The sequence below is a fragment of the Paenibacillus sp. PL2-23 genome (assembly GCF_040834005.1).
GTDB lineage: Bacteria > Bacillota > Bacilli > Paenibacillales > Paenibacillaceae > Pristimantibacillus.
Window position 1 is genome coordinate 2,106,029 of sequence record NZ_CP162129.1, and the last position, 57,671, is coordinate 2,163,699.

The window sequence follows — 57,671 nt, forward strand, 5'->3', positions numbered from 1 at the left end:
GAAGCTTGCCGTGCTGCATGATCCCTTAACGGCAGCAGTATGCAATACGGAAGAAGTATGGGCGATGTGCGACGAGATGCTGGAGGCTTTGGCTCCTTGGATGCCGCAGTTTAATGGCGAAGGCCGCAAGTGGAAGGATATCCCGCAGCCTGTTCAAGGCAGTTATTTGAAGGTCAACCAAGCGCCAGCGACCTATTTGCCGCCTTCGTTAAGCGGAGCGGTCGTGAACAACGCTCAAGAACGTCTGTCCGTCGGCCATAGCGACAATTAATTCGACAAGGAGAGCTGACAATGAAACAACCCAATGTCGTCGTTTTCTTTACTGATCAGCAACGCTTCGATACGACCGGTGTGCATGGCAATCCCTTAGGTTTGACTCCAAATTTCGATCGCATTGCTAGGGCAGGTACGCATCTCTACAACATGTTTACTTGCCAGCCGGTGTGCGGCCCAGCCAGATCATGTCTTCAAAGCGGCAAGTATGCAACGACGACTGGCTGTTACCGTAATGGCATTCCGCTACCGCAAGAGACCAAAACAATGGCTCATTACTTCAAGGATGCGGGCTACAGCACGAGCTATATAGGCAAGTGGCATTTAGCAAGCGAAGATCCGGTGCCGGCGCATGAGCGTGGAGGCTATGATGAGTGGCTGGGAGCCAATCTGCTGGAATTCGTATCTGACGCATACGATGCGGTATTGTACGATAACGAGAATAACCGCGTGAAGCTCCCAGGTTACCGGGTTGATGCGCAGACGGACGCCGCAATTCGATATATTCATAAGCAACAAGATATGGACCATCCATTTTTTCTGTTCCTTTCCTATTTGGAGCCTCATCATCAGAATCATACCGATAATTATCCTGCTCCTGATGGCATGGAAGAGATGTACACGGCTCGCTGGACACCGCCTGATCTTGCTGCTCTTGGCGGTACCGCGCATCAGCACTTGGGTGGGTATTACGGGATGGTGAAGCGTCTCGATGAAGCCCTCGGACGATTACTGGATGCGCTGAAGAGCCTGGATATGCTGGATAATACCATTATCTTGTTCACATCCGATCACGGCTGCCATTTCAAGACAAGGAATGGAGAATACAAGAGATCCTGCCACGAAAGCTCTATTCGCGTTCCAACCGCGATATACGGTCCAGGCTTTATGGGCGGCGGCCAAGTTCGCGAGCTAGTCAGCCTCGTTGATCTGCCTCCAACATTGCTGGATGCAGCAGGTATTGAGGTGCCTGCTGACATGCAGGGCAACTCCGTTGTCCCGCTTGTGAATCGCACAGCAGCAGAGTGGCCTCAAGAGGTTCTGGTTCAGATTAGCGAATCCATGGTTGGCAGGGCGATCCGGACGGAGCGTTGGAAATATTGTGTGGTCGATCCTCACAAGCATGGAGGAGAGCATGCCGGCTCGGAGCGTTATGAGGAAGCGTTCCTCTATGACTTGCAGGCCGATCCTTACGAAACCAACAATTTAATCGGCATGGAGACTTTTGAAGCTGTAACATCAGATCTGAGGCATAGGCTGAAAGCTAGAATGACGGAGATTGGCGAACCCGAATTCGAAATCGTGCCAGCGGAGCAACGTCATCCTCGTCAAAGAAGTGTAACAGTAGGTGAGATGAAACACGACAATTGGCCGAAGCATACTTAATTCGTATGGAAAAGCGAGGTTCTAGCCATGGGCGATAGTTATGAAAATCCGATTCTGTTCGGTAATTTTCCCGACCCATCCATACTGAGGGACGGAGAACATTACTATTTGGTTAATGGCGGGACTGCGTGGCGATCCATGCTTATGTGGCATTCCAGGGATCTTGTCCATTGGACACCGTTGTATTACGTGCTCGAGGGTTATTGCGGCAACGTATGGGCACCGGAGCTCGTGAAGCATGGAGATACGTATTACATCTATAATTATGGTCCTGGAGACTACGGACCTGGGACGAATTGGGTCGTCACGACCAAAGATATTCATAGTGGTCCATGGAGCGAGCCCATCCCCATTGAAGGTCTGAAGGGAATTGATCCCGGTCACGTCGTAGGGGAAGATGGACGACGATATGTTTTTATGTCCAAAAACATGGTGTATCCCTTAACCGATGATGGGCTGGCGGTGGCGGGAGAGGGACGCAAGGTTTGCGATGATTGGCCGATTCCGGAGGATTGGGACATCGAAGGGGTGTGTACAGAATCGCCTAAGTTGTTTTGGCGGGACGGATGGTGTTATTTGACCGTTGCACAAGGAGGTACTTTCGGTCCTCCGACAAGCCATTGTGTCATTAGCTATCGCTCGCAAAGCATCTTTGGTCCTTGGGAAGCCTCACCCTATAATCCGATCAGCCATACCTGGTCTCGCGAGGAAAAATGGTGGTCTAAGGGCCATGCAACGCTTGTAGATACGCCGGCAGGAGACTGGTATATGATTTATCATGGCATTCTCAACGGAGCCCGTCATCTGGGGCGGATGACGCTTATGGAACCATTGGAGTGGACGATGGATGGATGGTTTAAGGTACCCGATAGTGTTTTAACAGGCGAGCCCATTCCGCTACCCGTTCTTCCCAGCCACAGTACAGAGAGATTATTGTTAAGCGATACTTTTGACACGGGCCGACTAGGGTTGCAATGGAACGCTCCGACACCTGGCATTAACCAAAGGCTATCATTTGAGAAAGTAGGCCTTCTCCTGAAAGCGCAAGGAACCAGTCTTCACGACAGTGAACCTCTCTTATGCCTTAATCAGCACGATGCACAGATGGTAACAACGGAGTTGACTGTGGAGGAAGGTTCTGGCGGGGGGTTGACCTTCTATTACAGCGCTAATTATTCGTGCGGCATCGCTTTGCACGACGGAAGCCTCAAGGTATTCAATATGGGCAAAGGCTGGCTGCAAAATAAGGTGAATCTCGTTCCGTACGAAGACAGGCGGATTTTCCTGCAGCTAAGAAATGACCACGGCATTGTAAGTCCCTGGTACAGCAGTGACGGCAGGGAATGGCGGAAAATCAATCTCTGCTTTGACATTACAGGCTGGCATCCCAACAATATTAATGAGGGAACAGGCTGGGTACGGCCGGGTATATTCGCTTTCGGCACCGGGAACGTCCTATTTGGTCAGTTTCGATACGAACAGTTTGAATGCATTGGCGATTAGTCGCATTCCTTAAGGTGCTCCTAATGAAATACTTTAAGAATAAATAAACACATACCACTACCTGCAGTAAATCGTCGATTCAGTCGAATTTCTGCAGGTTTTTTTTATCACATAAGAAGATCGGATAATAAATCGTTAGTTTGTATAAAAACCTGAATCCGTGATACAAAGTTTATAAAAACCGAGATATTTAAAGGAAAATGCATCTCTGAAGTCGAAAATTAAAGATAATCGCTTATTATCTACTTTCACCAACGAGGTGCTGAATATGAAGATCCAATTCACCCAATCTAAGGAAATCCTCTTAACAACGCATGCAGGCTTGGCTGCGGTCGGTGCGCTGCTTTCCCATACACAGTTGTCTCAGCGTCTTAATCGCTCAGCCGTTAAAGGAATGGAGAATCCGATCCACGGGAACGGCGAAGTCATGAAAAGCTATCTTGGTCTGCTCTGCCAAGGTAAAAGCGATTTCGACCACATCGAGCCTTTTCGCAAAGATACGGTGTTTCAAACATGCCTGGGTATTCGCAAAGTGCCTTCAAGCCCTACGCTCCGTCAGCGACTGGATGCCGCTGCACAAACAATAGATGCCAATTGGAATGACATTCTGTTGCAGGAATCTGCCGACCTCATCCGAAACCTCAATGCCCCGGTAACTGGACTTGACGCAGGCGAGCATACGGTCATACCGCTGGACATTGACGTTTCGCCGTTCGATAACTCCGGCACGAAAAAAGAAGGTGTCTCCCTCACGTACAAAGGAACATTTGGATATGCCCCCATCTTTGCCTATTTGGGCCGAGAAGGGTATGGCGTAAATCTTCAATTGCGTGAAGGTAGTACACACAGCCAGAAAGATGGTGCTGATTTCCTTCGGGAAACGATTCATTACGCTCGTCGCATTACAAGTGATCGTCTACTCGTCCGTATGGATTCTGCTCACGATAGTCTTGAAAACTTGCAAGTTTGCCACGCGGAGAAAGATGTTGACTACATCATTAAAGTCAATCTTCGCGGCGCTTCCAAAGAAAGCTGGCTGCGAGTAGCCGAAGACAAAGGGATATCTTGTGAGCAACGCCCTGGGAAGACCACCTACATCGGCGCGATTACATTTCCACAGAAAGACTTCGATTGTAACCTGCGTCAAGTGTTCCAAGTCATCGTGCGTACGATCGATCGGGATGGGCAGGTGCTCATGTTTCCAGATGTGGAAGTGAACGTTTACTGGACATCTCTGACTTGCTCGCCATGGCGTGTCATTGAGCTTTATCGCGATCATGGCACAAGCGAGCAATTTCATAGTGAGCTTAAGACCGATCTAGATTTGGAGCGATTGCCGGCAGGCAAGTTCGATACGAATGAGCTAGTCCTGCACGCTGGCGTATTCGCCTATAACCTGCTTCGCATCATGGGACAAGAAAGCTTACGTCAAGATGATGCACCGATTCGTGGAGGCGTCGGGCGCCGTCGTATCCGAACTGTCATTCAGAACATCATCTACATCGCAGCTAGAGTCAGCCGCCATGCCCGACAAACGTCCTTCAATTTCGGCCGTTACAGTCCATGGTTCCAAACCGTTCGTCGAATCTACCAGGCATTTGCCTGATTATTGTGAATGAAACGCAAGCACAGCCACCAGTCGCCTCCCCCCTGTAAAAAAGGAGGTTTATTTCGCATGCCTTGCTTCCTGTGAAAAGCGCTTCTTGTTTGAATCCGAAGATGGGAATGTTGTAAGATACACAATCTTCTACGCCTGTTTTCCAAAATACGGACTGCCTAGGAGGTAGGGGACCTAAGCTGTCACGGATTCAGGTAAAAAGTTTGATATCCACTTCATGTATGATTCATACATGAAGTCGTGTTTATAACATATAAGGGGAGATGATGCAGTGAGAAGAAGATGGATTCATGTTTTTAGCATTTGTCTAATGGCTGTAGCCTTACTTGCAGGGTGCAGCGGAAACGCTCAGCCCGATAAGCAGCCAGACAAAGATGCCGCAGCGACCCAAGCAGTGGAGGAGAAAAGGGAAAAGCTGAAGGTCAGCATGTTGATTCCATCCTATTCCGGAGGAGGATGGCCGGACAATAAGCATCCTACAATTCAATACCTGAACGACAAGTTTGACCTTGAATTAGACATCCAATGGATCCCCGGACCGAATTATATCGAGAAACTTAATGTGTTAGCTGCTTCTGGCAAATTACCGGACGTTTACAGGTCGGGAAGCGACATTTATGAAAAGTGGCAAAATGAAGGAGCGTTCTTGGATATCGCTCCATATTTAGATCAATATCCCAATTTAGTGAAAGCGTTTCCTGAGGAGCTTTGGAGCCTCAAAAATCCCAAAAGCCATATATATGGAATTCCATATGGAGGACCGCCTAATCCAGCCTCTTACATCGTCAGAAGAGATTGGCTCGATCATTTGGGGATTCCGGTTCCAGATCCTGATACGTTCACGGTGGATGAGTTTTACCGAATCGCTAAGGCATTTGCACTCGACGATCCCGATCAAGACGGAAAAAACAACACGCTTGGGTTCTCGTTTGGCGGCTTCGGGGGAGAGGCACCGCTTCGGTATGCGTTCGGTCTTTCGCCGGGTTGGCAGGAGCTAGACGGAAAGCTCATACCTTATCAGGTGCAATCCGAAGAAATGAAAGAGTATTTAACCTTTTTAAATAAAGCGTATACCGAAGGTGTGTTGGATAAGGACTTTCCTCTCAACAAGGGGAACGAACTGCAAGAGAAGATCAGCTCCGGAAAGTTGGGATTAGCTCATGACATCCCCATAGCCACTGTTACAAACGAGAAAAAATTGAAGACGCTCGATCCGGATGCCGAATTCGTCCAGCTTGCGCCTCCTATCGGACCGACGGGAATACAGCTGAATGATACGAGAGAATTTACTGAAAAGATTTTGTTAAATGCTGAAATGAACGATGAAAAACGAACGAGATTGCTGGAAATGTTCGATTGGTGGGTGACGGACGAAGGGACGGATATTATCAAAAATGGTCCTCCCGGTGTTTATTATACGGATAAGGGAGACGGGACGTATGAAGCAACCGAAGCTGCTATAAGCGAGGGTAATCGTGTCGCCATCCTTAACAATTGGTTTTTCCGCAGAATCGCGTTCGATCACGATGTTTTCAAATGGGACTCCGAGGCTTACAAGGAACGAATCATTACCCAATTCGAGAATGGGAGCAAATATGCAGCTCCATACGATCCGGCCGTAGGTCTGACGCATTTATCTCCAACCTATGCCAAGACGATTACTGAAATTAATAAGGCCTACGAGCAGGTTGTCTTCAAAATTATCATCGGAGAGAAGCCGGTTGATGAGATCGAAGCTGCAATCGACGCTTGGAATAAAAACGGCGGTCAGAAAATCATTCAAGAGGTGAATGATGCCTACCAAGCCATGAAAAAATAGGAATGGTGCATCCCCCGCATGTCATATGCGGGGGATGCTGCGTCGTTTGGCAAAATGTGTCCTGGCGATACAAGCAATCAGATAAAAAATCGTGGGATTGTGAAATAAACAGCCTTTTTATCCAGCCTATAATAAGAGAAAGAAAGTTACCATTATGAAGGAGTGAAGCAGCATGGGCTACGCAAAAAGGGCATTTCCCATCTATTTAATGATTGTGCCTGGAATGCTTTTTTTTCTCATCTTTAAGTATCTTCCGATGATTGGGATCGTTATTGCTTTCAAGGATTACAATCCGTTTCGCGGTTTCGGCGGGAGCGACTGGGTGGGAATGGATCAGTTCGTCAGACTGTTTACCGAGCGGGATTTTATTCCGCTGCTTTCGAATACGTTAATCTTAAGCGCGATGGATATTGTGTTTTATTTTCCAATGCCCATTCTAATGGCGCTCTTATTAAATGAAATAAGGCTTGCTGCCTTCAAGAAAACAGTGCAAACCGTTCTGTACGCTCCTCACTTCCTGTCCTGGGTCGTCATAGTCGGCATGACGGTGGTCTTGTTCTCCACAGAGTTCGGAGGCGTCAATCAGCTGCTGAAATCTTGGGATCTTCCCGTATTAAATGTATTGACTAACGAATCCGCATTCCGCTGGGTATGGTTAATTCAGAACATGTGGAACGGCGTTGGCTGGGGGACGATCATTTTCCTGGCAGCCTTGTCCTCCGTCGATCCCAGCTTGTACGAGGCGGCGGCAATAGACGGTGCCAGCCGTCTGAAGCAAATTTGGCACGTAACGCTGCCCGCACTTAGCCGAGTCATTATTATCCTGTTTATCTTAAGGCTTGGCAATTTCATGGATCTAGGCTTCGAGCATATCTTGTTGCTGCAAAACCCACTCAATTTAAGTGTTTCCGACGTTTTCGATACGTATGTGTACCGCCAGGGCATTGTGCAAGGCGACTTCAGCTACTCATCCGCGGTCGGTATCTTCAAGTCGTTGGTCGGTTTGTTCCTAATCATCATCGCTAATGCCGTTGCTAAACGGGCTGGGCAAGAGGGGGTCTATTAACATGTCAACATATAGAGCCAAAAAGTCGGAAAGCTGGCTGGATTATATCATTTATACCGCATTGACGATTTCCTCGCTCGTTGTTCTAATTCCGCTATTATATATTGTGACGACATCGTTTGCTTCTGAGAAGGAATACTTGACTCGGGGATTTTTTATCTTCCCCAAACAATGGACACTGGACGGATACTTTTATCTGCTGACGAATCCCGGTTTTATAACCGCATTAAAAAATGCCGTAGTCATTAGCTTGGTAGGAACGTTCATCAACATCGCGTTAACCTCTCTTCTAGCCTATGGCTTGTCGAAGTCATGGATTAAAGGCAGAGGAACGATGAACTTTATGGTTCTATTTACGATGCTGTTCAGTGGCGGCATGATTCCGACCTATCTGGTCGTTAAGGAGCTGGGGTTGGTCGGCAGCTATTGGGCGCTATGGCTTGTCATGGCGATCGCGCCGTTCCATTTGATCGTAATGAGAGGGTTCTTCGGCTCTATTCCAATCGAGCTGGAGGAAGCGGGACGCATCGACGGCTGCAGCGAATGGCGGATATTCTCGAGTATTTATTTGCCTCTCTCCAAAGCGGCGATTGCCACGTTTACGCTCTTCTATTTTGTCGCTAATTGGAACATGTACTTCGCGGCGATTCTCTATTTGAACGACAATAACAAATGGCCGTTGCAGGTGTTTTTGCGTCAAATGCTGATTCAAGAGGATAGCAGCACCGGAGCGGCACTTCATTCGGCTTTCGAATATACGCCTGCAGCCAAGATGGCAGCTATATTGATCGCAGCTTTCCCGCTGCTTGTCGTTTATCCTTTCCTGCAAAAATATTTTAATCAAGGGATGCTGCTCGGCTCAGTGAAGGGCTAATTGCTCATACAGTAAGGAGAGATGCACGTTGAAAAGCAAACCGAATATTGTATATATCTATGCCGATGATTTGGGAATGGGGATGTTGTCTTGCTACGGTCAGACTGTCATCGAAACGCCGAATATCGATCGCATCGCTAATGAGGGAATGAAATTTACAAGGGCGTATGGAACGGCGTTCTGCGCCCCGGCCAGAGCAAGCCTGATGTGCGGCATACATGACGCCCATGCAGGACGATGGACGTATACGCCAGGCAATGCCTATAAGAAACTGTCGACAGGCGAGCTGAGCTTGGACGAGCTTCAGGAGATCATTTACAATACCGGGATTGAAGCCTTGGCAGGAGACGAGTTTTTGGCCACGGTAGCGAAGAAGGGAGGCTATCGAACAGGACAGATCGGCAAGCTGGAATGGGGGTTCTCGACGACCGACAGAAGCATCCGGGAGCATGGCTGGGATTATCACTTCGGTTATTACGATCATATACAATGCCATGGCTTTTACCCGCCGTTCCTGTTCGAGGATGGCAGGCTGGTGCCGATTGAAGGGAATACGGATCCCCATTGCGGCAATCCTGCCATTACGGATCCAACTGATATGAGCTGCAGGAAGGTCTATTCGCAAGATTTGTTCGACGAGAAGATAGCGGCATTTATCAGAGAGAATCGTGACAGGCCGTTTTTTCTGTTCCATCCCAGCCAGCTGCCTCACGGTCCGATTTTCTATCCCGATATACACGAACAAGTGAAGCATAATGAGGCGTTGACGCAGCAGGAGAAGGAATACGCCTCCATGGTTCTTCGACTGGACGAAACAGTAGGAAAGATCTTGAACGAACTGGAAACACTCGGTTTAAGTGACAACACGTTAGTCCTGTTCGCATCCGACAACGGACATGAAGTGTATTATCGCGAGGAAGGGCGAGCGGGTAGAACCAAGACGTTAAGCGGCGATTCCATCAACGAAGTGGACAATCCATTTCGAACGGAGCTGTGCGGCGATGTGTTTAACGGGAATGCGGGCATGGCGGGGTTGAAGTTTTCCAATTGGGACGGAGGCTGCAAAATTCCATTTTTGGCTAAATGGCCTGGAGTCATCCAAGCGGACAGTGTGTGCGACCAACTGATCGCCAATTATGATACATTGGCGACAATCGCGGATATCGTTGCAGTGGAAACGCCTGCTGGAACGGACGGCGTGTCGTACTGGAAGGCATTGCGAGGCGATTCCAATTCGCCGAAACATAAGTATATCGTTTTTGCATGCTCATATGGTCCTGCGCTCGTTACGGAGGATGGCTGGAAGCTGCGGGTTTATATTCCGGAGGCGCTTCGAGAGAAGGCTTCACTGAAATTTGAACCGGAAGTGGTCGTACGTTTGTATCAGGTGCTGGATGATCCGACGGAGAAGCTGGATGTATCGAGTCGTTATCCAGAGATCGTCCAGCGTCTGAGAGGCTGGCTATTAAAGGAGTGCGACGGCAATTTGCTAAATGGCACATCGGCAAGGCATTTGGCTTATCCGGACCTATATATTCCAACGTTCGACGAAGTGTTAAAAGGTATAATCTGATGCGATAAGGAATGAGGGAGCTCAAGATGATACAAATGAATATACAATCCAGCTTTGTAAATCCCGTGCTTGGAGGCGATTACCCGGATCCTTCCGTCATTCGAGTAGGCTGCGACTATTATATGACGCATTCTTCTTTCCGCTATTATCCTGGCTTACTCATTTGGCATTCCAAGGATCTTGTGAACTGGAGACCTTTATGCCATGCGTTACATGAGTATGTAGGCGATGTATGGGCACCAGATTTCATCCAATACGAGGGGCGTTATTACATTTATTTTCCAGCAGGAGGGACGAATTGGGTTGTTACGGCAATTTCTCCTGGGGGACCGTGGAGCAAGCCAATTGATTTGAAGGTGAGTCATATCGATCCTGGTCATGTGGCTGGGGCGGATGGCAAACGGTATTTGCATCTTTCAGGCGGACATATCGTGGAATTGGCGCGTGACGGTCTTTCGGTTATTGGAACCCCGCGTAAGATATACGATGGCTGGCTCTATCCTAACGAGTGGCGAGTCGAGGGGTTCTGTTTGGAATCCCCTAAGCTGATATTTAAGAATGGTTATTATTATTTAACTTCAGCCCAAGGGGGGACGGCAGGGCCAGCGACCAGCCATATGGTTGTTTCTGCAAGATCTCATAATCCGTGGGGACCCTGGGAGAACTCGCCGCACAATCCCATCGTGCGTACCGTCCACCGGGATGAAGCTTGGCATAGTAAAGGTCATGGCACCATATTCGAGGATTCTGATGGTAAGTGGTGGATTATATATCATGGGTATGAGAAGGGTTATTACACATTGGGAAGACAAACCCTGCTAGAGGCGATTCAATGGACCGAGGACGACTGGTTCAAAACTTGTGAGGGAGTTCGCATTGATCAACCTGCAACCAAGTCCGTTGGTTCCACGATCGGGCATGAGCTTAATTCTAGTGAAATATTATTAGACGGAGAGATCTCTCTGAAATGGCAATGTTATGATGCATTGATACATGACCGGTGCCGTGTTGAGAAGGGAGGGCTCATTCTCATGCCTTTGCCGCCAGGAGAACAGATGTCCCCTTTAGTATATATCGCTCATGAACATTGTTATACCATAGAAGCCAAACTCTCCTTGTTAAGCGATGATTCAGAAGGAAGACTTCTTCTCTTCTACAATCGGGAATGCTATACGGGAATTGGATTCAATCGGGAGGGCGTATATGCTATTCGTCAGACCAAAAATTTGCGCCCTAGACCGGTCGGCTCCAGAACTCTGGAACTGAAGCTCGTCAACGATCATCATGAAGTTGATTGCTATTATAGAATTGATGAGGAAGAATGGGTCAAGCTTCCGGAATCTATGGATACATCGGGCTATCATCATAATGCTCTTGGGCAATTCCTCAGCTTGCGACCTGGCGTGGACGCATCAGGAGGGGGAGAAGTTTTCGTCGAATATGTTCGCATCATTTGAATGAAATAAGATAATAAATCATGCGATTGTTCAATTTTGAGTCATTATATAACTTTTATAATAAGATTGTAAGAATATAACGCAAAGGAGACAAAGGCATATGAAAAAGGGGATTAATTTGCTTTTGGTTGTAATCTTCTCGATCGCAAGCATAATGGGCTGCAGCGGAGGCAATACGAATTCGAGTGGTACGAGCACAAATCCGACAAACACGAACCCAGAGGCAACAAGCAAGGCGGAGCCCGTCAAAGAAAAGCTCGCTATCAGTATGGTTGTACCATCTTACGCGGGAGGAGGCTGGCCGGATAATAACCATCCTACCATTAAGTACCTGAATGAAAAGTTCAACATCGAGCTTGATGTACAGTGGATTCCAGGACCGAACTATAATGAAAAGCTTAATGTCCTGGCGGCTTCGGATAATCTCCCTGATATTTACCGAGCTAACCCTGGCAGCAACCTATACGAGAAGTGGCAAGGAGAAGGCGCGTTCGTCGAACTATCCTCCTATATCGATAACTATCCTAATTTGAAAAACGCATTTCCAGAGGAATATTGGAAGTTCTTGAATCCCAAGGACAAAATTTATGGTGTCCCGTATGGAGCCCCCACTAATCCGACTGCCTTCGTCGTTCGTAAAGATTGGCTAGACAATGTAGGGCTGTCGGTTCCCAATCCGGATACGTTTACAATTGATGAATTTTATGAAATTGCAAAAGCATTTGCGTTAAAAGATCCTGATCAAAACGGAAAAAACGATACGCTGGGCTTCTCCTTCGGCAAATTTAGCGGAGAGCTGCCGTTACGTTATGCGTTCGGCTTGTCCGATGGCTGGATGGAAATCGGTGGGGAGTTGGTCCCTTATATCGTACAGGAAGCAGAGATGAAGGAATACCTGACTTTCCTGAATAAAGCATACAAGGAAGGTGTCTTGGACAAGGATTTCCCGATTAACGAGGGGCAGGCCATTAACGAGAAGGTCAGCTCAGGAAAGCTGGGTCTTGCTATCCATATTCCAATCGCTCTTCTTCGGAATGAAGCGAAGGTGAAAGAGGTGCAGCCTAATGCGGAATTCGTGCAGCTTGCTCCGCCGATCGGACCGACGGGCATCCAATTGAACGATTCCGTGGAGCTTCTCGATAAGGTCGTTCTCAATGGTAAGATGGATCAAGCCAAGGTCGAGCGAATATTGGAAATGATGGACTGGTGGGTGACAGACGAAGGAACGGACATTATTAAGAATGGTCCTCCTAACGTATTCTACAAGGATAACGGAGACGGAACGTTTACTCCAACAGACGAGGCGTTAAGCGAAGGAACGAGATTGGCCATTCTCAATAACTGGGTGTTCAGAAGAATTGCAAACGATCATGACGTATTCAAGTGGGATTCCCAGGAATATCGGGAACGGATTACATCTTTCTTCGAGATGAATGAGAAATACGCAGCGCCGCTCAATCCAGCTTCCGGCATCACGTTTATGTCTCCGACTTTTGCTAAGAAGTGGACTGATCTGGAGAAAAAATATCATCAAACGGTATTCAAAATTATTATGGGCGAGGCGCCATTGGATTCCATCTCGGGGGCAATTGCGGATTGGAAGAAGAACGGCGGGGACGATATCATAAAGGAAATTAATGAAGCGTATCAACAAATGAAGTAATTAATCGATTTGCATTGTGCTAGACTCCAATATGCTTTATCGTTAGATTATTACTTGAAATGAGGCCCGTCATTCCTGGCGAGGTCTCATTTCTAACTTGTTCAGACGAGGGGGGTGAGCGAATGTATTCGGTCATAGTGGCGGAGGATGAACCTTGGATTCGCGGTGCAGTCGTGGAAATGATCGAGAAAGCGGGCAAGCAGTTTCAAGTCGTCGGCGAGGCCGAAACGGGAGAAGAGGCTTGGGAGTTGATTCAAAGCACCTGGCCGTTGCTGCTCATCACAGATATTAGAATGCCGGATATGGACGGTTTGGCTCTCATTCAGAAGATAAGGGAGCATCAAATTCCGATGGCCATTATTATCGTTAGCGGTTATGACAACTTTCAATACGCCCAGCAGGCTATATCGCTTGGGGTAACCGATTATTTGCTAAAGCCCGTTGAATACAGCCAGCTAACGACAGTGCTTGATCGCTGCAAGGAGACGATTGCGGCGCATAAGGAATTAAATGAATGCTTCGTTCGCATTCAAGCTTTTATCGAGAAGATGTTCGACTCCGATCCCAGAACGCTCTTGAGGAAGCAGCATGATCTCGTGCAATCGATTCTAAGCTTAAAGCTGCTAAACGCTGGAGCTTGTCGAAATTTACTGCGATTATTCGAGTCTAGAATACGGCAGACATGCGACGAGATGGGGATTGATTCTAAATTTCAGATAATAAGGGCAGGACATGACAACGACGTTGTGCTGGAGGATTTTCGAGGTCTGCTTCTCCAATGGATTACAGAATATCCTCATGTTAAGTCACAAGACACGAAGCTGATTATTGATCAGCTTATTAAGCAATTGAACCTTCAATACAAGAAGGACTGGAGCTTACAGGAGATGGCGGAGTATACCCAACTCAGCCCCTCTCATTTCGGCGTTTTATTCAAAAAACAAACCGGCATGTCGCCGGTCAATTATATAAATCGAATTCGAGTCGAGCAAGCGAAAGAAAGACTGATGCAAACGGATAAAAAAATATACGAGATTGCGGAGGAAGTGGGCTTCTCGAATCTTCCGTATTTTACGCGATTGTTTAAGCAGGTGGCCGGGCTGACGCCCAAAGAGTTCAGAAAGAGGCTGGGTCAATGAGTGTGTTCAAGGGAGCTGTCCGTTTTCCCATTAAGGTAAAGCTCACTATGGCATTTCTGAGTATAAGCATGCTTGGCGTCATCTTAATGGCAGTGATTGCGCATGTCAACTACAGCAACGCAACCAAAAAGGACTTCTATACGATTGCAGATCAAGCTGTAACAAGAACAAATCATCAAATTGACCTGTACTTTAAACAATTGGAGCAAGCTGTCGCAACAACGATTGCTGGACCTATTAACGTAGGAATTGGTGGCAATGATTCCGCGTTCGGTATGATTCAGAAATGGTTGAACAACCCTTCAAACCCGCTTAGGCAAACCGATGTCAAAACGATAGAGGACATCTTGAATCGTTATATTGCATTCAATTATTCCGAAATCGCAGGCATGTTTATCGTGTCCAACGATGGTCAACTCATCTCGTCAACTGGGACGAGCATTTCGATCGAAAATTTGAAATCCGAGCCTTGGTACTCCTCCAAGCAATTAGATCGGACCATCATTATTCCGACCTACTATACCAATTTTAATTCAACCAATAAAGATACCGCCATGATATCGCTCATCATACCCATTAACAGCACGGAAACGTTAAAGCCAGTAGGGAAATTAATTATTTGTATGAAGCTTAGCGAAATTAGCCGCATACTGGGGCAAACCAATTTGGGGGATAGCGGCTACTTTTTCATCGCCGCTGACGACGGAACTATTGTCCATCACCCGGAGGTCGCTATCATATCACAAAACCTGAGTGAAACCTCTTTTTCCACATTAGATTTCGATCGGCGGCAGTCGATTCAAGACTGGGATGGCAAAACATATCTGCTGTCCTATCATAAATCTGAATTCACGGGATGGAAGGTCATCGCCTTCGTACCCTTCTCCGAGATGGCGAATGGCTTAACAATCGCTACTAAAGCGACGTTAGTTGCGGGAGCTGCTTTGTTCTGTATTATTTTAATAACAGTTCCAATCATGTCTAATCGACTTGTTCGACCTATTCTATCGCTGAAAAACGCGATGCTGAAGGTTCAGCGCGGCGACCTGCATGCTCGGGCTGATGTAAGAGGCGGAGATGAACTGCAGGTGCTCAATCACGCATTCAATCAAATGACCGTCAATCTGGAGCAGCTGATCCAGACCGTTTCTTCGTTAAAGGTTCGGGAGGTTAATTTGGAGCTTAAGCAGAAGGAAGCCTTAATTCAGGCGCTGCAAAATCAAATCAACCCGCATTTGCTTTACAATACGCTGGATATTATTAAGAGCATTGCGTATTTGGAGGAGGTTCCCGTTATCGAGAAGATGTGTGCGAACCTCGCCAGTATTTACCGGTACACGGCTTCACTGCCTGAGATTGAAGTGGAACTGCAGAAAGAGCTAGACCATGTCAGGAAATATTTAGAGATTATTCATATTAGGTTCACCATGCATTTCCAAAGCAATATTTACATTCATGAAAAATATTTGTCTAATAGCATCATTAAATTTTCAATTCAGCCTATTGTCGAAAATGTTGTTAAATATGCGGTTGAGCCGCGCAAAGGAAAGGCTGCTGTATTAATTAATGCCTATCCTAACGAAGAAAGCTTAATTATAGAAATTGCTGACAATGGCCCTGGCATACCTGATGGGATATTGCAAAGCCTTCAGGAGAAGTTAGCGTCGATTTCCAATGCCGATCTGGAGTCGCTAGCCCAGATGGATACGGTTGGTATCGTCAACGTGCATACCCGTCTCGTCCTTCAATACGGAAAACAATATGGATTAAAGCTGGATTCATTTGCCGAGCGGGGTACCATCGTGTCGATTCGCATTCCATTTACAGTAAAATTGAATTGATATTTAGCAACAAATTACCCTTGCAAAGCATTTATTTATTGTTGCTACCCCATCCAAGCTAATTCCTGAATCCGTGACAGCTTAGGTCCCCTACCTCCTAGGCAGTCCGTATTTTGGAAAAGAGGCGTAGAAGATTGTGTATCTTACAACATTCCCACCTTCGGATTCAAACAAGGAGCACTTTTCACAGGAAGCAAGGCATGCGAAATAAACCTCCTTTTTTACAGGGGGGGGGAGGCGACTGGTGGCTGTGCTTGCGTTTCATTCACAATAATCAGGCAAATGCCTGGTAGATTCGACGAACGGTTTGGAACCATGGACTGTAACGGCCGAAATTGAAGGACGTTTGTCGGGCATGGCGGCTGACTCTAGCTGCGATGTAGATGATGTTCTGAATGACAGTTCGGATACGACGGCGCCCGACGCCTCCACGAATCGGTGCATCATCTTGACGTAAGCTTTCTTGTCCCATGATGCGAAGCAGGTTATAGGCGAATACGCCAGCGTGCAGGACTAGCTCATTCGTATCGAACTTGCCTGCCGGCAATCGCTCCAAATCTAGATCGGTCTTAAGCTCACTATGAAATTGCTCGCTTGTGCCATGATCGCGATAAAGCTCAATGACACGCCATGGCGAGCAAGTCAGAGATGTCCAGTAAACGTTCACTTCCACATCTGGAAACATGAGCACCTGCCCATCCCGATCGATCGTACGCACGATGACTTGGAACACTTGACGCAGGTTACAATCGAAGTCTTTCTGTGGAAATGTAATCGCGCCGATGTAGGTGGTCTTCCCAGGGCGTTGCTCACAAGATATCCCTTTGTCTTCGGCTACTCGCAGCCAGCTTTCTTTGGAAGCGCCGCGAAGATTGACTTTAATGATGTAGTCAACATCTTTCTCCGCGTGGCAAACTTGCAAGTTTTCAAGACTATCGTGAGCAGAATCCATACGGACGAGTAGACGATCACTTGTAATGCGACGAGCGTAATGAATCGTTTCCCGAAGGAAATCAGCACCATCTTTCTGGCTGTGTGTACTACCTTCACGCAATTGAAGATTTACGCCATACCCTTCTCGGCCCAAATAGGCAAAGATGGGGGCATATCCAAATGTTCCTTTGTACGTGAGGGAGACACCTTCTTTTTTGGTGCCGGAGTTATCGAACGGCGAAACGTCAATGTCCAGCGGTATGACCGTATGCTCGCCTGCGTCAAGTCCAGTTACCGGGGCATTGAGGTTTCGGATGAGGTCGGCAGATTCCTGCAACAGAATGTCATTCCAATTGGCATCTATTGTTTGTGCAGCGGCATCCAGTCGCTGACGGAGCGTAGGGCTTGAAGGCACTTTGCGAATACCCAGGCATGTTTGAAACACCGTATCTTTGCGAAAAGGCTCGATGTGGTCGAAATCGCTTTTACCTTGGCAGAGCAGACCAAGATAGCTTTTCATGACTTCGCCGTTCCCGTGGATCGGATTCTCCATTCCTTTAACGGCTGAGCGATTAAGACGCTGAGACAACTGTGTATGGGAAAGCAGCGCACCGACCGCAGCCAAGCCTGCATGCGTTGTTAAGAGGATTTCCTTAGATTGGGTGAATTGGATCTTCATATTCAGCACCTCGTTGGTGAAAGTAGATAATAAGCGATTATCTTTAATTTTCGACTTCAGAGATGCATTTTCCTTTAAATATCTCGGTTTTTATAAACTTTGTATCACGGATTCAGGTAATTGTATGCTTATATTAGATACATTAGCTGGATGTTAGGTAGTAGCTTATATTGTATACATTGTATTCAATGTGGCAATATCTTAATGTCCATATTTGCGGAAAGGGGAGAAAGAAGATTTGAATCGCCTTCTTGGCAATATGAAGTTGAACTGGCAGTTGTACGTGCTAATTGTACCGCCGATCGCTTGGTTTCTTGTATTTCAGTATCTTCCTCTATACGGCATACAGCTGGCTTTCAAGGATTTTATTGCTGTAGAGGGAATATGGAGAAGTCCTTGGGTGGGCATGGAAAACTTTGAGCGTTTCTTTCGTTCCTATAACTTCTGGACATTGATTCGCAATACGCTTGAAGTTAGTTTATACCAACTGGTTCTCGGCTTTCCGGCACCCATTCTGCTAGCGCTCATGCTGAACGAAGTTGTAATCGTCAAGTTCAAGAAGACCGTTCAGATGGTTGCTTATGCACCTCATTTTATATCCACTGTCGTAATTGTCGGAATGCTGGGCGTATTCCTTTCTCAAGAAACAGGATTGCTCAACATAGCTCTCGAGAAGCTGGGACTAGACCAAATTGCATTCCTTTCTTCGCCGTCATGGTTCAAAACCCTGTTTGTTACTTCTGGCGTATGGCAAGGTGTGGGTTGGAGTTCCATCATATATTTGGCAGCGCTTTCAGGTGTCGATACGCAGTTGCATGAAGCAGCGATCGTAGATGGAGCTTCAAAGATTCAAAGAATATGGCATATTAACATTCCCGGCATACTTCCTACCATTATCATTTTGTTAATTCTGGAGATTGGAGGCTTAATGTCGATCGGTTTCGAAAAAATTTTTTTAATGCAAAATGCGTTGAATTTGTCTTCATCAGACGTCATATCCACTTATGTCTATCGCATTGGCTTGTTGGGGGCCGACTTCAGCTTTGCAACAGCTGTTGGATTGTTTAATTCCATCATCAATTGTCTCTTGCTCCTGTATGTTAATGCATATTCCCGTAGATTAACCAAAACTAGCCTCTGGTAATGAGGAGTGAATCTAAATGAAGAGCAACCAATTGGCTCAACACTGGTCAGATCGTTGGTTCGATCGCTTTAATCTGTTTCTTCTCTCTTTGCTGCTGATTATCTTTGTCTATCCTCTATTGTTTATTGTAAGTGCTTCCATTAGTAACCCTAATCTGGTGATCGCAGGCGAGGTATGGCTGCTTCCCAAGGGCTTAACTTTGGACGGTTATAAGCACATTTTGGAGTACAGTGCTTTATGGGTCGGCTATCGGAACACGATCATGTATGTCGCGGTTGGCGTCCCGTTATCCGTCTTGATGACGGTGTGCGCGGCTTATCCGTTATCCCGCAGGGATTTTATGATTCGAAACACAGTGATGGGATTTTTTGTGTTTACCATGTTTTTTGGCGGTGGTATGATCCCTACTTACCTGCTTGTTAAATCGCTTGGCTTGCTGGACACGTTTCTAGCCATCATCGTACCCAGCATGCTTACGGTATGGAATATTATTTTGACCCGTACTTACTTTCAATCGAACATTCCAGATGAGCTTTGGGAAGCGGCATCCATTGACGGCTGTACCAACTTCAAGTTTTTATGGAGCATTGTTATGCCACTGTCAAAGCCGATCCTTGCGGTCATGGTGTTGTTTTACGCGGTGGCCAAGTGGAATTTGTTTTTCGATGCTTTAATCTATTTGTCCGATCGTTCACTGTATCCGTTGCAGCTTATACTTAGGGACATCATTGTAAGTGCTCAATTGTCTCCAGATATGCTCCAAGGCATCGAGCCTTCCCAGCAGCAGCTGCTTATGAATTTATCCAATAGCATGAGATACGGAGTTATTATCGTGGCGAGCATTCCGGTTATGATCATGTATCCCTTTATACAGAAGCATTTCGTGAAAGGTATGCTCGTAGGGTCTCTCAAGGGCTAGGAAAAACTGAATCCTCCATGAAAGGGGGGATGCCGTGGAGGTTGCGCGTCCTGCAAACTAAAGTGTTCGGATTGAACTACCAAATGAAGGGGTGTTGAAGTGCGCGGAAAATTGAGGTATCTCTTGCTTTCTGTATCATTAATCGCTTCATTACTGTCAGCATGCTCTAATGGCAATGAGAATGTGAGTAAATCAGAAGGGGACAATCCGACAAGCATGCCAGCCGAACCTCGTGCAACTGCTAGCTCTTCTTTGCCTGAGAGGCTTCAGAACATCGGCTTTCAAGCCGAGAATTGGCCCATCGTCACAGAGAAGGTGAGCGTCTCCGTCTTCGGCGGAACACATCCGCTTCTTGGCGCCCAGGAGGATTGGGAAAATAATAAAATGCTCAACCGGTTGGAAGAGAAAACGAATATTGATTTGGAACTGAGCAAGGTTATTAATTTGGGCACCGGCTGGAAAGAGCAGATGAATCTCGCATTCGCTAGCGGAGAACTTCCGGATTTTTTCTTTAAATCCATGTTCACGAAGCTGGAGGAAATGAATTACGGCAAGCAAGGCTTGCTTATTCCGCTGGAAGATTTGATTGCGGAATATGCCCCTCACTTAAGCAGTCTGATGGAGGAGTATCCGGAAATACGCAAGAGTATTACGACGCCAGACGGTCATATCTATACGTTCCCTGAGTTGAATGTCGATCCCATCAGCCGAGTAACAGCCAACTTGAATATCAATCATGTTTGGCTGGAAAACGTCGGAATGAAGGTGCCGACTACACTCGACGAGCTATACGAGGTACTGGTTGCATTCAAGACCAAAGATCCGAACGGTAATGGAAAAGCCGATGAAATTCCTTTGTCGCTATCCGAAATGCCAAACATTTTGTCGTTAATGAGATTGTTCGGTTATATGTATGGCGATGACGGCATGTTCTTGGACCCTGACAAGAATCAAATTCTATTCGTTCCATCCACGCCAGAGTTCAAACAATATTTGGAATATTTTAATCGCTTATATAAAGAAGGACTGCTTGATTCGGAATCGTTCACCCAAAAGCCGGATCAAATTACGTCCAAGAATGGCGGCGAAGTGACAACTGTCGGAGCATTCCTTACGAATTCGCCGGTTCTTCTCGCTCCAGGTTTGTCCGCAAAAGCAAAAAGCGATGATCTGACGATTGATGAGAATCAAAGAAAATCCGATTACACGTTTATCGTCCTGACTGCCCCGAACGGAAAGAAGTATGCAGCTGGCGGAAGCGTGGTGTCCACGGGCCGCGCTGCCATTACGAAGAAAGCCGAAAATCCCGAAATCATCGTCAGATGGCTAGATTATTTTTACAGCAAAGAAGGCGGAGAGGAAATGTGGGCAGGACTCAAGGATGAAGATTACAAGATCGAAAACGATCGTATTGTATTCTTGAAGTCGGACGGGAGCGTTGCCACTGGAGCCGAAGCTGGCGATGTTCGAAAGTATGCAACCTTGCAACCCGGCGGTCGAATCCCCCATCTCGTGCCGGAAACCATTATTAATCTTCTTGACTTTGACCTGAAAAAGCTAAAAGAACCGCTTGCCCCCTATGCGCAGCCGGCATTGCCAAGCTTCTTCTTTGCCCCTGAAGATTTGAAGCGAATCAGCGCTATGTCGGCAGATATAGGTCCATACATTGAACAGTTTGCAGCAAAAGCGATTACGGGCCAAATCAATCTGGATGCGGAGTGGGATCAATTCCAAAGCACACTTAAGCGAATGGGCTCGGATGATTTGCTCATGCAATACCAGAAAGCCTATGAGATATTCGATAGTAACTAATGACGAAATAGGCAGGCGTCCGGAACGAGGTGAAACCGGACGCTTGTCCCGCTAGTAGGAAGAGGGAGTGAAGGATGAAAACATTGAGACCGCCGTCCGTGCCGCTGGTTACGGTAGATCCGTATTTCAGCATCTGGTCGCCGTTAGGGAGGCTGACCGAACGAAATACGCAACATTGGACGCGCAAGCAACAGGCGTTGACGGGTTTAATTCGGATAGACGGGAAGGCTTTCCGATTCATGGGCAAGCCAAGCGGGAATGTCGCGCATACCATGCAGCAAGTGTCTTTGAGAGTTGAGCCGTTGACAAGCCAATACGTCTTTCAGGAGGCGGGGATTGAGCTCACCTTGAGCTTTACTACTCCTTTACTAATGGACGATCTTGATATCTTGTCTAGACCGGCTTCATATGTGTCGTTCCGACTTCAATCAATAGACGGTATTACCCATCGAGTGGAGCTTTATTTCGACTTGTCCGCAAATGTTTGTGTGCATACACCACAGCAGGAGGTTGATTGGGAGAGAACGAACTTTATTGGCGGCATACGAGCACTTAAAGTCGGAACGACGTCGCAGAAGGTGCTGCATCGCAAAGGAGACGATGTTCGCATCGATTGGGGTTACGCGTATTTGGTTGTTCCTCCTTGTGAGGATGCTGCAACCGCGATCGGGTCTGAGGAGATTCGCTCTGAGTTTATAGAAGAAGGCTCGATTCTGGAGCAGATTGATTCACGCAAGCCGAGGCTTGCCGAGGATGAAGCTCCGAATCTGGCTGTTAGCTTATCTCTCGAGAACGTAGGGGCAATGCCAGTGGAGCGATATCTTGTGCTAGCGTACGACGATATAATGTCTGTTGACTATTTCGGTAAGCAGCTTCCGGGCTATTGGAGGCGGAATGGAATGTCCGCGGAGGAAATGATGGTTGCTGCGGTTCTTGAGTACGACGATTTAATGAAGCGAGTAGGAGACGTTAATCGAGAGGTTATGCAGCAAGCTCGAATCGCCGGAGGCGAGAAATATGCTGAAATTGCGGCTCTAGCTTATAGGCAAGCCATAGCGGCGCATAAGTTGGTAGCTGCTGAAGATGGAAGCGTGTTGTTTTTCTCGAAAGAGAATTTCAGCAATGGCTGCATGGCCACAGTCGATGTCAGCTACCCATCGCTGCCGTTGTTTCTGCTTTATAATCCGGAGTTGGCCAAGGGCATGCTGAGGCCGATCTTTGCCTATGCGAGCTCGGATGCTTGGACATATCCATTCGCACCTCACGATGTCGGCACTTATCCTCATGCCACGGGACAAGAGTACGGACTGGAGCTGGAGCGTCAGATGCCCGTAGAGGAATGCGGCAATATGCTCATTATGGCTGCGGCGATCGCTTTGGCGGAAGGCGATGGAGCATTTGCGAAGGAGCATTGGGACCTGCTGTCGCAGTGGGCGTTTTACTTGCGGGAAAATGGTCTTGATCCCGGCAATCAGCTTTGCACGGACGACTTCGCCGGTCATCTGGCTCATAACACTAATTTGTCAATCAAGGCCATTATGGGAATCGCAGGATACGGCATATTGTGCGGCATATTAGGGGACGTCGAGGGGAAGGAAGCTGCTATCCGGGAAGCGCGCGAGATGGCTTCGCAATGGGAGCAGCTAGCACGCGAGGATGATCATTATAAATTGGCGTTCGATCAGCCTGGCACCTGGAGTCTGAAATATAATTTGATTTGGGACCGCTTGTTCCAATTGAATGTATTCAACGAGGAAATAAGCCGTCAAGAAATTGCATTGTACCTTAAGAAAAAGAACAAGTACGGCACACCCCTGGATAGCCGTTGTACATATACGAAGGCGGATTGGCTTATCTGGGCGGCTTCCTTGTCAGAATCGGCCGAAGAATTCGGGGCTCTCACAGACCCTTTGTGGGACTTCTTGAATGAAAGTATGCCGCCAGTACCGTTCACGGACTGGTACCTTACCATTGATGGACGCATGGTGGATTTCATCAATCGTTCCGTGGTTGGAGGGGTATTTATGAAGGTTTTGGTGGACAACGGCATCAGAGCATATTCGAAAAATTAAATTCCAAGGGGAAGGTTTCTTTATTATTGTGGCAGGCAGTCCTCCAAGTTTTTGTGTTAGATAACGGCACTCAAGATTATTATTTCGCAATTGTTCTGAAGGAATATAACAGGATAGAACAATGAGATAAAGAATTAGCGAGAGGTGGTTAAGTTAGATGAAATTCAGGAAGATACTTATTGCGGGCATGATGGCCCTGTCGCTGGTCTGCTCTCTACCATTCGTATTGGCGAGTGCCAATCCTCAGGTTCCCCATACGGCGGTACAGAATGCAGACGAGCACAGTAAATTAAATGAAGAACGATTTGTTGTCTACCCCAAACCTGGAGAATCCGTCAAGGAATCGGATGCTTTTGCCATCACGATTGAACAGAACGGTGCAAAGGCTCCCTCATTTGTCAATCTGTCTGAACCCCCGGTCTTCGATAAGGACGATCCGAAGAGCGGAAATGCGAAGGATGGAGCCGAAATATACCGAGAGTCGGGAGTCACGCAGCATTGGACAACATTCTCGCTCAGCGGGGAGGCCTTTGTGGAGGTGCGTAGACTAGACGACGTGCTGTTCGAGTCGGTCCGAGTGCTTCCATCCCGCTACGGAATTGAAGCGGAGATTGGGGATGACGGCTCTACGGTTAGGTTCCCCATCATGCCCAAGCAAAAAGTGTTCCTTGAAATCAACGGCCAACTGATCGACCGCGTGTTTGTATTTGCCGATCCGCTGGAGGATCCGAAGCTTGTTCCGAACAATAAGAGAGGCAATGTCTTCATGGCAAAAACCGGCGATCGACCACTTGATGGACTCAGCAAGAATGACAAAGTGCTATTTTTCGGCCCGGGCGAGTATAGCATTGAGGATTATGGACCGGTAAATACAGGGACAACGCCAACTGATAGAACAGGTACGCATAAGGCATGGATTGTCCCTCCCCATATTGAGCAGATCTACATTGCCGGCGGCGCAATCGTATACGGCGGATTCCACATCCAACATGACGGCGTAATGGTCAATGGCCGAGGTATCCTATCGGGTGAGCCGCTGCTGTATCATCAGATGAATCTGCTGGAATTTCAAGCCGGTACGAAGGGCGGGTATGTAGAAGGGATTACAATTGCTGACGCCGTGCATTATGCTCTGCGATCTTGGGATGCGCACTATGACGGTGCTAACTTCAAGGTTCTCGCGAACTGGAGATATAACAACGACGGCATTAATCTTACCGAAAATTCAATTGTAGAGGATGTCTATTTGAGTGGCAATGATGATACCGTAAAGCTTTATTTTGGCGGAGCCAGCTTACGGAATGCTGTCATCGGACAGATGGTCAACGGCGGCGTGTTCCAGTTCGGCTGGGGCTTCCGCGATGTGGCGAACATCAACGTTTCGAATATCGACATTGTATTCATGGACGGTAGGAACAATCAGACTAATCTCGGCGTTATTAATTATCGCCCTCGGGCGAATAATCAGGAGAATCGGGAGTACTTGATCGAAAATATTCTATTTGACAGCATTCGCGTAGACGGACCTGCCATCAAGCTGATCGCGCTTGGTCTTCCCGATAATCAGGTATTCCGCAATATTACAATCCGTAACACTTATATACACAGTTGGTCGTTTGAACGGTTCAAAAACTTCATAAAAGGAACGACGGACACTTCAACGAGTGGTATAGGTCGGGTTGAAAATATCGTTTTTGATCATGTTCAGGTAGGCGACACGTATCTGACCAAGGAGAATTACTTGACCGTCGGAAATTTTGAACCTTTGCTGTCGTCTTTTGAACATGAAGTGAAGTTTACTGCAGAATAAATAAATATAAGCACCTCTCGTGTCTTTGGATACAAGAGGTGCTTATCTATTCATAAATTTGGAAATAGTAGAACATCAATCTGCATGCTATAGCTTACTTCATTTTCACAATGATTTTGCCTTTAACGTGTCTTTCGGATAGCCGCTGTAACGATTTCGGCACCTCGTCCAAAGCAATCGTCTCATAATACAGCGGAGATATCTTGGATTCGGCAATGAGGCTTAGAAGATGCTCACCCATTGCAGACAGATCACGCAAATCACGCTCACTGCCGTTGGAATAGGCAGCGCCCAAAGCGATTTCATGAATGGAGGGCACCTTGGTAAATGGTTTTAAGCCGCTTGTATCCGGTGGTCCCGCAATGAAAACCAAATGTCCCATGAAGGCAAGAAGCTGGAGGGCATCTGTGGCGCTCTGACGACTGACTGCGTCAATGACGGCATCAACGCCAATATGATGAGTCATATTCATGCATTGAGCGATCATGCTGGCATCGCGATAATCCACAACATGATGGGCGCCAAGTGATGCTACGTATGGGAAGTTTTCCGGCGATGAGGAGGAAATGATGGTTTTTATGCCTGCCCATTTGGCGAGCTGGACGGCAAATCCGCCAACTCCTCCCGCTCCGCCATGGATGAATATTGATTCAATGCGGTTAATGGGCAGCTTGCGGAACAGGGCTTGATAAGCAGTCAAGCCTGCGGTCGGAACAGATGCAGCTTCGACGAAGCTGACGGTTTCAGGAATACGAAATGCTGCACTCGCTTGGGCAATAGCATATTCCGCATATCCACCCTTTTTGGTCAAATCCCCATGAACCGCAGCACGATCACCAGGCTTCCAATCAGTTACGCCAGTACCAACTGCTGCGACAATGCCTGCAAAATCCAGGCCTAATATATGAGGGTAAGACCAATGCGGATGACCATTTGTAGCCGTTTTATAGTCCACGGGATTAAGGGACACAGCATGAACCTCCATTAATAATTCCCCCGCTTGAGGCTCAGGCGTTGGAGTCTCGCCGATCGTCATATCCTTCCATAATCCTTTATCTTTAAGCAACAAGGCCTTCAAAGCTATCCCTCCAATTTGATTTGTTTGTACGATGTAATCGTATATAATGTGGTTGAATGAATCAAGGCACCAAAAAGTAACCTATATGAAGAGGGATGAGGATGAAAGAACTACAGCCTGTCTATCATTGTGCAATTAATTTGGTCATTGATCTTATCGGAAGCAAATGGAAGGTATCCATTTTATGGTACTTAAATGAAGGCCCTAAACGTTATAATCAGTTAAAATCGTCAATTATCGATATTTCCTCCAAGATGCTGACACAGCAGTTAAAAGAGCTTGAACAACATCAGCTTATTAGGCGTTCCGAGATGGATAACGGTGCGGTTGAATATGCAGTTACTGATCTTGGTCTCGCATTTAAGAAAACCTTAGTTTCCATGTGCCAATGGGGAGATTATTATGCAGAGCGAACAGGTATTACTATGGAGACGTGCTGGACGGATTCAAATGGAATATAATGGATTTTAATGTTAAGTAAGGTCCGCCTGCGGCGGACCTTTTTGTTAGCCATACTAACGATTCACCGAGTATTCGAAATTAACATCAACAAATATTCCACCCAGTAACAAACTTTCATTCTATACAGTTATCTGAAAGCGTTTTATATTTGTTTTACAGAAAAAAAAAGACCTACTGAGATGGAGGAAATGGTAGTGAGAAAAGACGGTGTATGGCAAGAGCTGAAGCGCAACAAGCTTCTGTTCCTCATGCTTTTTCCAGGTGTATTGTACTTTTTTATCTTTCAATATGTGCCGATGAGCGGGATTGTGCTTGCCTTCAAAAATTACACGTATAGCGGGGGTATCTTCGGCAGCGAGTGGAATGGATGGGCGAACTTCGACTTCTTCTTCCGAAGCGGGAAAGCGTGGATCATTACCCGCAACACCATATTGTATAATGTTGCATTTATGGTTACGGGCCTCGTGCTTCAGCTCGCAACGGCAATCTTCATTGCCGAGATTGGGACAAGGTTTGTTAAGAAATATATTCAATCCTCACTTTTGTTCCCGTTTTTTATTTCGTGGGTCGTTGTTGGAGCATTTATCTACAATCTGTTCAGCTTCGAGCTCGGCACAATCAACTACTACATGAGAGCTTGGGGATTTGAGCCAATTGACTTCTACGGAAATACCGAGGTCTGGTCCTACATTCTTGTCTTCTTCAACAACTGGAAGTATGTCGGCTACAACTCCTTGATCTATCTGGCGGCGATTATGGGCATTGACAAGAGTCTGTACGAAGCAGCCGATATTGACGGAGCAAGCATCTGGCAGAGGGCTCGCTTAATCACCCTTCCCCTGCTCACGCCAACGATCATGATTCTGATGCTGCTGGCGGTTGGCCACTTGTTCAGAGGCAACTTCGAGCTGTTCTACAATGTCATTGGTACGAATGGCTTGCTGTATGATCAGACAGATGTGATTGACACCTATGTGTTCCGGTCACTTATTCAATCTCCAGACATCGGGATGTCTTCGGCAGCCGGGCTGTATCAAGCGGTACTGTGTCTTGTCGTCATACTTATCACGAACTACGTCATCCGCAAATACAATCCGGATTATGCGCTTTTCTAGAAGGAGGCTTATACGATGCCCGTATCCAAAGACAAACTGATCTTTCATGTTATCGGCTATACGTTTCTGATTGTATTATCCATATTATGCTTGTTGCCCTTGCTCTTCATACTAGGCGGATCATTCTCCAGCGAACAGTCGGTCATCCTTAAGGGCTTCTCTCTTATTCCGGAGGACTTCTCCCTGGAGGCTTACCAGCTATCCTTCAAAAATCCGAAGGACCTGCTGAATGCCTACTTTATCTCGACTTCGGTTGTGCTTGTCGGGACCACGGTCGGTCTTATGATTACGGCGATGACAGGCTACGTGCTCTCACGAAGGGATTTCAGATATCGCAACCAGTTTTCCTTCTACATTTATTTCACTTCCGTATTCAGCGGCGGCCTTGTCCCATGGTACATCATGATGGTCTCTTATCTGGATATGAAAAATAACTTTCTGGCCTTGATCCTGCCAGCTCTGCTGAATGTGTTCTACATTATCGTCATGAAGAGCTTCATGGCTGGACTTCCCTTTGAGCTGATCGAATCCGGCAAGGTGGACGGTGCGAATGAGCTTCGGATTTTTTTCAAGCTGATTCTGCCTATATCCAAGCCGGTGCTGGCCACAATCGGGTTATTCATCGCGTTAGGCTACTGGAACGATTTCTTCGCAGCGATGTTATTCATTAGCGATGAAAGTCTAATGCCTCTTCAGTATTACCTATATCGTCTAGTGAACTCGGTGGATACCTTGTCCAGAATAGCGGCCATGACGGGTGTGCCGATTCCGGACATGCCGAAGGAGACTTTGAAGCTCGCTATGACGGTGCTAGTCGTGATGCCTATCATCTTTGTCTACCCGTTTGTTCAACGCTTCATCGTTGGTGGTATTACGGTTGGCGCGGTGAAGGGCTAATCCTTCCTCAGAATATAAGATCGGAAGCCGCGTATAGCTTCTGATGTTATAGATAAACTTATCCATATCTTACAGGAGGTCGAAAGAACAATGAGAAAGACAACAAGATTAATAACAGCCTTGCTAGCGCTTGTGCTAGTCATGTCGATGGCGGCAGCTTGCAGCTCGAACAACAACGCCAAAGGCAATTCCAATGAAGGAAAAGGCAATGCCACTTCTTCTCCGTCGAATAGTCCGACAGAGAACACGGGAGTGGATACGTCCAAGGCAGTGAAGCTAAAGATGATTCTGCTCGGTGACACGCCTACAGACGTTGATCTGGTCTACGATGAGCTGAACAAGAAGCTGAAGGAAGACATTAACGCTACAGTTGAGGTGCAATTCCTGTCCTGGGCTGACTGGTCTCAGAAATATCCGTTGATTCTGGCTTCCGGTGAAGACTATGACCTTATCGCTTCGGCGAACTGGTCTGATTACTTCAAGAATGCCCGAAACGGCGCTTTCTACGAAATAACAAAGGAAGATCTGGAGAAATATGCCCCAGAGACCGTGAAGAATACGCCGCAAGAGGTATTGGACAGCGCGCTGATCGACGGCAAGCTGTACAATCTGCCCATGAACTATAAGGAAGTTACGATTGACGGTTATATTGTTCGCGGCGATCTGATGAAAAAATACGGGTTGACTGAAATTAAAAGCATGGATGATTTCGGCACCTACCTGGAGAACGTGAAGAAGAACGAGCCTGAGATGATTCCTTGGGATATCGGCGCTAACAATGAAAACTATCTGATTCGAAATATCGTCTACACAAGCAATAACTATTACAACCGTCTTGCTGTACAAAGCGGCGTGCAATATGTCCTGAAGAATGAAGCAGGCTCCGAGCCTCAGCTTAATCTGGATATGCCGGAATACATTGACTTCTTGAAAAAAATGAAGGATTGGAATGAGAAGGGCTTCTGGTCCAAAAATGCTCTCGTGAACAAAACGCCTACACGCGATTCCTTTGTCAACGGGAAGAGCGCAGCCTTCATTGACAACATCCTGCAAGCATCTTCAACTTATACAACGCTGAAGCAAAGCCAGCCTGAGTGGGAGCTGCAATTTTTCCCCATTACGACGGGTCCGCTTGTAGCAAACCCTTATATTAACAACGGCATGGCGATTAACGCCAGATCGGAAAATCCGGATCGCGCATTGATGCTTCTGGACTTGCTCAGAAACGACCAATGGTACAATCAGCTTACGACCTACGGTATTGAAGGCAAGCATTGGGAATTATCCGCTGATGGCAAGCTTGTATCTCAGCCTGACAGCGCAAAATATGGTCCTGACGCCGCATGTCCTTGGGGCTGGAGAGACAGCCGCTTCTACCTGACTCCACAGGACTCCTTCCCGACATACGAAGAGGTTATGAAGAACGCGCAGGATAAAGCGGTTAAGTCGAACATTTCGAGCTTTGCGCTTGATAAGACAGTAGGCAACATAAGCGCCATCGAGAAAGCAGTAGGAACACTGTCCGAGCAGTATCTGAAGCCGCTGCAGCTAGGTCTGATTAAGGATGTAGACAAGGCGGTAGCAGATCTGAAGGTGCAGGTAGAGAAAGCGGGCTTCGGCGAATACAAAGCAGAGCTGCAGAAGCAGCTTGAAGCTTACGGCCCAACCTATCAATAATGTATACCAATGAGTAGCAAGAGGAAGAGGACTAAGCGCTTGGCGCTTAGTCCTCTTCTTCCGCTTTCACGTAAGGAATGGCAATATCAATAGCTGCACCGTGCGGCATGCCGCTGCGGATCGAAAGTCCGTATGCTTCTCCATAGGTAAGCTGAATACGTTCGTGAACATTCATCATGCCGACTCCCTGGCCTTTGACAAGGGGGTTAACCGGGAATCCAACACCATTGTCTACTACCGATATGGTGATCAGGTCTTGTACCAGTGAGGCTTGAATTGAGATGACGCCTCCCTTGCTTTCCTTCTCGAATAACCCGTGAACAATGGCATTTTCCACTAATGGCTGTAAGGTGAGCTTAGGGATTAAGGCTAGCTCTGCATCAGCCTGGATAGCAGTCTCCAACTGGATGCGGTCGTCGAATCGAATGTTCTGAATAACGATATAGGATTTGATATGCTCGATTTCATCCCGAAGCGTAACAAGATCTCTGCCTTTATTCAAGCTCAGCTTGTAGAAGGTGGTCAGCGCCTTGGCCATTCGCGTAATCTCAGGAGCCTGCTTCATCACCGACATGATGGCGATGGCGTCCAGCGAGTTATAGAGAAAGTGTGGATTGATCTGAGCTTGCAGCGCACGCAGCTCCGCTTGCTTTAGTGCCTTGCCTGACTCGAACTTCTCTTCGCCCAAGCTTCTGATCTGATTCACCATATAATTGTAATTGACAATGAGCTCGCCGATTTCGTCCTGCTCATAATGATCCTGCAGCGTTCCGAGCTCGCCATGCTTGGTCTTCCTCATCTGTCTCATCAGTCGGTAAATACGGTTCGTGCTCAGATTGGAGGCGTACAGGGCGAGCATATAACCCACAACGGTAACCATGAGCAGCAGAACCCCCATTCTGTTGCGCAGCTTGATGATGGGATCCAGAATGCTCTGAACAGGGATGGCCGACACGTAGTGCCAATTCGTTCCCTCAATCCTTGCTGCGCGCACCAGCATGTCATGGCCTTCATGGGAGTAATTGATCCACTCCTCATACACGCCGCTTGTCTGCAGCATCTTCATCAGCTCCTCTTGGCTGAGCTGAGATTGGCCTGAGAATATCATGGCTTCGCCGTCCGTATTCAGAAAGTAGCTATACGCGAGCTCGCTGGATTTCTGGTCGCCCATGGCTGCCCATATCGCCGTCTCTGCCAGGTCAATCCGGACTATGCCGACTTGCTTGGACAGGTCATTCATGTTCCAGATCATGCGGGCGACAGACAGCCCGGTATGGCTGCCATCTTCCGAATTGAACCAATACGTATGATTTCGAGGATGCTTCTTCATCCCGATATACCAAGCCTCGTTCTCCAGAGCGGACTCCTGGAACGTGTAGGTATAATCGAAGGTGCCCTCGAAGTGATCCGATAAGTAGAGCCGAATCCGGCTGAAGGGCAGATTCTGCTGGAGGCTGCCCGCATATTTGGATAAGGTCAGATAATCTGAATATTGATCCGAGATACTGCTGTAGCGGGTCTTGCTCATAATGTCATTGACGGGAATGGACAAGGACATCAGATTCAGCGTGTTAGTGGTACTCTCTATGAGCTGTCCAAGCTGATTGACCGTCTCATCAAAGGTTTTGCTGGCGCTCAGCTTGGTCTGCTCCTTCAGCGTGTCTGACATATTTACATAAGCGAAGTAAGTGAATAACGCTAACGGCAGCAGCAAAAACATAAAATAGTTAAAAAGTAGCTTCGTTCGCCACTTCCGGTTATGATACCAGCTTCGTATGAGACGATGCTTAATCGCCAGTCACCTTCTTCCGATATTCGCTAGGAGTCATGCCTACTTCTTTTTTGAACACCTTGGTGAAATATTTGGCATCATTGAAGCCAATTGCAAGCGCGACCTCATAGGTGTGCATATCGGAGCTGGCTAAATATTGTTTGGCTTGCTCCATCCTCAATAGAGTGAGCGCATTGCCAATCGTCTGGCCCGTATTTCTGCGGAATACCTGGCAAATATAAGAGGGGGTCAACCCGAAATGCCCCGCAATTGCACCTATACTAACATTGGGATCGCTCAGATGCTGCTCTATATACCGGCTAATCTCTTGTGATAAATCCGTTGGCGGATTGAGGGCATGATGGTCACGAATCCATGAGCCTAGTGCGCGAAGGTAATGACCAACCTCCCCTATATGCTGGAAGGAAGCCAGTAGCTCCCACAAATATTTGTCGTATTCATGCTGCTCCTCCTTGAACTTCACCAGATTGAGCTGCTGCTTCTCAATCTCCGACTCCAGCAGATTAAGCAGCTTGAACAACATGCCTTTAATAAGGGGCAGGCTGTCAGCGCCAGCTAAGGCAAGCTGCTCCAGCAAGTCAGCGATCTGCTGTTCCGCTTCCTGGGATTGTCCATTCACCATGCGATCCACGAGCTTGAATATTGTAGCCTCGGACAGGTCGGGCTGCCCCGTCGGCTTGCGGTCCTCCGGCATGCTTAGCAGCCTCTGATGCCCGATGAGGAAGAAATGGTCCAGTCCGCTCTGTGCTGACATGTAAGAATACGGAATCTCCGCAAGCGTATCCACCTCTTCGCCGACAGCGAGCTTGATGCCCATGGCCTCGCATTCCCTGGAAGCCTGGATGAAGGTCTGCTCAAGCTCTCCGGCATCTATACGGGTAGTGGAGCCTATGATACCAATGCCGGGCTGGTTGGGCAGCAGGGGAGGATGATACAGAAAGCTGCAGCAGCCCTCTTGCGTGTGCTTCAACCGCTGCTGTATAAGTTTGAGACAAGACTCCATCCCATTGGTCCCTCCGTCCTCGGATGGAACTCTTGGTGAGGCTGCCATGATGACCCTATAGTGCCCAGCCTCAGGGAAGCCTATTTGCTTAAGCGTGGCTCTAACCTCATCATCCCTTGTATCCCGCTCCGAAGCCTTGCATAGTATGCCGATGGCTCGCTGCTTGGCGGCAATGGACTCCATTCGTTGGCCGTCCTCCTGCAAGAGCGCCGCTGCTCGTCCGATTACACTGCCAAGCTCATCGAGATCAATGGGCTTCTCTACATAATCGACAACCTGCAGCTGAATAGCGGACTTAAGCAGATGCTTCTCGGTGTAAGCGCTTAAAATAATGATCCGGCAGTGCGTATCCGTTTCCCTAATCGCCTGCGCGAGCTCGATGCCATTCATCCGAGGCATCATAATATCCGTCAGGATCAGCTCTGGCTTCATCGTCTTCGCCAGCTCAAGGGCATGCAGGCCATCCTCTGCTGTATAGACCGACAGGAAGCCATAAGAGCCCCAATCTATGTAATCCCGCAAATATTCTCTTGTTCTTCGTTCATCATCGACGATTAGAACTTGCATATGAGACCTCCTTCATGTGAAGAGCAATATAAGGAATGTTTAGGGGCACTATTTTATTCTTGTCCCCCTATGCGCTTAGACCTTACTATGTAATAGGATAGTACAAAACAGAAGGTTTGAAAAGCAATAATTACGGGGAGGAATAACGAAATGAGTCATCTATCTATTGCAACTACCCCTCCAATGGGCTGGAACAGCTGGGATTGCTACGGCGCAAGCGTGACGGAGGAGGAAGTGTTAGGTAATGCGCAATATATGGCAGATCATATGCTGGAATTTGGTTGGGAATATGTGGTTGTCGACATTCAATGGTATGAGCCCGGCGCAAATTCGTCCATCTATCGTCCATTCGTGCCGCTGGTTATGGATGAGTATTCCCGCCTGGTGCCAGCGACAAACCGCTTTCCTTCGGCGGCCGGAGGCCGGGGCTTCAAGCCGCTGTCCGATCGTATTCACGGCATGGGGCTGAAATTCGGCATTCACATTATGAGAGGCATCCCAAGGCAAGCTGTGCATAATGATTCGCCTATACTTGGCACTTCCGTAACGGCAAGCCAGATTGCATCCAAAAATTCGATTTGCCAATGGAACACGGACATGTACGGCATTGATGCCGATAAGGAAGGCGCGCAAGCCTATTACGATTCTCTCTTTCAGCTGTATGCGTCATGGGGGGTCGACTTTGTCAAGGTGGATGACATCTCCTTCCCTTATTCCGCCGGGGAGATTGAGCTGATCCGCCGCGCGATTGATCGTTGCGGCAGACCCATGGTGCTTAGCTTAAGCTGTGGACCGGCGCCGCTGGAGATGGCGGAGCATCTGAAAGCGAACGCCAACATGTGGCGTATGACGGCTGATTATTGGGATCGGTGGGAGGATCTGTTCGATGAATTCGACAAATGCAATCAGTGGTCGGCTCATGTAGGCGAGGGTCACTGGCCGGATGCGGACATGCTGCCGCTTGGTCATCTTGCGATCCGCTCGTATGAGCACGGCATCGGAGATCGCTGGACTCGCTTTACCCATGAAGAGCAGATGACGATGATGACGTTATGGAGCATCTTCCGCTCCCCCTTAATGGTGGGCGGGGAATTGCGCGACAATGATGAGTGGACCTTATCCTTGCTCACGAATCCGGAGGTTCTGCGTTTGGTGACTCATTCCTCTGGCGGCCGCCAGCTGTTCCGGCGGGGGGATGCAGTGGCGTGGACGGCAACGGATGTTGACGGAAGCACATACCTTGCATTATTTAATACGGGTGTGACTCCGCTCAACATGGAGGTAGCGCTTGATCTGATGAAGCTGAGCGGCACGTACCAGCTGCGGGATCTATGGGCGCTTGAGGACCTCGGTGCTGCTGAAAGCCGAGTAGCTGCAGAAGTGCTGCCGCATGGCGCTCGATTATTTAAGCTATCGGTATAAAGGGAATGACAAAGGAGCGCCAATTGGCGCTCCTTTTGTCACCACAATAGAATTTATAAGTTTGCGAGCATTCGAAAACGGAAATTCTATTTGGCGATAAATCCTACATCTAAACGCGGTCGCTCATCTTTGAAAGGCCTCGATAGAGGATTTCTCATTGAATAAATAATTTGTTCACTGGCATAAAGGTTTCCGCCTTGCGGAATTTGGCCGGCGACATACCCAGCCAATGCTTGAATACCTTGGAGAAATAATTGCCGCTTGCGAAGCCAACGGCTTCAGCGATCTCCTCAACGGAGAGCGCTGTTGTTCGCAGCAGCTCGGCTGCACGCTCAATACGAAGCTTGTTCACATACTCCAGAGGCGTATTCCCCATATGCTTCTGGAACAGTCGCACAAAATAATATTTAGACAATCCAGCCGCCTGGGCAAGCTGCTCCAAGCTTTCAATTCCCTTGTAATCCATCTCAATGTACTGGAGAACCTGAGCAATCGGCTCCGGAAGCCGCTCGTCCTTCGGTAATAGGGGATGGTCTCCAAGCAGCAGCATCATGAATCGGTAAGCGGCGTCAGAAGCCTCGAAGGGCGAGGCGAGCAGACGGTTCTCCGCTTTGTCGAGAAGATTGGACAAGTAGCGAATGACTGGTGCGTCTCGATTAAGCTCTACAACACAGCCGTTCTTCGCTTGGTACGCCTCCGCCAATGAGACGGCCAGCGGTCCGTGCAGCATGATGTACATAAATTCCCACACTCCGCCTGCTGGTGGAAGTCCGTAATGATGCTCCCCGGGAATCGTGACCAGGAATGCCTTGCCGGTAGTTGTCTGAACCTCCGTGTTGCCCAGTCTCAGACTGCCCTGTCCGGATAATGTATATTGGAACAGCACATGCTCTCTCTCGCTTCGGTGTGCGCCGTCCCACTGATAAGCGGGGTCATCAAGCTTCTCCCAGCCAAGGGATGACAGCTGGATCGGCATGGGCATCCACTGATCCTTGAACAAATACCCGTAATTTCTTCGCATAATCGGTTGATAAGCCACGTGTAATCCGCCCTCCGTCATCCGTTCCGTCTATTGTCAATTCCTCTTAATCACTATAGCTGGAAAAGAGGGAATTGAAAAGCAATATTCAGCATGCAGGGAATAAGCTTGTGCTGACACAGTTATATATTTTCCCCCTGCCATTAACAAAATTAACGCCTGTACGACTAGTTTGGAAGCGCTTAACATTAGAATTGAAACATCATTTTGCTAAGGCGGAAAGGAGCTTATGAAATGAAAACAAGGAGGGCAATATCGTTATGGCTGACCATTGTGATGGCGTCGCTTTCACTGGTGGGAATCGGGCCTATGCATGAAGTTCAAGCTGCGAGCGAGCCGCAGAACCTGGTCCTCAATCCCGGCTTTGAGGAGGATGGAGGCTACAAGAAGCCGCCAAGCCGGTGGACAGTAACGGGCAGCGCCGCATTCTACGCTCAGAACACTCAATACAATGATGTGCCAAGAAGCGGGGGGCATCTAGGCAATTTCTACAGTCCGGATGCGTACCAGACGACCGTATCGCAGACCGTCGCTGTACCTGACGGCCTGTACAACGTGGAGCTGTGGTATGCCGCTTGGGAATATAATGCGGGGTCGGCTCTTACGGTGAAGACCGCGAGCGGCCATACGGTCTCCACACCTTTCACAGCCCATCTGGGCAAGGGTAATTATACAAAGGCGGAGCTCAAGGATATTCTGATAACAGGAGGGAGCGCAACGATCGAGATCCATGTGGATAACATTGGAGGCAAGCCCTTCTATATCGACGATGTGAGCATGACCTTCTCGAAGCCCTTGGTTCCTGTGGAGCAGGGAGAGGCTACTCTGTATCCAGCGCCCGAAGGCATGGATGCCTCCGCTTTGTACGGGGTGAAGGTGAATGGCGAAGCATCCTTCACCTACCAGAATGTGAATAACCATCCCGATACGTATACATCCGGCAAAGGTGACAACGTGTCTTGGACAAGCTTCGCCATGAATGGCGGAAGTGTGGAGATTGAGGTCACGAAGCTGGACGGGAGCCCCATTGGAGCAGCGGTGGTACGGCCGCTCGATGAGGGCATACAGCCTGCAGTCGACGGGAACAAGCTGACCTTCACTCTTACAAAGCCGTCCAAGCTGTCCGTAGAGCTGGACGGAGATCTGAAGAACAAGCTGTTCATCTTCGCCGATCCTCCAGAGGATGCTTCCCGCATTCCCAATCCAGAGGATCCCCAAGTAGCGGTATACGAGCCGGGAGAGCATAATCTGAATACGGATGGCGTGCTGCAGACGGGGAAAACGATTTATTTTAAGCCGGGTATCCACGATTTGGGCTCTGAGGCGACCTACAGCCTGCAATCGGGCCAGACGGTGTATGTTGCTCCGGGCGCCTATGTGATCGGCTCCTTCACAGCCAACGGCAAGCGGGATATCTCCATTCTGGGCAGAGGCGTCATATCGGGAGAGAAGAAGTCCCATGACGGGAGATGGGGCGTAGATGGCTTGCTTGTGTTCTTCAACATTCGCGCCTTCGAGATCGACGGTCCTACGCTGCTCGACAGCCCGGGCTTTAACGTAGCCAACTATACGTCAATCTCCGAGGATCCCAATGATCTGAATGTGTATAAGAACGTCAAGATGATTGGCTGGCGCCATAATACTGACGGCATTCATCCTATCGGCAACAGCGAGGTCGAAGATATCTTCTTCTTCGGTAATGACGATGCGATCGATATCGGTCAAGGCATCTCATACCTGACGGTCCGCGATGTGGTAGCCTGGCAGAACAAAAACGGCTCCGTCCTGCTCATCAGCTGGAATGGCGAATACGCGGATCGGGTGTTCGTGGACAATATCGACGTCATTCACTACGACACGCATGGGGGGAACAACGGCCATGTTATTCTAGCTTTGCATGGCGGCGGCAATCCCGGCGATCTTCGCAACTTCACCATACAAGATGTAAGGGTGGAGCAATTCAATGGAAGCTCCAAGAGCTTCATTGGACTCAGTATTACCAAAACGGAGTTTGCCAGCGGCAAAAACTTCGGCAAAATCGGTCATATGTATTTCAAGGATATCCGAATTGATCAGCCTACAAGCGGCAATCTCATAAGCGGTCTGCCTCTGGAGGAGGCGCCTGACAGCAAGGTATCCCATCTGGTCTTCGACAATTTGACCGTGAACGGAAAGGTTGTGGACAGTCTGTCAGGCGCAGGCATCATGACGGACGCCACCTCCCAGGATATTGTGTTCGTGCACAACAACAAAGTGCAGAACTGGAGCCTTGAAGAGCAGGATGGCGAGCATACGCCAACGGACTGGACGGTTCATGGCGATACCGATGCTTATCGGACAGGAAAGGCGCAAGGCTTGACTCTTGTGACGGAGGAGTCCGGCAGGAAGATATCCAATCCAACCGGTGCCGCGTTAGGCTCAAGGTACGGCATTCATCAAGCCGCAGAGCCCTATCAGGTTTCAACACGCCAAACGATAACCGGCTTGCCTGCGGATACGTATTCGCTTAGCGCATGGGTGAAGTCCAGCGGCGGCCAGAATGATGCCGCCATGGAAATCTCCGGTCATGGGGGCGATCCGGTGTCCGTGGATATTCCCGCCTCGGACAGTTGGACAAAGATTGTTCTGAAGGATGTTGAGGTAAGCTCCGGCACAGCTATTATAGACTTTAAGTCTAATGCCAATGCCGGCAACTGGATGTACTTTGATCATGTGGTGTTCGGCAAGCAGTTCTTCTATCAGACAGCGACGGAGGCTTCCGGCTTCCAGGCCAAGGCGGTTATGGGAACGCCGGGTCTCGATGGCTTCATTGATCCCGTGTGGGAGAAGGCGCCCATGCAGAAGGCTAATTTCCTGCGTCTGGGAGAGAATGCCGTAACCGGATTCTATCGATTGCTGTGGGATGAACAATATCTGTACCTGCTGGCACAGGTTCAATCCAGCTCGCCATTTAATACTGAAGCGGAAGCGATCTGGAACAGAGATAGCATTGAATGGTTCCTGGATGAGAATCACGCCCAAGGTAATGTGTATGATGGCGATGACAGGCATGTCATACTGGATGCTAACAATCAAGCACAGGCATTCGATCAGGTGGGGCTGGGCGGCGTGACATCGGTTGTACGCCAAAGCGGCAGCGGATTGGTGGCAGAGGTTCGCATCCCCTTCCAGGCTGAGCGCAAAATCGGAGATGTGCTTGGCTTTGACCTGCAGGTGAACAGCACGGGTGGGACGACTGAGCGGCAATCCATTACGGGATGGTCAGGTCCGCAGAATGAATCGGATCAGAAGCCTTCCGTATGGGGAGAGGTTACTTTATCCGGCTACGAGGCGGAAGCTGTTAGGGGCACGCCGACCACAACCGAAATCGTGGATTCCGAATGGGAGCATGTGCCTTCTGTAGCCATCGATCAGATTCGAATGGGAGATAGCGCGACGACGGGCACCCTTCAAGCGATGTGGGATGCTGACAACCTGTATCTTCTGGCCGACATTGATGGCCAAACGGATTTGAATATGACCAACAGTCATATTTGGGAAAATGATTCCGTCGAGTTTTTTGTGAATCCCGATAACTCCAAGCGGCTGTCTTATGGTTCGAAGGATCGTCATTTTATCGTGAACGCGAACAATAAGGTGCAAAATTTCGATCAGGTGGGACTGGAGGGCGTTGGAACGCTCGCCCAAACGGATGGTCATGACTATCGCGTTATGGCGATCATCCCGTTCACCGATGGGTTAAAGGCGGGAGACATTCTAGGGTATGACAGCCAAATTAACAGCACAGGCGGGTCGGTGAACCGCGTATCCATTACGGGATGGTCCGGCGCGCAGAATTTGTCAGACGCCAGTCCTGCCGTTTGGGGAAGCTTGAAGCTGGTTGGTTATGAAGCGGAGGCGGTGAAGGGTACGCCGTCGATGGAGCTCTCCAAGCTTGATCCGATATGGAATGGTGCGCCATCCTATCCTATCAACCAGCTGCGTCTGGGCACAGAGCTGCTGGAGGGCACGTTCCAGCTGATGTGGGATGATACGGATCTGTATGCGCTCATTCAAGCTGAAGCAGACTATGTGCTGAATCATGAGAATGTGAACATCTGGGAGAGAGATGCCGCTGAGGTATTCCTTGACGAGGATAACAGCAAGAGCCTGAGCTATTCCACGACGGATCGTCATCTTATCGTATCCTATATGAATGATATTCGTCCGTTCAAAAATATGGATTTGGAAGGCGTGGTCACAAGCGCCAAGCAAACCGAGCAAGGCTTTATGATTGCGATGAAGATACCCTTCCAGTTCCAGCATGTTGTCGGGGATCGGATCGGCTTTGATTCGCAGCTGGACAGCACACAAGGCACAACCGCACGCCAGTCCATTACGGGTTGGTCGGGCCCTGAGAACATGTCCAGCACATCGCCGTCTTATCTGGGCACAGTTACGCTGAAGGATGCTCCTCCAAGCCATGATCAATTGGCGGCGTCTGCGATTTATTCCGATTCTCGTACACTGGTCGCAGGCAATCCAGAACGCTCGAGAACTAAGGCTTCCGTCAAGGGCTTCAGCGAGGATGGCGGGAATATCAACCTCGCATCGGCTGTTGTGCGCTACTTCAGCGATGCGCCCCATATTGCGAAGGCGGCTTCAGATGGGACCATCACAGCTGTGACGGAAGGGGAAGCCCTTATCTGGGCTGAGGTAGAGCTGAATGGCGCCAAGGTGATGACGAACCATATTGGCTTCAGAGTGAAGGCTCCGTCTGCTATGCCGAATCTGGCCCATAATGGCGACTTTGAGTCCGATACCGGTTATGCCAATCCGCCGAGCCATTGGACGGTAACAGGCACAGCGGGCGCATTCTACGGTATGGGAGACGAATATGGCGCCAACCAGCGCAGCGGAGAACAGGTGGGCAATTTCTATAGCAATGAGGCATTTGCTTCCACCGTAACACAGACTCTGACGCAATTGCCAAGCGGCATGTATGAGCTGGAGTTTTGGCATAAAGGCTACGGTCTGAACAGCGGCTACGGCGGCGTAAGAGTGGGTGAACAGCTGTACAAGGCCGCCCTGACCGATACGTCGAATACGTATACCAAATTGACCGTAGCTGATATTGAAGTTACAGATGGCACAGCTTCACTGGAGTTTCATGTGAATGGCAAAAAAGGAACGCCTATGTATCTGGACGATATCGTATTCCGCGCGGCTGCTCCCAAGTCCTCGGATGCAGATGCAGCGGATCTGATCGTTGCAGGCCAATACGTGGAGGGAGTTAAGCCTACACAGACCGAATATGTCTATTCCTTGCCGGCGGGTACTGTGAATGTGCCGTCTGTATCGGCTGTAGCGTATGATTCCAAAGCCAATGTTCAGGTAACATTGCCAACGGCCCTGCCGGGGACTGCAACAATTGTGATTACTGCGGAGGACGGGACGACTAAGAAGCAATATCAGCTTCGCATGGAGGTTAAGGATAGCTCCAATCCGCAGATACCGTCATTCCCAGTCCCGATTAGCGGAGCCGCAGGGGATACGCAGCCTAAGGTTAGTACGCAGAATGGCACGACGGTCATTGAGTTGAGCAAGGGAGCAAGCCGTGCTTCCATTCCTGTCGCTCAGCTCCAAGGCAAAGGAATGGCAGTGAAGAGGGGTGCCATTGAAGTCCTGCTGGATCAGGACACGGTGGATGCCATGAGAGCGAAGCTGGGTGACTGGGCAGGAGCGTCAGTGGTAATCGAGCTGGAAGAGGCTGCTCAAGCTCCACAAGCCGGCACCAACGAATTCGGAGCGGCGCTGAAGCCTAATGGACGCATGTATGAGATTAGTGTAGCGCTCCAATCCCGTACTGGCGAGCTGGTTAAAGCGGAAAGCAAGCTTGCAGGGATAAGCTTGAGTCTGCCGTATGAGGCCGCTATGGCGGATGAAGAGCTGCTTGGGATCTATTATTGGAATGAAGACATGAAGAAGTGGCAATATGTTGGCGGTCAGCTGGATGCAAGCCAACATACTATTCAAGCCAGCCTGCAGCATTTCAGCACTTATGCCGTAATGGAATACAGAGGCGAATTCGCTGACGTTCCAGCTTCCCATTGGTCCAGCAGAGCTGTACAGGTGCTGGCAGCCAAAGGTATCGTACACGGCAAGACGGAGCAGCATTTCGCTCCCCAAGCATCTGTCACAAGAGCAGAGTTCATGAAGCTGCTGGTGCAAGCGTTAGGGCTGACGCTTGAGAATGGCTCGGAGTCCACATTCGAGGATGTTGAAGCTGGCTCCTGGTACGAGCCCTATGTCCGCGCGGCTCAGCAAGCAGGACTGGTGCAAGGCGATGATCAAGGCCGATTCTCACCAGAGAGCGTGATAACTAGGGAGGCCATGGCGGTCCTTCTGGCAAGGGCTTGGACCATCCAAGGCACAGGGTCATGGAGCAAGGAAGAGAGGCTCGCCCCATATACCGATGGCAACAAAGTATCGGACTGGGCGATGGAAGAGGTAAATACAGCCATTCAGCTTGGTCTCATGCAAGGCAAGAGCGGGGATGTATTCGCCCCAGGCGACAAGGTGAGCCGCGCTGAAGCGGCGCAAGGCATCTATAACTTTATAGCTAAGCAATAGCAGAACAGAAGGGGCTCCGCCGAATATCGGCGGAGCCCCTCTCATACTGTCATTAATAAGTATTGGATTGTGCGGTGGAGCCGTTAATCTTGATCGTGCCGCTCGTATTCTTCACACCGTAGGACCCCACAGAGATGGAAGCGCCGGTCATCGTAATATTGGCTGTGCCCGGAGATGGATTAAGCTGGAACAGCTTAGCGCCAGGCACTTGTACGTTAATTCCGTTAATGGTGATGTTCTTCGTGGAGGTATTGTTCTGGTTGACCCATGTGAAGACGGCCAGATTGTAATAATTGTTCGGGCTTTCCCCAACCACAGTTAGATTATTAATCGTTGCCGTTACATTCTGGTTGTCATCGTTGTTCCAGCCGAACTGAATAGGTGCGCCGTTGCGAAGCATACGAATCTCAACGTTCTCAATCGTCATATTACGGTAAAGCTTAATGGCGTCGTCGCCCGTCTTAATATAGCTGTTCTTGATGGAGGAGCCATTGGAGCCGATAAAGCCGTCGCTATTGTTCTGGTCGCCGCCTCGATTATCGATTAATCGAACGTTGTCGGCATGGATAATCGTGCTGGTGCCGTAGCCGGAGATATGATACCCCCGCGGATTCAGGGATTTCAGCTTTTTCACATATAAGGTGCCAGTGCCTACCATTTCAATCGCATTGTGCTGCCATGGATTTAGACCGCGATTTTGTGTGTAACGCTGTTCGGAGGTGCCGTATATTTCGGAGGTGTTCCAGTTCTCGCCTTCAATGGTGGCATTGCCATAAAACTTGAAGCCGCCTGTTACCCGAACATTGGCTTTAATAATGACCTTCGTGACAGTGGTAGGCACATTATAATAGAAGCCTTGGATGGAGCCGCTGGAGGTGAAGGTCAGCGTACCTGTTGAAGCATTCCAGGTTAAGTTGCCCGTGTACGATAACCCTCCTGGTCCAGTTGCAGCGTGAGCCTTGGAGGCCGGCGTCAGCGAATACGAGACGCTTAGAAGGAGAATCAAAGACATTACTAGCAGAGTCAATCGGTTAAAACGATTCATTGTCAACAAATCATTTTCCTGCCCTTCGTTATGGTTTAGTTTTCACCGCGGTTGAAAACATTTCCAGTATAAAACGCTTACATTGTTTCGGCTAGGGTGAAATAATGTAAGAGGGTGGAAAATATATCACTAAAAAGTGCCCGGCCTGCTGCGGCCGGGCATTGCTGTGTACGGAATAATGGGGCTACCTAGTCCTTCTCCACTGACTCGGTGTAGCTCCAATAAAGCGCTTGAATACAGTAGCGAAATGCTGGCTGGAGGGGTAGCCAAGGCGATAGGCAATATCCGTTATGGAATCCTGGGAGCCTTCTAATTGACGGCAGGCTTCCTTCACACGAAGTCTTTCGGCAAAGGTGATGGGAGGTTCACCTGTATAGCTTTGAAAAGTACGATAAAAGTGGGAAGAGCTGACGCCAGTCATTTGGGCCAATTCGTTGACCGTGGGCCGCCACTCGGGCTCCTTGCCCATCCTTTCAATTAGTTCTTCGAAACGAAGCTTCAAGTCGGCAGCTATTTCGTGCGAACCAGAATGTGGAGCAATGATCGCTAGTATGGCTTTAATCAATGCAGCTCGTACCGCAACGCTCTGAAGTGCGTTCCTGAATAGAAGTGTGTGCTTCAGTCTCTTCAGGGCTTCAAAGGAAGCCCATCCAACGTGCTTGACGCGAGGCAATTCAGCTAATGCATGTTGGATATGCATTAGCTCCTCTGTCGTGAAGCCGAGCCAGCCAATTGGAGCAGGCTCCTCTACAATAAGCCACCAAAATTTACAGGGCTCAATGACATTAAAGCTTCCCCTATGCTTCTCCCCGGGACGAGAATGAAAGACTTGTCCTGCTGTTGTCTCGTAGTGCTCTTCACCTAGCGCCCATCCAGCTTTGCCGCGTTCAATGAACACAAATTCATAACAGCCTGGATGCTGGTGCTCTGTGAGAGGCAGTGCTTTGCGCACTTCATCGGATCCCAGCATGACAAGCTCAGGAACGAAGCGTAAGTCCGAATCGTGCTCCTTATTATAGGTCCAGCGGTTTGTTGTCATGGGATCTCCAATGTTTCTAAATGTATTCAATGTTTCTAATACTACTCGTGAATAACCCGAACGTCAATCGATGATAACGTGCGTTAAGATGAGAGCAATCTTGACGAAGGAGGACACAGAGATGAGCCTGCAAGCAGAACGTGCATACAAAATTACTGCGAACGACAAAGAGGTGTTTCATCGAGACGGATATTGGATTAGTCCCAAATTGATCGACGACGATCAAATCGAGAGGCTGCGCAAGGCGCATGAGCGCATCTGGTCGGGAGATTATGACGGTGATGGATTGCCGATGAACCCCTTCCGCCTTCCCGATAATCCGCACGCTCTGCGAAAATTGGATAACGGCTGGTGGATTAACGATGAAGTTCGTGGAGTGGTCACTGATCCCTTCATCGGCGAGCTGGCTGCGGACTTGCTGGATACGGATGAAATTCGGTTATGGCATGATCAGGTCATCTATAAACCGGGCGTCGGCTTGAACGTCTCGCAGGACGGGAATGTCGGCTGGCATCAGGATTATGGATATTGGCTATGCTCCAATAGTTCAGACATGATTACCGTTTGGATTGCTCTTCAGGATACAGACCTCACGAATGGCGCAATGTCGACCATTCTTGGTTCGCACAAGTGGGGACTTATTCAAGGCAGCGATTCTTTCTTCAACCAAAACATGGAGGAGCTGAAGGAAAAGCATGCTGGGGGGCGTGATTGGGTGGAAGAGCCGTGTATCCTCAAAGCAGGGCAAGCCAGCTTCCATCATGGCCTTACGTTCCATGGATCAGGACCAAACCAAACGTTGAATCCGCGGCTGTCTATCGTGGCGCATGTAATGAAAGGCGGCACCCGTTACCGTGCAGGCATCCAGCGGCATGATAACATTCGCTTATTAGGTCCACGGCCGGTTGACGGGCAGGCGTTCGACAATGACTATTTCCCGGTATTGTTCCAGCGATAGATATTCACTCGATTGCTCAAGAAGGGTGGAGAGCTACAGGTAGCCTGAAAGCTATAGAGGACCTGTTCAATCCACATATAGAAACGCAAGGAAGACGGCAGGCGCTACCTGCCGTCTTCCTTGCGATTCTCACGCGCAGGCGTGCCGCCCATGGCTCGCCAGACTGCTACACGCGCCTTGCCTGCTCCCGAAACTTGAGGGGAGTGACCCCGACGTATTGCTTGAACAGCTTGCAGAAGTATGAAGGGTTGGAAAAGCCGATATCCAAAGCGATGGCGCTGATCGTCAGTGAAGTCGTCTCCAGCAGCCTGCACGCTTCCTTAATGCGCCGCCCAAGCATGTAGTCGGTGATGCTGCTGCCGGTTATTTGCGTAAACGAGTGGGACACATAGTAGGGAGACAAATGCAGGTCCGCGGCCAGCTGCTCAAGGCTTAGCTTCTCCTTGTAATGATCCTCCAGCCACAGGATGACGGCTTCAATATGATGGGGCATCCGCTTGGGCAGCTCCTTCGCCTCCAGTCTCCGGTCATACGCCGACAGAGAGTGCAAGCAGCTTAGCAGAAGCAGCCCGTACTCGTCCGCCTGCTTGTCGTATGGCACGGTGCTCAGATGCCGGACGAGACGATCGAACGCCTCCTCCAGCTCCGGGCCGAGCTTCGGATGGCGAAATGACTGCTGCTGCAGTCCGCTCTTCCACAGGCTTTGAAACAAGTGGCGGATGCGTCCGAACGGTTGAATGTACGCCTCCACCGCGTGCGGATCGAACATGAGAACGGTCCGCACGAAGCGGTCGCTCACGACCAAACGATGCAATTGGAACGGCTGAAAAAGCAGCAGCGTGCCTGGCTCGATGGGGAGCATACGATGTCCGACAATGGCGGTTCCCGTTCCTTCATACACATAAAGCAGCTCCATCGCTTGGTGAAAATGGAACACCTCCCACTGCTGGGACTCGCTTGTCTTGCGATAGTTAATATGAAACGGCTCTCTGCGCAGATTCACGTTCGTGCTGAGCTTCATCCTTTCATTCCTCCTCTACCCGCCGCAATCTGGAAGCGCTTACTAGATACTCTTAGTATAACAGCAATCCATGACTATGATAGCGCAATTGATGACTATGTTTCCCGTACAGGTCTGATAATCTTAGCATGTAAGCGCTGTACACAACCGAGCTTAGCGTGAGCGAAGCAGAGGTGCAGCCTGCAAATACCAAGGAGGTAGTGAGGTTGTCAGCTAAAAAATTCGAGGAGGGATTCATGATGAAAGCTATCAAAACGAAAGCAAGGCTGATCGCACTTGCACTCATTCTCGGCATATCTGCCACAGGTATATTCCCCGGCTCCTCTACCGCAGAGGCTGCTAACGTCTACGTGGATACTGTGGGTGAGATTCGTGCGGCACTGCAGAACGCACAGCCAGGCGATACGATTCTGGTCGCTCCGGGCACTTATGAATGGACAACGACGACGCAGGTCGGCACAAAGGATGCCTATTATTATTCGACAAGCAACGGCACCTCGGCGAATCCAATCACAATCAAGAGTCAGGATCCCGCGAATAAGGCTGTGTTAAAAGGCGGCAGCATTTCGAGCGCTGGCTATACGCTCTATTTGACCGGCGATTATTGGGTTGTGAAGGATCTTCATGTGACGTATGGTCAAAAGGGAATTATACTCGACAACTCCAATTACACAAAGATTGATGGCGTAACGGTATCTTATGTCGGCCAAGAGGGCATTCATGTTCGTGACGGAAGCTCCAACGTAACCATCGAGAACAGCACGATCCAGAATACCGGCGCGACAGGGACCTCCACTGATTTGGGCTTCGCGGAAGGTATCTACATCGGCTCCGACCGATCGGTGTGGGATGTCAACTCGTCTACGGGGTACAATCGGATGGTTCACCATACGACGGTTCGTAATAACACGATTGGACCCGGTGTTGGCGCCGAATCGCTTGATATTAAGGAAGGCACCTCGGGTACTCTGATTGAAGGCAACACCTTCCTTGGAGCGGGCATCTCCGGCCAGAACTTCTCCGACAGCTTTATTGATGTGAAGGGCGTCAACGTTACGATCCGCAACAATGTAGGCTATCGTCAAAACAATGGAGGCATTACGAAGGATATTGCTGAAGTAAATCGTACCAGCTCGAGTCCTTGGTGCCCAGCGGCGGAGACGTCCAATGGCAGCTTGACGAATACAGCGGATGGCAACACCTACACCAATAATACATTCCATGCGGGCAATCCGCCCGTGACGGACACGCAAGCGCCAACCGCGCCAACTGGGCTTAATGCAAATGCGGCTTCCGGCAGCCAGATCAATCTGAGCTGGACGGCTTCGACCGATAACGTCGCTGTTACAGGCTACCGTGTATACCGCAATAGTGTGCAGGTAGGCACAACGGCCAGTACCTCTTATAGTGATACGGGATTGAATGCGGCCACCTCGTACAGCTACACCGTTCGAGCTTACGATGCGGCAGGCAACCTGTCGGCGAACAGCAATACAGCGAGCGCGACCACCACAAGCGGCGGCGGGACACCTCCTGCCTCAACCTTGAAGGTACAGTACCAGGAAGGAGACGGGGGGGTAACAGGAGACAACGACATCCGGCCTTATATCCAGATCGTGAATACGGGAACGTCAGCGGTGCCCTTAAGCGAGCTGAAGGTGCGTTATTACTTCAAGAAAGAAGCAAGCGTGAATCAGCAATTTGCAGTAGACTACGCTATGATGGGGAAATCCAACGTAACCGGCACATTCCAAGCAGTGAGCCCGGCTACCTCGACGGCTGATACGTATCTGGAAGTTGGCTTCAAGGCGGGAGCAGGCAGTATTGCGGCAGGCTCCCATACAGGCTCGATCAAGCTGCGCATAAACAACAGCGACTGGTCGAATTACAACGAGTCCAACGATTACTCCTATAACGCCGCTTACACTACCTTAGCGGATTATTCGAAGGTGACGCTGTACCACAACGGCACGCTTGTATGGGGAACAGCTCCGTAGACGGGATTAAACGAATTTTTGTGGTCGTTCTCAGCCTAGAAGTTCAGACATCATTCTAGGCTTGGGTGCGATCGTATATTCTGGAGCGAGTCCTGCCAGCCATATCTTGAGATCAACTCCCTCGCTGATCGGCTTATGGTGAGAATTCAGCATGCTATTAACATTAATCATTATGGGGGCGTTGCTTATAATAGTCTTTCACGCGGGGCCTGATCGCCTTCGAGGGGCTGTAGCCTCTCGTTTTTTTAAATTGCTTGCTGAAATAATAAATGTTGGGATAGCCAAGCGCGTCCGCGACTTCACCCACAGTCATGCCGTGCTGGCTGAGCAGCAGCTCCGCGCGTTCGATTTTTTTGTCAATGATATAGCTTTCGACCGTCTGTCCCATCGTTTCCTTGAACTTGGAGGAGAAGTAGCGAGGGGATAGGAAGGCTTGCTTGGCTAGCTCCGCAATGCTCCCAGCTCCCGCGGGATTCTCTCGTATGGAGGCGGCGATTCGTGCCATCGTCTCGTAATGAGGGCTGCGCACGCGCGGCGATTCCTGCTCGATCGGCAGGCTCTCTCGTTCCACATGCATGAGCAGCAGCTTCAGAAGCATAACGGCTTCCTCCTCGCAGCGGTGTTCCCGAAAAGTTAAGACGTGCACGTACCTGTCCAAATAAGCCTCGAAGGGCGATGGCGAGTCAAGCCTGCAGGATGAAGGAAGAGAGGACAACGAATCGGGAGGCCCGCCGATATTATGGAAATGGATATAGGTTACCACAAGGGGATGGTCGGGATCATGCCAAGCATCTACCCGGTCGCCAGGCCGGAACAAATAGCAGTCTTGTGCTCCCAGTCTTCTCTCCTCGCCGTTCAGAACGAGGCGCCCCTCTCCCCGCCACACATACCAAAGATCGTAATCCTGGAATGGATGATCGCTCCGATTCCACTTCCATGAGCGTTCGCAGGCGACCTTGCCATAGGCTTCGCCAATGCTATATGATGGTCTGTTCTCCATTTACTGCATGGCTCCTTCTCTTCACTAGATTCGTCAAATTATATAAATAAACAATGAAAATATGACATTTGATATATAACTTTTTTACTATAGCATGAACATATGCAATCAACAAATTTGACAAACAGGTGGTGCTTAACATGAGGGGAAGGGAAGGCTCGATTTCGCCCGAGGAAATTTCGAAACGGCTGTACCGGTATGATCAATTAGCAAGGACGTACGCTGGTGTGGATATGCTGGGAGAGCAGGAATGGAAGGCGTATAAGGAAGCTGGCTTTCTAGCGGTTGAGGGTGTGCTGGAGGAGCGGGAAATACAGGATGCGATTGATGCTATCATGTCTATGATCTTCGAGGATACCAAAGGGGCCTCCATTCAGTTCAGCAAGCCTTCAAGCGAGCTGAAGTCAAACGAGGAGAGGGAGCTGGCCGTGCGCAAGGTGCATCAATTCTCGGATCGCGATGACCGGCTCCGGCATGTGGCTTATCATCCAGACATACTGAGACCGGTTGAGGCCATTTTGGGCGAGAAGCCTAAGCTTGTACAGGACATGGCTTTGCTCAAGCCGCCGCATGGAGGCGGAGAGAAGCCATGGCACCAGGACATGGCGTACGGCAATCTGGCTTATGACAAGCCGGTGGTCGGCGTGTGGATCGCGCTTGATGAGGCGGCTCTGGACAATGGCTGCATGCATGTGCTGCCGGGCTCGCATGCTGACGGCGCCACTCCCCATTATGCCGTGCGCGATTGGCAGCTATGCGATTCCCATGTGGCTGTGGAGAAGGACGTGGCGGTTCCGCTTAAGCCGGGCGGGCTCATGTTCTTCCATGGTCTGCTGAAGCATGGGACCCCTTATAATCTGTCGCCGAAGCGGCGCCGCGCTCTGCAATTCCATTATGTCGGCGAATCTGCGCGTAAGCTTAGTCCACAGGAATACAAGAGGACGTTCACCAATGAAATGTCCGGGGCAGAATGTTAAGAAACAAATAACAAAGAAGGCACCTCGTCTCGAGAGATGGGGTGCCTTCGTTCCTTATATTTCGTTAATTGGAGCGGCTAACACAATTTCACCTCGCGGCTTCTCCCCGAATGCGTCCGGCTCCAGCGTAATAGCAATCGTATCATAGCCCTCGTCTTGCAGGGTATAGTAGATAGCTCCGGTGCCTCCATGTGTCAGGAATGTCCCCGCGCTGTATTTGTTTTCGCCTTTGATCATCCAAACCTGATAAGCCTGTGTGCCCTCCAGCTCAGGCAGCTGCTCCGCCTGAACAAGCAGATGGGTTCCCGTCTTGTCAATGACGATGGTGGCCAGTCCTTGCGCAACGATATCCTCGGCTGCGGGATGGAGCTTCACAGCTTGGTTAACGGTCAATTCTTGTATCGGAGCATGCTGTGATGCGTCCAGCTCGCTTTGCAATTGGTCTACTGTTTGTCGAAGCTGCAGGGTATACGGTACGAGAACCAGCATTGCGGCGGCGAGCCCTATCGATAGATACCGGCCGAAGGAATAGCTTTTCTTGTGTACGCTAGTAGTTGTCTCGACTGCTCTATCCTGATCTTGAGCCAAGCCGGCAGGCTGTCCTTCGGGCGCAAGCACATGGTCCAGAATGCGGCTCCTCATGCCTGCGGGTACGGGAACGGGATCTGAGGCAAACGCGAATTGCCCGATCATATCCTGCAGCTCGATGCGCTGGAGCTGACAAGCCTCGCAGTGCTCCAGATGCTTCTCGAAAGCATGGGCTTCCTCCTTGGAGAGACCGCCTAGCAGATATAGCTCGATTAGCTCGCAATCCTTATTTGTAGGCTTGGTCATATCTCGTTTCCCTCCTCTCCAAATCTCCCAATCTATTCTTGAGCTGCTTCATGGCCAATCGAATGCGGCTCTTCACCGTTCCCAGCGGAATGCCCTTGTTCTGGGACACTTCCTGGTGCGTGTAGCCCTGATAATAAATAAGATCCAGCACTTGCCGCTGATCATCGTTCAATTGCTCAATCGCGTTCTTCACTTTCTCGCCGACCCATTTCTTGTCATATTGTTCTTCCGGCGTGCCATCCCTGTCAACCAGACTCTCCAGCGGCTTCGTGTCCGTCGTCTGAGCAGCCGTACGGTTGTGCCTCTTGCGCAGCTGATCGATGGCAATATTCCGTGTAATAGCGAACATCCAGGTGGATACCTTGCCTTGTCCGATATCGTACCGATCGGCGTGATTCCATATGCGCATAAAAAGCTCCTGCACAATCTCCTCGGCCAGCATGGCGTCACCGACGAACCGGAAAGCAAAGGCGTAGACCGTCTTCTCATAACGATCGTATAACCGTGTCAATGCGGCGGCATCCCCGTTCGAAATGCTGAGAAGAAGCTGCTGTTCTTCTTCTTGCGGATCTATCATGTTAGCGCTCCTTTCCAAAGCTATCTTTCATTATAAAGATTCGTTAGCGGAAATAAAGCGAATGCTGGACAAAAAAAATTGGCGGACCTGTGATCCAAATTAAAAAACGTTCCGTAACAGTGGTTACAACCGCCAAATGACACCGGCGGAAACAAAATAGAGAAGAGGAGTGTTTTTTGGATGAAAGGAAAATGGGTTTACAAAATGGTTAGCCTGGTACTGACGATGGTCTTGCTTATACCCGCAATGGCCAGCGCTCATACCGTAAGCACAAAAGGCCCAACATCGGATTTGCGTTCCGCTCTAGGGCAAATGCTGGGCGAGCATGCGCTTCTTGCGATAGTCGCTATGCAGAAGGGGTACGATGGCGCTGCGGACTTCGGTCAAGCGGCAGGTGAGCTGAACCGCAACACCGACGAGCTGACAGCGGCGATCTCCTCCCTCTACGGCAAGGAGGCCGGTGAGTCATTTAAGGAAATTTGGACATCCCACATCGGCTATTTTGTGGATTACGTCAAAGCGACGGCGATGAAGGATACAGCCGGACAGCAAGCCGCAATAGCCGATCTGGAGCAATACCGCATGGAGCAAGCCAAGTTCTTCGCTTGGGCTAATCCGAACTTCGACGAGGCCGTCATGGCAGCTGAGCTTAAAATGCATATCGATCATCTGCTCGGCACCTTCCATCATTATGTCGCGGGCGATTACGATGCGGCATATGAGGAAGCGTACACGGCTTATGCCCATATGTTTATGACCGCTGACGCGCTGGCTGGCGGGATCGCGGCGCAGTTCCCGGAAACCTTCACTGACCGCGAAGGCAGTAATCCAGCTTTTGATCTGCGCTCTGCGCTGGAGCAGAAGCTTGGCGAGCACGCGCTGCTGGCTGTTTTGGCCATGCAAAAGGGGATTGACGGCAAAGCGGATTTTGCAGCCGCAGCGGCTTCCCTTAACCGCAATACCGAGGAGCTGTCGACTGCAGTAGGCTCCATCTATGGTGATGAAGCGGGAGAGATGTTCGAGGAGATCTGGAGCTCTCATATTCGTTACTTTGTGGATTATGTTACGGCAACTGCCGGCAAGGATGAGCAAGGAAGGGAAAAAGCGATTGCAGATTTGGAAAAATACAGAATGGAGCAGGCTGAATTTTTTGCTTGGGCCAATCCGGAATTCGACAAGACAGCCATTGCCTCTGAGCTAAAGATGCATATCACTCACCTGGTTGATGCCTTTGACCAATATGTAGCCAAGGATTATGACGATGCGTATGCCAGCATACGTACCGCCTATGGACATATGTTCCCAACAGGGGCCTATCTGTCCGAAGTCATCTCGAAGCAATTCCCTGACCAGTTCCACACCGCCAAGATGATGGATGTGATGAAGGTCTGGTTCCAAATCGGCTCCAGCACACTTATTATCGACGACATGACAACGGTTATGGATACGGAGCCATTCGTGAATAACGGCTCAAGCTATATTCCGCTGCGCTACTTGGCAGAAGGCATCGGAGCTAAGGTAACGTGGGATGATGCCACGAGATCCGTATGGATCGAAACGGGCAGCAGCAAGGCGCAATTCTGGATCGGTCAACAATTTATGGAGATGGATGGCAAGCGTATGGAGATTGGCCAGCCCGTCATCATTAAGGACGGCCGAACGCAAGTGCCTGTTCGTTTCATCGCCGAATTGTTCGGCTGGAATGTCGCCTGGGGCAATGCCGACTGGTCCATTACGCTGACTAAGGGCATGGAGATGGAGATGGAAGAGAAGCAAGACATGCACGGAATGCACAGCATGCATTAGTCGCAATGGGAGGATCTATCGCGCTATGCAAGCTTAGTTGCAAACGGAAGGGGAGCCGCACAAGCGGCTCCCCTTCGGCTTGTCCGCCAGACCGGAGCAGCCATGATCCCTACGATGGATTGGAAGACGATTCCGCTCGCTTGAAACGAAGCATGCAGCTTGTTCCTTGGGAGCTGGTGCTCTGTATTTCAAGCCGCCCGTTCATCGCTTGCATGAGACTAATAACGACCATCAGCCCTAGACCGGTGCCCTTCTCTTTCGTCGTGTAGAAGGGCATGCCGATACGGGCGATTTGCTCCTTGGTCATGCCGGTACCCGTATCCCTAATTGTAATGATCACCTCGTCCTCCACAGGACGAATACTGATGGTCAGCGAGCCGCCCTCCGGCATCGCTTCGATCGCGTTCTTGATGACATTCAGCAGAATCTGCTGCAGCTTGTTAGACTCGCCCCAGATATAGGCCGGCTGCTCATCAGCCCCTTGCTCCCAGACGATTTGCACATTGGAGAGCAAAGCAAGCGGCTGAACCAACGGCAGGATGAATTGAACTTCATCCTGCAACGCAATCCTTCGCTTGCGTTCAATCGAAGGCCTTGCGAAGCTCAAATAATCGGTAATAATGCCGTTGGCCTGATCGATCCCCTCCAGGGCGTAGCGTGTATAGGAAATTCGCTGATCGGGGGTTAGGTCCTTCTTGGACATGAGCTGAATAAAGCCTCGCACGGTCGTAAGCGGGTTGCGGATCTCGTGTGAGATGGCTGCTGTCAGTTGGCTGACGATATGATTTTTTTCCGAACGAATCAGATCCTCCTTCAGCCTTTCCTGCATTTGAATCTGGAAATACACATAGTTGACGATGACACCAATGAAATATGTGCCAATGACCGCAGTTATCACATAATGGATCGCCGGTATGGGACGGACGAGTGGATACAGCACGCTGTACGGGATGACATATGCCGTAATCATAGCCGACGACCATAAGACGGTGTGCGGGAATGAGCGGTCGAAGGCGTTCCGGTAATAGAGCAGCAGGCCAAAAAGAAGCTGCAAAGCGGACGCGGCCATCACGGGAAGCAGCGGGTTGTCATAGAAGACGAAGCTGCAAAAGTTGAATATGAGCCAGGTAAGCACGCTTGTAACGTAGCCCCCCAATATAATGGAGAACATGATGGCTAGAGGAATGAGATTCAGGGTGTACAGGAACGGATCGACATCCTCGTAGCCGATGTAGAACAAGGACAGCAGGAGGAGCAGTCCTATATAGAGCGCTTTGCGCGTGCGGCTCCGTTCAGACGATTTGGGAGATAGAATAAGGAATAGCAGCAACGCGCTTAGAAAATAAAGCAGATTATGCCATTCGTTCATTATGAGCACTGCCATTCCCTTCTTCCTTTCAATCAAACATTTTGCCGTTCCAAGGCAGTCCCTTCTCGAACCGCGAACGGTCGGTGATCCGCCATATAGCCAGTAGGTTTAAATCAAACACATTCCAGATCTGACAATGCTTCTTGCTGGAGCCGTCCGCATCAAGAATGGCATTGACTGCTCGCCGCGCGGCTTCATTCGCGCCTTCCATCGTGGCAAGATCGGTATTCGTCCGAACATAGTCCGAGGCCAGGAACAAATTCGGGATTCCCGTATACGCATTAGGGCGCAAATACCAGGTGTTCACTTTGTTCACCAGAAGCGGCTCCAGATTAATCGCCTCATGCGGGTTCGGGAATTGAATGTCCTCATCCAAATACCAGCTTACAAGCTGTTCATCGGCCAGCGTGACTTGTCCGTCGTGATTGAGGCTTCGCTTCAGCTGTGTCCATACCTCGTTTTTCACTTCCTCGGCCGTGCAATGCTTAGCAGGCTTCCCATACAGGATGCCGGGCGTCTCCCAATCCGATATATCCACGGAAAGAATGCCGCGAACGTCGCCGTTGCCTGCATCCTCGAAGGAGAAGGAGGGCCAGAATTGCGCCTGGGATACGGAGGTGAGCGCCCAAGGGCTGTCCATATAGATCATATGGCCATGAATGACTGGCACATCTTCGTTTAAATAAAATTGAATGCCGTTCATCCAGTCAACGGATAATGCCAGCTCTTGAATGCCTGCCAGCGTCGGATCGGCTTGAATCAGCTCTTCATTCAGCAGCCTAGCCATGACTTCAACAGGAACAGCGCTTATATAATAGTCGGCTCTCACATCGGTGGATATGCCGTTGATCGTCACAGTTACATGACTAATGGCTCCGTCCCCGCAATGTATGTGGTCCACTGTCGCTTCCTTGATGTAATCGACGCCGCCGGCCTCCAGATAGGACAGCCAAGGCTGGATCCACACCTCGTTGGTCGGTCCATTGAGCAGTCGATCGGCGCTGACTGGACGCTCCATGTCCATCATCAGCGTTGCTCCTATCGTTCCAATGGTAGAGGTGTTGGCTTCTCTTGACTTGGCAGCAACGAGAATGCGGGTTAATCCCGTGAAGACGCTCTGAAATGCAGGGGAACGCTTATCCGCTTCGATAAAATCCCACCAGGGAATTCTCTGATAGTCCAGAACGCGCCGTTCGTCGCAGCTGGAGATGACCTGCCAGAGCTTGTCCACGAACCACTCCACATCATCGGCTGTGAGCCCAAGCTTGTTGTCGAACAGACTATGCAGCAGCAGCTTAAGCTCCTTGATAGAATGAGGGAGTCTAGTAAGAAAGGGCAGCATGGGGCAATTGAAGAACGCCATGCCGAGTTGGCTTCCCTCCACGAGGTTATCATACACGCCATTACGGTTCCCTGGATAAGGAATACGCTTCATGGTATCGGTAACATGCTTGTAGAATCTCGGGAAGAAGCGAAAGCCATGCTCGCCGGGCAAATCTCGCCGTCCATCCTTGCCCGATCCCGGCACAGGCATGCTGCGTGCTTTGCCGCCTGGTATGGCGCGTGTTTCATACACAGTGACCTTGTATCCCCGTTCCATAAGCTCATGCGCGGCGCTCATTCCGGCAACGCCGCCTCCAAGTATTGCGACCTTTTTCGTCAAAACAACCGTTCCCCCCCATGCGAATCGCGTCGAATAAGAACTAGATTTGCTGATCTGTGCTATACATATCTTAACTTTCAATACTATTTCATGCAATGCTTTCCTCTTACTAGTAGATTCTCATAAAAAAGAGTCGGCAT

At 49.4% G+C, this 57,671-nt stretch carries 40 protein-coding genes (1 of these 40 cut by a window edge); 27 read left to right on the plus strand and 13 right to left on the minus strand.

Annotated elements, in window-relative coordinates:
* The 12 genes from AB1S56_RS08780 to AB1S56_RS08835 form a co-directional block, all read left to right on the plus strand.
* Positions 1-271, plus strand: partial view of an alpha-glucosidase/alpha-galactosidase gene (locus AB1S56_RS08780; protein ID WP_340873591.1) — the end only. 1,205 nt of this gene lie to the left of the window's left edge; 271 of the gene's 1,476 nt are visible here — the last part of the coding sequence; its start codon lies beyond the left edge, outside the window; the stop codon is at positions 269-271.
* A gap of 20 nt (positions 272-291) precedes the next feature.
* Positions 292-1,659 carry a sulfatase-like hydrolase/transferase gene (locus tag AB1S56_RS08785; RefSeq protein WP_340873592.1) on the plus strand — a complete coding sequence of 456 codons (1,368 nt, stop codon included), beginning with the start codon at positions 292-294 and terminating at the stop codon, positions 1,657-1,659.
* A gap of 27 nt (positions 1,660-1,686) precedes the next feature.
* The gene (locus AB1S56_RS08790) at positions 1,687-3,162 is read left to right on the plus strand and encodes a family 43 glycosylhydrolase (protein WP_340873593.1); all 1,476 of its coding nucleotides are present in this window, start codon (positions 1,687-1,689) and stop codon (positions 3,160-3,162) included.
* A 268-nt stretch (positions 3,163-3,430) separates the two neighbouring features.
* Entirely contained in the window at positions 3,431-4,768 is a 1,338-nt protein-coding gene (locus AB1S56_RS08795) for an IS1380 family transposase (protein ID WP_340873812.1), read from the plus strand.
* A 283-nt stretch (positions 4,769-5,051) separates the two neighbouring features.
* Complete coding sequence (locus tag AB1S56_RS08800) at positions 5,052-6,599, plus strand: hypothetical protein (RefSeq protein WP_340873682.1); 1,548 nt, start codon at positions 5,052-5,054, stop codon at positions 6,597-6,599.
* A 172-nt stretch (positions 6,600-6,771) separates the two neighbouring features.
* Entirely contained in the window at positions 6,772-7,665 is an 894-nt protein-coding gene (locus AB1S56_RS08805; RefSeq protein ID WP_340873680.1) for an ABC transporter permease subunit, read from the plus strand.
* 1 nt (position 7,666) lies between these two features.
* The gene (locus tag AB1S56_RS08810) at positions 7,667-8,539 is read left to right on the plus strand and encodes a carbohydrate ABC transporter permease (protein ID WP_340873679.1); all 873 of its coding nucleotides are present in this window, start codon (positions 7,667-7,669) and stop codon (positions 8,537-8,539) included.
* Between the two features lie 28 nt (positions 8,540-8,567).
* Positions 8,568-10,112, plus strand: a complete 1,545-nt coding sequence (locus AB1S56_RS08815; RefSeq protein WP_340873677.1) for a sulfatase-like hydrolase/transferase — start codon at positions 8,568-8,570, stop codon at positions 10,110-10,112.
* A 26-nt stretch (positions 10,113-10,138) separates the two neighbouring features.
* The gene (locus AB1S56_RS08820) at positions 10,139-11,569 is read left to right on the plus strand and encodes a family 43 glycosylhydrolase (protein WP_340873676.1); all 1,431 of its coding nucleotides are present in this window, start codon (positions 10,139-10,141) and stop codon (positions 11,567-11,569) included.
* 100 nt (positions 11,570-11,669) lie between these two features.
* Positions 11,670-13,232, plus strand: a complete 1,563-nt coding sequence (locus tag AB1S56_RS08825; RefSeq protein WP_340873675.1) for an extracellular solute-binding protein — start codon at positions 11,670-11,672, stop codon at positions 13,230-13,232.
* 122 nt (positions 13,233-13,354) lie between these two features.
* On the plus strand, positions 13,355-14,371 hold the full coding sequence (locus AB1S56_RS08830) for a response regulator (RefSeq protein ID WP_340873674.1): 1,017 nt from the start codon (positions 13,355-13,357) through the stop codon (positions 14,369-14,371).
* Positions 14,368-16,212: a cache domain-containing protein gene (locus AB1S56_RS08835; RefSeq protein ID WP_340873673.1), complete on the plus strand. Its 1,845-nt coding sequence runs from the start codon at positions 14,368-14,370 to the stop codon at positions 16,210-16,212. The genes AB1S56_RS08830 and AB1S56_RS08835 overlap by 4 nt, the downstream gene beginning before the upstream one ends.
* Positions 16,213-16,486: 274 nt before the next feature.
* Here AB1S56_RS08835 and AB1S56_RS08840 read toward each other — a convergent pair whose 3' ends face one another.
* Positions 16,487-17,824, minus strand: a complete 1,338-nt coding sequence (locus AB1S56_RS08840) for an IS1380 family transposase (protein ID WP_340873812.1) — start codon at positions 17,822-17,824, stop codon at positions 16,487-16,489.
* Between the two features lie 259 nt (positions 17,825-18,083).
* Between AB1S56_RS08840 and AB1S56_RS08845 the strand changes: the two genes are divergently transcribed.
* The 5 genes from AB1S56_RS08845 (at position 18,084) to AB1S56_RS08865 (ending at position 25,581) form a co-directional block, all read left to right on the plus strand.
* Positions 18,084-18,968: an ABC transporter permease subunit gene (locus AB1S56_RS08845; protein WP_340870113.1), complete on the plus strand. Its 885-nt coding sequence runs from the start codon at positions 18,084-18,086 to the stop codon at positions 18,966-18,968.
* A gap of 16 nt (positions 18,969-18,984) precedes the next feature.
* On the plus strand, positions 18,985-19,887 hold the full coding sequence (locus tag AB1S56_RS08850) for a carbohydrate ABC transporter permease (RefSeq protein WP_340869955.1): 903 nt from the start codon (positions 18,985-18,987) through the stop codon (positions 19,885-19,887).
* A 216-nt stretch (positions 19,888-20,103) separates the two neighbouring features.
* Positions 20,104-21,699: an extracellular solute-binding protein gene (locus AB1S56_RS08855; protein ID WP_367903447.1), complete on the plus strand. Its 1,596-nt coding sequence runs from the start codon at positions 20,104-20,106 to the stop codon at positions 21,697-21,699.
* 74 nt (positions 21,700-21,773) lie between these two features.
* The gene (locus tag AB1S56_RS08860) at positions 21,774-23,771 is read left to right on the plus strand and encodes a DUF4965 domain-containing protein (RefSeq protein ID WP_340869958.1); all 1,998 of its coding nucleotides are present in this window, start codon (positions 21,774-21,776) and stop codon (positions 23,769-23,771) included.
* 157 nt (positions 23,772-23,928) lie between these two features.
* The gene (locus tag AB1S56_RS08865) at positions 23,929-25,581 is read left to right on the plus strand and encodes a hypothetical protein (RefSeq protein WP_340869959.1); all 1,653 of its coding nucleotides are present in this window, start codon (positions 23,929-23,931) and stop codon (positions 25,579-25,581) included.
* A 94-nt stretch (positions 25,582-25,675) separates the two neighbouring features.
* Here AB1S56_RS08865 and AB1S56_RS08870 read toward each other — a convergent pair whose 3' ends face one another.
* Positions 25,676-26,659: a zinc-binding dehydrogenase gene (locus tag AB1S56_RS08870; RefSeq protein ID WP_340869960.1), complete on the minus strand. Its 984-nt coding sequence runs from the start codon at positions 26,657-26,659 to the stop codon at positions 25,676-25,678.
* Positions 26,660-26,760: 101 nt separating this feature from the next.
* On the opposite strand from AB1S56_RS08870, the gene AB1S56_RS08875 reads away from it, so the two are divergent.
* The 4 genes from AB1S56_RS08875 (at position 26,761) to AB1S56_RS08890 (ending at position 30,810) form a co-directional block, all read left to right on the plus strand.
* Positions 26,761-27,120: a helix-turn-helix domain-containing protein gene (locus tag AB1S56_RS08875; RefSeq protein WP_340869961.1), complete on the plus strand. Its 360-nt coding sequence runs from the start codon at positions 26,761-26,763 to the stop codon at positions 27,118-27,120.
* A 189-nt stretch (positions 27,121-27,309) separates the two neighbouring features.
* Positions 27,310-28,236 carry an ABC transporter permease subunit gene (locus AB1S56_RS08880; protein WP_340869962.1) on the plus strand — a complete coding sequence of 309 codons (927 nt, stop codon included), beginning with the start codon at positions 27,310-27,312 and terminating at the stop codon, positions 28,234-28,236.
* Positions 28,237-28,251: 15 nt separating this feature from the next.
* A complete protein-coding gene (locus tag AB1S56_RS08885; RefSeq protein WP_340869963.1) occupies positions 28,252-29,133 on the plus strand; it encodes a carbohydrate ABC transporter permease in 882 nt (293 codons plus the stop codon).
* A 90-nt stretch (positions 29,134-29,223) separates the two neighbouring features.
* Positions 29,224-30,810, plus strand: a complete 1,587-nt coding sequence (locus tag AB1S56_RS08890) for an extracellular solute-binding protein (protein WP_340869964.1) — start codon at positions 29,224-29,226, stop codon at positions 30,808-30,810.
* 46 nt (positions 30,811-30,856) lie between these two features.
* Here the strand turns inward: AB1S56_RS08890 and AB1S56_RS08895 are convergent, their stop codons facing one another.
* Both AB1S56_RS08895 and AB1S56_RS08900 read right to left on the minus strand, forming a co-directional pair.
* Positions 30,857-32,530, minus strand: a complete 1,674-nt coding sequence (locus AB1S56_RS08895) for a sensor histidine kinase (protein ID WP_367903448.1) — start codon at positions 32,528-32,530, stop codon at positions 30,857-30,859.
* 67 nt (positions 32,531-32,597) lie between these two features.
* Positions 32,598-34,172 carry a response regulator gene (locus tag AB1S56_RS08900; protein WP_340869969.1) on the minus strand — a complete coding sequence of 525 codons (1,575 nt, stop codon included), beginning with the start codon at positions 34,170-34,172 and terminating at the stop codon, positions 32,598-32,600.
* 150 nt (positions 34,173-34,322) lie between these two features.
* Here AB1S56_RS08900 and AB1S56_RS08905 point away from each other — a divergent pair, with 150 nt between their 5' ends.
* The gene (locus AB1S56_RS08905; RefSeq protein WP_340869972.1) at positions 34,323-35,594 is read left to right on the plus strand and encodes a glycoside hydrolase family 27 protein; all 1,272 of its coding nucleotides are present in this window, start codon (positions 34,323-34,325) and stop codon (positions 35,592-35,594) included.
* A gap of 154 nt (positions 35,595-35,748) precedes the next feature.
* On the opposite strand, the gene AB1S56_RS08910 is transcribed toward AB1S56_RS08905, so the two are convergent.
* The gene (locus AB1S56_RS08910) at positions 35,749-36,633 is read right to left on the minus strand and encodes an AraC family transcriptional regulator (protein ID WP_340869974.1); all 885 of its coding nucleotides are present in this window, start codon (positions 36,631-36,633) and stop codon (positions 35,749-35,751) included.
* A gap of 234 nt (positions 36,634-36,867) precedes the next feature.
* Here AB1S56_RS08910 and AB1S56_RS08915 point away from each other — a divergent pair, with 234 nt between their 5' ends.
* Positions 36,868-43,245 carry a sugar-binding protein gene (locus tag AB1S56_RS08915; protein ID WP_340869976.1) on the plus strand — a complete coding sequence of 2,126 codons (6,378 nt, stop codon included), beginning with the start codon at positions 36,868-36,870 and terminating at the stop codon, positions 43,243-43,245.
* Positions 43,246-43,297: 52 nt separating this feature from the next.
* Here the strand turns inward: AB1S56_RS08915 and AB1S56_RS08920 are convergent, their stop codons facing one another.
* A complete protein-coding gene (locus AB1S56_RS08920; protein WP_367903449.1) occupies positions 43,298-44,290 on the minus strand; it encodes a hypothetical protein in 993 nt (330 codons plus the stop codon).
* Positions 44,291-44,474: 184 nt separating this feature from the next.
* On the minus strand, positions 44,475-45,329 hold the full coding sequence (locus AB1S56_RS08925) for an AraC family transcriptional regulator (protein WP_340869979.1): 855 nt from the start codon (positions 45,327-45,329) through the stop codon (positions 44,475-44,477).
* A gap of 121 nt (positions 45,330-45,450) precedes the next feature.
* Between AB1S56_RS08925 and AB1S56_RS08930 the strand changes: the two genes are divergently transcribed.
* A complete protein-coding gene (locus AB1S56_RS08930) occupies positions 45,451-46,287 on the plus strand; it encodes a phytanoyl-CoA dioxygenase family protein (protein WP_340869982.1) in 837 nt (278 codons plus the stop codon).
* 166 nt (positions 46,288-46,453) lie between these two features.
* Here AB1S56_RS08930 and AB1S56_RS08935 read toward each other — a convergent pair whose 3' ends face one another.
* Positions 46,454-47,308 (minus strand): AraC family transcriptional regulator, encoded by an 855-nt coding sequence (locus AB1S56_RS08935; RefSeq protein WP_340869984.1) that lies wholly within the window; start codon positions 47,306-47,308, stop codon positions 46,454-46,456.
* A 236-nt stretch (positions 47,309-47,544) separates the two neighbouring features.
* Between AB1S56_RS08935 and AB1S56_RS08940 the strand changes: the two genes are divergently transcribed.
* A complete protein-coding gene (locus tag AB1S56_RS08940) occupies positions 47,545-49,305 on the plus strand; it encodes a cellulose binding domain-containing protein (RefSeq protein ID WP_340869985.1) in 1,761 nt (586 codons plus the stop codon).
* A 163-nt stretch (positions 49,306-49,468) separates the two neighbouring features.
* On the opposite strand, the gene AB1S56_RS08945 is transcribed toward AB1S56_RS08940, so the two are convergent.
* A complete protein-coding gene (locus AB1S56_RS08945) occupies positions 49,469-50,305 on the minus strand; it encodes an AraC family transcriptional regulator (protein WP_340869987.1) in 837 nt (278 codons plus the stop codon).
* A 140-nt stretch (positions 50,306-50,445) separates the two neighbouring features.
* Here AB1S56_RS08945 and AB1S56_RS08950 point away from each other — a divergent pair, with 140 nt between their 5' ends.
* The gene (locus tag AB1S56_RS08950; RefSeq protein WP_340869988.1) at positions 50,446-51,282 is read left to right on the plus strand and encodes a phytanoyl-CoA dioxygenase family protein; all 837 of its coding nucleotides are present in this window, start codon (positions 50,446-50,448) and stop codon (positions 51,280-51,282) included.
* A 54-nt stretch (positions 51,283-51,336) separates the two neighbouring features.
* Here the strand turns inward: AB1S56_RS08950 and AB1S56_RS08955 are convergent, their stop codons facing one another.
* A complete protein-coding gene (locus AB1S56_RS08955) occupies positions 51,337-52,116 on the minus strand; it encodes an anti-sigma factor (RefSeq protein WP_340869990.1) in 780 nt (259 codons plus the stop codon).
* Positions 52,097-52,693, minus strand: coding sequence for a sigma-70 family RNA polymerase sigma factor (locus tag AB1S56_RS08960; protein ID WP_340869992.1), 597 nt, complete (start codon positions 52,691-52,693; stop codon positions 52,097-52,099). The genes AB1S56_RS08955 and AB1S56_RS08960 overlap by 20 nt, the downstream gene beginning before the upstream one ends.
* A gap of 180 nt (positions 52,694-52,873) precedes the next feature.
* On the opposite strand from AB1S56_RS08960, the gene AB1S56_RS08965 reads away from it, so the two are divergent.
* Complete coding sequence (locus AB1S56_RS08965; RefSeq protein WP_340869994.1) at positions 52,874-54,499, plus strand: copper amine oxidase N-terminal domain-containing protein; 1,626 nt, start codon at positions 52,874-52,876, stop codon at positions 54,497-54,499.
* A 109-nt stretch (positions 54,500-54,608) separates the two neighbouring features.
* Here AB1S56_RS08965 and AB1S56_RS08970 read toward each other — a convergent pair whose 3' ends face one another.
* Together AB1S56_RS08970 and AB1S56_RS08975 are read right to left on the minus strand one after the other, a co-directional pair.
* On the minus strand, positions 54,609-55,883 hold the full coding sequence (locus AB1S56_RS08970) for an ATP-binding protein (protein ID WP_340869996.1): 1,275 nt from the start codon (positions 55,881-55,883) through the stop codon (positions 54,609-54,611).
* Between the two features lie 13 nt (positions 55,884-55,896).
* Positions 55,897-57,531, minus strand: coding sequence for an FAD-dependent oxidoreductase (locus AB1S56_RS08975; RefSeq protein WP_340869998.1), 1,635 nt, complete (start codon positions 57,529-57,531; stop codon positions 55,897-55,899).
* Between the last annotated feature and the right edge of the window lie 140 nt (positions 57,532-57,671).

Bases quoted from the DNA above. Each gene is read 5' to 3' on its own strand.
- AB1S56_RS08785 (WP_340873592.1), top strand. From the start codon at position 292: ATGAAACAACCCAATGTCGTCGTTTTCTTTACTGATCAGCAACGCTTC.
- AB1S56_RS08790 (WP_340873593.1), top strand. From the start codon at position 1,687: ATGGGCGATAGTTATGAAAATCCGATTCTGTTCGGTAATTTTCCCGAC.
- AB1S56_RS08795 (WP_340873812.1), top strand. From the start codon at position 3,431: ATGAAGATCCAATTCACCCAATCTAAGGAAATCCTCTTAACAACGCAT.
- AB1S56_RS08805 (WP_340873680.1), top strand. From the start codon at position 6,772: ATGGGCTACGCAAAAAGGGCATTTCCCATCTATTTAATGATTGTGCCT.
- AB1S56_RS08810 (WP_340873679.1), top strand. From the start codon at position 7,667: ATGTCAACATATAGAGCCAAAAAGTCGGAAAGCTGGCTGGATTATATC.
- AB1S56_RS08820 (WP_340873676.1), top strand. From the start codon at position 10,139: ATGATACAAATGAATATACAATCCAGCTTTGTAAATCCCGTGCTTGGA.
- AB1S56_RS08825 (WP_340873675.1), top strand. From the start codon at position 11,670: ATGAAAAAGGGGATTAATTTGCTTTTGGTTGTAATCTTCTCGATCGCA.
- AB1S56_RS08830 (WP_340873674.1), top strand. From the start codon at position 13,355: ATGTATTCGGTCATAGTGGCGGAGGATGAACCTTGGATTCGCGGTGCA.
- AB1S56_RS08835 (WP_340873673.1), top strand. From the start codon at position 14,368: ATGAGTGTGTTCAAGGGAGCTGTCCGTTTTCCCATTAAGGTAAAGCTC.
- AB1S56_RS08840 (WP_340873812.1), bottom strand. From the start codon at position 17,824: ATGAAGATCCAATTCACCCAATCTAAGGAAATCCTCTTAACAACGCAT.
- AB1S56_RS08845 (WP_340870113.1), top strand. From the start codon at position 18,084: ATGAAGTTGAACTGGCAGTTGTACGTGCTAATTGTACCGCCGATCGCT.
- AB1S56_RS08850 (WP_340869955.1), top strand. From the start codon at position 18,985: ATGAAGAGCAACCAATTGGCTCAACACTGGTCAGATCGTTGGTTCGAT.
- AB1S56_RS08855 (WP_367903447.1), top strand. From the start codon at position 20,104: ATGCCAGCCGAACCTCGTGCAACTGCTAGCTCTTCTTTGCCTGAGAGG.
- AB1S56_RS08860 (WP_340869958.1), top strand. From the start codon at position 21,774: ATGAAAACATTGAGACCGCCGTCCGTGCCGCTGGTTACGGTAGATCCG.
- AB1S56_RS08865 (WP_340869959.1), top strand. From the start codon at position 23,929: ATGAAATTCAGGAAGATACTTATTGCGGGCATGATGGCCCTGTCGCTG.
- AB1S56_RS08875 (WP_340869961.1), top strand. From the start codon at position 26,761: ATGAAAGAACTACAGCCTGTCTATCATTGTGCAATTAATTTGGTCATT.
- AB1S56_RS08880 (WP_340869962.1), top strand. From the start codon at position 27,310: ATGGTAGTGAGAAAAGACGGTGTATGGCAAGAGCTGAAGCGCAACAAG.
- AB1S56_RS08885 (WP_340869963.1), top strand. From the start codon at position 28,252: ATGCCCGTATCCAAAGACAAACTGATCTTTCATGTTATCGGCTATACG.
- AB1S56_RS08890 (WP_340869964.1), top strand. From the start codon at position 29,224: ATGAGAAAGACAACAAGATTAATAACAGCCTTGCTAGCGCTTGTGCTA.
- AB1S56_RS08895 (WP_367903448.1), bottom strand. From the start codon at position 32,530: ATGTTTTTGCTGCTGCCGTTAGCGTTATTCACTTACTTCGCTTATGTA.
- AB1S56_RS08900 (WP_340869969.1), bottom strand. From the start codon at position 34,172: ATGCAAGTTCTAATCGTCGATGATGAACGAAGAACAAGAGAATATTTG.
- AB1S56_RS08905 (WP_340869972.1), top strand. From the start codon at position 34,323: ATGAGTCATCTATCTATTGCAACTACCCCTCCAATGGGCTGGAACAGC.
- AB1S56_RS08915 (WP_340869976.1), top strand. From the start codon at position 36,868: ATGAAAACAAGGAGGGCAATATCGTTATGGCTGACCATTGTGATGGCG.
- AB1S56_RS08920 (WP_367903449.1), bottom strand. From the start codon at position 44,290: ATGAATCGTTTTAACCGATTGACTCTGCTAGTAATGTCTTTGATTCTC.
- AB1S56_RS08925 (WP_340869979.1), bottom strand. From the start codon at position 45,329: ATGACAACAAACCGCTGGACCTATAATAAGGAGCACGATTCGGACTTA.
- AB1S56_RS08930 (WP_340869982.1), top strand. From the start codon at position 45,451: ATGAGCCTGCAAGCAGAACGTGCATACAAAATTACTGCGAACGACAAA.
- AB1S56_RS08935 (WP_340869984.1), bottom strand. From the start codon at position 47,308: ATGAAGCTCAGCACGAACGTGAATCTGCGCAGAGAGCCGTTTCATATT.
- AB1S56_RS08940 (WP_340869985.1), top strand. From the start codon at position 47,545: ATGATGAAAGCTATCAAAACGAAAGCAAGGCTGATCGCACTTGCACTC.
- AB1S56_RS08945 (WP_340869987.1), bottom strand. From the start codon at position 50,305: ATGGAGAACAGACCATCATATAGCATTGGCGAAGCCTATGGCAAGGTC.
- AB1S56_RS08950 (WP_340869988.1), top strand. From the start codon at position 50,446: ATGAGGGGAAGGGAAGGCTCGATTTCGCCCGAGGAAATTTCGAAACGG.
- AB1S56_RS08955 (WP_340869990.1), bottom strand. From the start codon at position 52,116: ATGACCAAGCCTACAAATAAGGATTGCGAGCTAATCGAGCTATATCTG.
- AB1S56_RS08960 (WP_340869992.1), bottom strand. From the start codon at position 52,693: ATGATAGATCCGCAAGAAGAAGAACAGCAGCTTCTTCTCAGCATTTCG.
- AB1S56_RS08965 (WP_340869994.1), top strand. From the start codon at position 52,874: ATGAAAGGAAAATGGGTTTACAAAATGGTTAGCCTGGTACTGACGATG.
- AB1S56_RS08970 (WP_340869996.1), bottom strand. From the start codon at position 55,883: ATGGCAGTGCTCATAATGAACGAATGGCATAATCTGCTTTATTTTCTA.